The following is a 57671-nucleotide window of genomic DNA, read 5'->3' on the forward strand; positions in this document are numbered from 1 at the left end:
GGCGGCGCGCGACTCGCCCGCGCCACCGGGCAGCGGCTTCGTGTCGCCGAGCGCGTCGGACAGCCACTGCAGGGCGCGGCGGCGGGCCGGCTCGTCCAGGGGAGCGAGCGCCTGGTAGGCGGTTTCGAAGGCGGAAAGTTCGGTCAGGGCCATGGCAACAGTCCTCAAATTAATGAATCGTGATTCACGTTCACATTCATGCTAACCGTAATTGATCGTAAACTGTCAACCGCGACTCAACAATCTGCGATTCGAGAATATCTGTAGAGTGTGATTCTGGTCGATGCAATCGCCGCTGCCAAACCGGGGCAGAAAAATCGCTTGAGCGGCTGATTCGTGCCATCCCAGGGTGTGCCCGTGCTGTGTTGATGAGCCAACCGAAGCCGCGCCCGGCGCCCCTGCCGCCCCGCGCGATCCGCCCGCTTTGGCCGGATGTCTAGGTGCGGGCGGCCTCCACCTTCCAGGGAGCTCCGCGCTCCGCAAGTCCGCGGCGCGCGCATTATCCGCGATATTGCTGTCGCGTCGGCACGCGGCGGGTGTTCCAATGGCCCGGTGGATGCGGCGGAGATTGCCCGGCGGTTCGCGCTCGGCAAAGGCGCACGGCTGTCGGACGGTCCCGTCGCGCGGGGCAGGCAGGGCGAGGTGTGGCGGCTGGACACCGCGGACGGTTCGTTCGCGGTGAAGGTCCCGTTCCATCGGTCCACTGAGGACAATGTGGCCGCGTCGACCGCGTTCCACGAGGCGGCGTATGCGGCGGGAGTGCCAACGCCCCAGGTGCGGCGCGCGATTGACGGGCGCGTTTTCGCCCAAGGTGTGCGCGTGTACGAATGGGTCGACCTGCTGCCGCCGACCACCGAGCTGGATCCCGCGATGCTCGGGCAGATCGTGGCCACCATGCATCGGGTGCCGTTGGACGAGTCGGGCCCGGTGCACTCGTGGTACACCGAGCCGGTCGGCGCGGCGCGTTGGGACGAGCTGGTCGGGCTGCTGCGCGAGCACGGTGCGCCGTTCGCCGAGCGGCTGGCCGCGCTGCGTGACGAGCTCGTCGCGCTGGAGTCGTGGCTCGAACCGCCGCGAAACACACGCACGTGCCACCGCGACCTGTGGGCAGACAATGTGCTCCCGACCGCGGGCGGCGGCGTGTGCGTCATCGACTGGGAGAACAGCGGCCCGTGTGACCCGAGCCACGAGCTGGCATGCGTGCTGTTCGAGTTCGGGCGCACCGACCCGGGCCGGGCTAGCGCACTGGTCGACGCGTATCAACAGGCTGGTGGACCGGCCGCGGTGGACAGCCGCGCCCACTTCACGATGCTCATCGCCCAACTCGGACACATCACCGAGATGGCCGCGTCGGATTGGCTGGAGCCCAACGTGCGCTCGCCACACCGCGCCGACGCGGCGGCGTGGATCGGTGAGGTGCTCGCCGAGCCGCACACCCGCGAGGTGTTGGATGCGCTGCTCAAGGTAGTGCGAGGCCACGACTAGCCATAGTAGGCGATGCATGGTAAGAATTTTCCAGGTACCCCCCAAGACCTGAAAAATTCTCCCGCCCGGAGGTCTGGATGAGAACCCTCCTCGCACTGATGCTGGCCGCGACCGCCATCGCGCCCATCCCGTCGGCCACACAAGTCACCGCGGCACCCGCCATCCAGGCCGCGCTCCCGCCCCAGCCCGGCACGTTTGTCGGCAGGGGATTCGACACGTGCACGGCACCCTCGCAATCGGCGATGAACGCGTGGCGTAACAGCTCGCCCTATCGCGCGATCGGCATCTACATCAGCGGGGCCAGCCGGTCGTGCTCGCAGCCCAACCTGACCGCGACGTGGGTGGCCAATCAGGTCAACAACGGGTGGCGGCTCATCCCCATCGAGCTGGACAAACAAGCGCCGTGCGGCACACGCCAGCCGAAAATGTCCAGCAATCCGACCACGGCTCGGTCTGAGGGCGCGGCCAGAGCGACCAGCGCGGTCAACGCCGCCCGCGCGCTCGGCATCCCGGCGGGCAGCACCCTCTACAACGACATCGAGCACTATCCGTCCAACGCGTCGTGCAAGGCGGCGGTCATGTCCTATCTGTCGGGCTGGACGCTGCGGCTGCACGAGCTCGGCTATCTGTCCGGGATGTACTCCAGCGGATCGTCCGGCATCACGGACGTGTGCAGCGAATACCACAACCCGGCCTACACCCGGCTGGACCACCTGTGGATCGCGTGGTGGAACGGCGTGGCCGACACCGACGCCGGACAGTACTGCCCGGACGAGTACTACGCCAACCACCAACGGCTGCACCAGTACGCGGGCGAGGTCTACGAGACGTGGGGCGGCGTGAGACTCCACATCGACCGCAACTATCTCGATGTCGCGCCCGTGACATCGGAACCGCCCGGTGGCGGCTGGAGCGTCATCGTGGACAACACCGACAGCGGGCGGTTCACGGCCAGTGCCAGCTGGGGCTCGTCAACGTTTTCGAGCCAGCGCTACGGCACCGACTATCGCTTCGCCGATCCCGTCTCGGCGAGCGACGCCGCCTGGTACAAGGTGAACATCCCCGAGACGGCTTCCTATGAGATTTCCATTTGGTACCCGGCCAACTCCGGCTACAACGATTCGACCCCGTTTGTCATCGCGACCACGACCGGCACCCAGTCGGTCAGGGTCAACCAGCGCATCGGCGGCGGCGCGTGGATGTCGATCGGCGTGTTCACGCTCGCGGCGGGCGACGGCGACAAGGTGGGCGTGAGCCGATGGACCACGGGCACCGGCTACGTCATCGCCGATGCCATCCGCGTTACGCGAGTTTGACCGGGCAGAGCAGCAGGCAAAATCACGGCTTCCCCTGAACGGAGTTTTCACCGGGGCGCGTTGTCGAAGGGTTGACTCTGTTCGGGCGAGGCCGTGCGCTTGCGCGGGTGAGGCTGAAGGCTTCGCGAAGCGTTCAACCCTGACCCGCTGCGGGAATTGTCGAAGGGCTGACGCTGTGCGGGCGAAGCCGTGCGCTTGCGCGGGTGAGGTTGAAGCCTTCGCGAAGCGTTCAACCTCACCCGCTGCGGGAATTATTGAAGCTGCCCCTCGTATTCGCCCTTGCCGTCGATGAGGTGGATGCGCCCGTCGGGGTAGAGGGAAAACTCGAAATCGTCATAGCTGAGCTCGACGGCGAAACCGTCCAAAGTGGACCCGTCGAGCTTGGCCTGTGAGGCTTCGCCGGAGTGCGACACCACGCGCAGCCGACCCGTGCCGCCCTCGGGCAGCTTGAGCTGGCGGCCGGTGCGGATCAGGCGCAGCTCGCCGTCGCCCGTGGCCAGCTGGCGCATTTCGAGCAGCGGGGTGTATGCCTCGTAGACCGTGCGCTGCTGCCGGCCCTTGTCCCACTCCAGCACGATGTCGAAGGCCGGCCGGTATTTGTTGATGCGGGCGTAGCCGCTCGCCAGCGCAAGGCCGGTCGCGACCGCGAATTCCGGTGAGGCGTGGGCCAGTTCGATGCGCGTGCTCGGCGGGAACAGCTGGGCCAGGCGCTCGGTCACGTAAGGGATCTGGCTCATGCCACCGGACAGGACGACGACATCGACCTGTGCGGCGAGCTCGTCGATCGACACGCTCACGATGTCTTCGACCTCGGTGGCGTTGGGCAGTGCCGCGATGCGCAGGGCCGTCTCTACATACTGCTCGGCACGGTCCATCTGCGCCGCGAAAACCTCGTTGAGCTGCTCGCGGCTGTACGGGATCGACGCCACGCCGAACTCGCGTCGCGGCAGTTTCACGTCGACCTCGGCCACGCTGCTCAGGCTGATCTTCACGTCGGGTGCGGCGTGTTGCAGGCGCTGGCGCGCACGCTTGGGCCGCTCCAGCATGCGCACATCGATGCCGCTCGCGGCCAGCCGGTATTCCAAGTCCTCGGCGACCACCCGGTCGAGCGCGTTGCCCGCCTCGGCCACGCCCAGCGCGGCGAGCACGGAAACATCCTGCTTGCCTTGGCCTTGCACCTCCAGCACCGCGATGTCGAGCGTCCCGCCACCCATGTCGAACACCAGCACGCGCACGGGCGCCTTGGGGCCCTTTTGGTTTGACAGCCACGCGATGCCGGCCGCAACCGGTTCGTCGACCAGATTGGCGAGGGTCACGTCGAGGCCCGCGCGGCGGGCAAGCTCATGCAGCCGGCGCCGCTGCGGGCCGTCCCACATCGCCGGGCAGCCCAGCGTCGGGGGATTGGCCGTCATGTCGACGCCCTTGGCCGAGGCGCGCCGCACCGTCTCGCGCAGCATCTCGACCATGAGGTCGTCGGCGCGCACGTCCTTGGTACCGGTCGGCGTGTCCAGCTGCACGAAGGCGCGATTCTCCGTGATGCACCGCTTGATCGAGCGCACCAGCTGGGCATCGTCCACATAGAGCGCCTGCTCGCCGACCAGGATCGCGCCATCGTCGGCATAGCCGACCAGGGAGGGCATCCACGCAAAGGTCTCGCCAATGGGTACCACGCCGCGCTGCGAAGCGACGAAAATGGTCGAGGTACCGAAATCCAATCCGCTTCCGCTTCTCAAAGGTCACCTATTCCTCGACGACTGCCTTGCCCAGCAGCACATCCTCGCTGCCGCGCCTCCAGATATACCCGGGCCGCACAACAATTACCGATGCCCCGTCGCGAATCCGGCCCCCGATGGGCTGGTGTTTCCTTCGGTCGAACCTGGTCGCTTCACCCGCTCGGCCGATCGGATCCAGCCCGCTGCGCTTCACCCACGCCCGCACCTGGCGCATCATCACCGGCGGGTCGGTCTCGTTGGCCAGCAGCTCCTCGACCTCGCTCGCGAGCTCGGCCAGCAGCCGCACCCGGTCGATCTCCGCCTGCCGCTGCCTGGCCTCCTGCTCACTGTCGTTATTAGACGGTACCGCCAAAGCCTCCCGGATGACCTCGGCGAGCGCGGTGCGTCGCGGCCCGGCCAGCCCATCCTTGACCAGCAGCTCAAGGGCTTCGGCCGGGGACACGTCGGGCACCTGCGGCCCGGTCCAACGGTAGCGACTGCCCTCGATCGCGACGTGTTCGTGGGCTTTTACCAGCTTTTGCACGATGGGCCATGCTTTTTCGGCGCTGCCCTTGCTCATCCCGCCGGACCGCAGGCCCTCCCTGATCTCGGCCGGGGACAGCGCCTTGCCCGCATGCTGAAGCACCCGCAGCACGCGATCGAGCAGCGCGTCGGCAGACATGTCCGGGCCAGTCACGACCAGCACTGTAATGCTTGCGCCCCGAACCGCCGTAGCCAAGGTCCGGCATTGCCCACTCGACTGCCGCCGTATTCATGTGAGCCACTGGACGATGTGCGAACACTTACCGCAGCTATCACGTTGGCTCTGCTGGGCATCCCCGCTGCGACTCCCGCTCATGCCGCGCAGCAGCAGGTGACATGCATCATCAACAAGGTCATCAGATGGGACTCGCCGCTGAAAACGTCGAGCAGCAGGTCACCTTCCGCACCGCGGGCCAGCTCACCGGATGCATTGGCGGGCTGTCGGCCACGGCCACCTATGCGAAGACGGGCACCTACACGAGCGCCACGTGCACCACGGTCCTGCGGGGCGGCACCGGGATACGAGTGTGGGACTGGACCGCGCCGGGTGTGGAATCCAGCCATTTCGCCTACCTTGTCACGGGCGGCCGGGTCGACGGCAACATCGTGGCGGTGGCCACGGGTCCGATCATCGCCGGGGCCTACATCGACTCGGCGGTCCGGTCGGCAGCGTCCGCGCCGGAGCCCGATCCGCTCGCGTGCGCGGGCGACGGCGCGGAGCGCGTGATCGTGGCGGGCGCCCTCACCACCGGCGTCTAAACCTGGCGGGCCACACCCGGCGACTGTCCACAATAGATCTTTCCGGCGGAACGCACATCCAAAGAGAGTGTCAAACAACATTGTCGTGGATGGATATTGACAGTGGACGCTATCTCTCGATAGCGTTGAGCCCAACATCCAACGGGGAAACATGGGGGTTACATGTTCCAATCCAAGGTGCGCAGACTCAGCATGTCGCTCGTCTGCCTCGTCACATCCGTGTTCGCGTTCGCCGGAGTGGCCTCGGCCGCGCCGGACGACACCAAACCGGCTCGTCCGAAGGCGCGCGAAGGATCGATCGGCACGCTGTCCTTCGGACCCGTGGTGATCTGGAACGCCACCACTGGAAAATGTGTCGACATTCCGGGTTACGGCAACGGGACGGTGAACGGTCCGGTCAACCAGTACACGTGCGACAACAGCACCGCCGACAACCAGCGGTTCATCTTCGATGACCTGGGCATCGGTGATGGCTTCTACAACATCCGCAACGAAAAGGACGGCCTGTGCCTGGACGTGCCCAACTACGGTTCCGTGGGTTCCGGCACTCTCGTCAGCGAATACCACTGCGACTACAGCACCGCCGACAACCAATTGTACTATCTGGAGGTGCGGCCGAGCGGCTACTACTGGATCCGCAACGTTGCCAGCGACGGGGACCTCTGCCTTGATGTTGCAGGATTCGGGACCGGGGGCAACGACGCCCGGCTCACGCTCTACACCTGCAGCGACACCGACGACCATCTCTGGCTGCCCTACTAGCACTGGCATGGGGCGGTCGGCGTCCAACCGGGCGAACCCCCGGGGCGTCGGCCGCTCAAACCGGCCTGCGGCCCCACTGATCGTTGTGGCTTATCAGAGATTTCCATGGCCGGGCTACCGATGACTACGATCTGCCTGTAGCTTAGGCTCCGGCCGAACGGCGATGCGATTCTGCGGCACGTTCAGGAGTTGTAGCGGGGGTTGTCGCCGTACTTCAGGAAGCCGTATGAAGCTTCCTGCCCAGTGTCGGTGCCCGTTGTCGCCTCGGCGAGCGCGTCGTCGAGCCATCGCCGGTAGAGCGTCATGAAGTCGACTTCGAGGCAGTACAGCCCGGTGCTGTCGTCGCTGCTGTCGAGCCACACCGTGCCGCGCCGGGGGCCGCGCACGACGAGCGAGAACCAGGCCCCGCAACCATAGTCCACAATGGGCAGACGGCCGTGCAGCCATGGCACGTCGGAGTACTTTTGCGACAGCTCACCGAAGCGGGCCTCATATGAGGGGTCCGACTCGAGTCGTGCCAGGTGTTCATCCCAGTCATCCGGCTGGCCGATCAGCTCGCCGAAGTCCACATCGGACTCCAGCGGGCAGTCGTGGCCGAGCGAGTCCAGCGAGCCGAGCGCGGTTTCGAGCCGGGACAGCGCCGCGCCCAGCGGGAGCACCCCGTAGTACGGGCCCGCGCCGCCGTCGCCGACCTCCGTCACGAACCAGCGATACTCCTCGGGCAACCGCGCGCCGATGGCCTGCTCCGCCCGCGCGAGCGTCGCCGCGTCCACCGGGGGATTGAGCTCGTACCCGTGCCGGAACGCGGCGAACACCTCGCGCCCCGGATCCGCCGCAGCGATCCGTGCCAGCATCTCCCGCACCACACCCGCGATGCTACGTGTCCCAATCCTCCGAGCTGCCGAGGGCACGTTCGCACCGCGCGATCCCATCCAGCGCCGCCAACCGGTCGACCCGCGCGTCACCGAGAGCCGCGCGGTAGTCGGCCAGGGCGAGCTCGTACTCCTGCTCCCGCTCATAGTCCTGCCCTCGCCGGCACATGACCTCGGGATCCATCGCGCCTCCGTGGTGTGTGCGGCCCACGGGGAATGGCCGCACACATGACAAGTCTGAATGTCTGAAAGGACGGCACGCCAAGCCTTTCAGTCGTGGCTTAAACGGCACGCCCTTTGCGAAGCTGACGCCATGGCCTGGCGGATCCACTTCACTGCCGACGACCTGGCCCGCACCCGCGTCGCGCCCACGCTCGGCCCGCTGGCCGAGACACTGCTGGGCTTCTCGCTGCTGCGCGCCCGCGACAAGCCGCCCGTCGCCCTGGCCGGCTGGCAGGCTGACGCGCGACAGCGCCTGTCCCCGGCGATGCGCCCGCTCGCCGCGCTGATCCGCGGCCGCCGTTTCGGGGTGGATCTGTGGACCCTGACCGGTGCGGCGCCGACGATCGAGCAGGGGCTGCGCGCGCTGATCGCGATCCGGCCCGAGGATGCCCGCGCCGAGCTGGAGTTTTTCGCCGCCGAGAGTCCATTGCCGACCGACGCGTGGCGCATCGCCGACCGTGCCGACCTCGGGCGCCGTCTGCTCGCCAACTCCGCGCACGCGACCTACTCCGCGCTGCTCGAACCGTACTGGCCCCGCGTGCACGCCCACCTGCACGCCGAACGCCTGTCCCGCTCCCGCCTCCTGCTCGACGGCGGCGTGGAGCGCCTGTTCGCGTCGCTCGGCCCGTGGGTGCGCTGGCGTTCGCCCGTGCTGGAGATCCATGCGCGGCCGGACTTCGATCTGCGCCTGGAGGGCCGTGGCTTTGAGCTTGTCCCGTCCATGTTCGTCGGCGACCGCCCGCTGCTGCTGTTTGATCTGGCCAGTCCGGTGAGTCCGGCCCGGCTCGTGTTCTCGGCAGCGCGCGACCCGGCCCCGCTGACGAACGGATCAACCCGCAACGGAGGCGCGCTCGGCGCGCTCATCGGCCGGACCCGCGCGGCGGCCCTGGCCCGTACCGCATATGGTTGCAGCACAAGCGAATTGGCCAGCCATCTCGGTGTGTCCGTGGCCGCCGCGAGCCAGCATGCCACCGTCTTGCGTGATAATGGGCTCATCATGACCCGCCGCGAGGGCAGCTCGGTGCTGCATACCCTCACCCCACTCGGCGCCGAGATGCTCAAGGTTTCTTCAGGCGAAGCCGTGCTCTTGCGCGGCGGGGCTCGGCCGCGGAGCGATCCGAGCCCCGCCGCTGCGGAAAACGCAGTGAACGATTCGCGCGAACGTGATCTGGATTGGAACTTATTTTCATGACAGCATGCGTGGATGCGTAGACGCCTCTACATGAGATCCCTCGCGGCCGGCCTGCTGGCGGTGACCGCGTTTGCCGCGGGCGTGCCGACGACCGGCGCGGTCGCGTTGCCCGAAGACCCGGCCGTGGCCAACCTCGCCGCGGCGATCGACGCCATTCTGGCCGACGCCCGCCTCACCGGGGCGCAGGCCTCGGTCGTCGTGCGCGACGCGGCCACCGGCGAAACCCTCTACGACCGCAACGGTTCCCGTCGCTTGCTTCCGGCCTCCAACAACAAGTTGCTGACGTCGGCCGCTGCGCTTGAAATTCTTGGCGAGGGGTACCGCTTCAGCACCGAGGTGCGCGCGTTGGCAGCGCAGCGCGGCCCGGCCCTGCTCGGCGACCTCTACCTGCGCGGCACGGGCGACCCGACCCTGCTGCAGCGCGACTATGACGATCTCGCCGCGCAGGTCGCGGCCAAGGGCGTGCGTGTCGTCACCGGCGACCTGATCGCCGACGACACCTGGTTCGACTCGGTGCGCCTCGGCACCAGCTGGGGCTGGGACGACCAGCCGTACTACTACGCGCCGCAGGTCTCGGCGCTGACGGTCTCGCCCGACACCGACTATGACATGGGCAACGTGATCGTGAAGATCAGCCCGGCCCCGGCCGCCGGGCAGCGTCCACTCGTGACGGTCACACCGGACACCGGCTATGTCACGTTCGACAACCGCGCCGCGACGGTCGCGTCCGGCGGGGCCGACACGATCTCCTTCGAGCGCGAGCACGGTACCAACAAAATAATCATCACTGGAACGGTCCCGGTCGACGGCACGCCGACCGAAGACTGGTCCACGGTCTGGGAGCCCACGGGCTATGCGGCCGACGTGTTCCGGCGCGCGCTCAAGCGGCAGGGCATCACCGTGCTCGGCCGTGACCGGCTCGGCGTGGCCGTGCCCGAAGGGGCACGCAGCCTCGCAAGCCACCAGTCCATGACGCTGGCCGAGCTGCTGATCCCGTTCATGAAGCTGTCCAACAACGGTCACGCCGAGGTGCTCACCAAAGCCATAGGGCGCAAGGTTTCCGGGCAGGGCACGTGGCCCGCCGGCCTGGCCGCGATCCGCACGTCGATCGCGTCGATGGGCATGGACACCGCCATGCTGCGTGTGTCGGACGGCAGCGGGCTGACCCGGTTCAACCTGGTGCCGCCGGTGGAGATCTCCGATCTGCTGGTCGCCGCCCGTGGCAAGCCCTGGTTTTCCATCTGGTACCAATCCCTGCCCATCGCCGGGGAGGCCGAACGCTTCGTCGGGGGCACCCTGCGCAGCCGCATGCGCGGCACACCGGCCGCGGGCAACGTGCACGCCAAAACCGGTTCGCTGACCGGGGTTTCGGGCCTGTCCGGCTATGTGACCGATGCCGACGGACGCCCGCTGGTGTTCTCGATCCTGCTCAACAACTATCTCGTGTCGGGGACGAGCGTGAAGACGGGCATCGAGGACCGCATCGCGGTCACGCTGGCCACATTCACCCGTGCTCCGTCTGCTGCCCGCGTCGCGCCGCCCCGGGAATCGGTCGTGCCGTCGGATGTGCCTGACGGGCTCGAATGTTCGTGGGTGAAACCCGACCGCTGCTGAGGCTAGAGTCGATCCATGACCATCGAGCTCGCTGGGCTGTACAAGCACCTGCACGCCAACCCCGAACTGGCCTACGCGGAGCGCGAGACCGCCGCGCTGGCCGCCAAGCACGCCCGCGAACTGGGCTACGAGGTGACCGAGGGGGTGGGCGGGACGGGTGTGGTCGCGTTGCTGCGCAACGGGCCCGGCCCGGTGGTCCTGCTGCGGGCCGACATGGACGCACTGCCCGTGCACGAGGAGACCGGGCTCGGCTACGCCAGCACCCGGCCCGGTCTCATGCACGCGTGCGGCCACGACATGCACGTCACCTGGCTGCTCGGCGCGCTGGAGGAGCTCGCCGAGCATGCCCCCGGCTGGAACGGCACGGTCATGGCCGTGTTCCAGCCGGCGGAGGAGAACGGCGGCGGTGCGCAGGCGATGGTCGACGACGGCCTGTTCGAGCGCTTCCCCATGCCCAGTGTCGCGTTAGGACAGCACCTGGTAAACCTGCCCGCCGGCACGGTCGGCTATCGCGCGGGCAACTTCATGGCGGCGTCGGACGCGGTCCGGGTCAAGCTGTTCGGGCGGGGTGGGCACGGCTCACGCCCTGAGACCACCGTCGACCCGGTCGTGATGGCGGCCGCGACCGTGCTGCGCCTGCAGACGATCGTGGCGCGCGAGATCGGGCCGCTGGACACGGCCGTGGTCACGGTCGGCTCGATGCACGCGGGATCGGCCGCCAATATCATCGCGCCGGACGCCGAGCTGCTGCTCAGCGTGCGCAGCTTCAACCCGGCCGTGCGGGAGGCGGTGCTCGCGTCCATCGAGCGCATCGTCAAGGCCGAGGCGCTGGCTTCGGGCGCTCCGGTGGAGCCGCAGATCGTGCGGGAGGGCGGATATCCCGTGCTGCACAACGACTCCGCAGCCACCGCCAAGACCGTGGCCGCGCTGGGCCGGGCCCTCGGGACGCGCAACGTCATCGAGCGGCAGCCGGTCATGGGCAGTGAAGACTTCGGCAACTTCGGGCGGGCTGCCGGCGTACCGTCATGCTTCTGGTTTGTCGGCGGATGCGACCCGCAGGCGTTCGCGGCGGCTGCTGTGACGGGAAGGCTCGATATCGACATCCCGTCCAACCACTCGCCACACTTCGCCCCGGTGCTCGAACCGACGCTGCGGACGGGCGTGGACACCATGGTGGCCGCCGCGCGCGCCTGGCTCGCGGACGGCAACCCGGCGTCATGAGCCGGTCTTGGCGCGGCTGACCGGGGCGACCGTGGTGATCGGCTCGCGGGTGAGGAAGTCCAGCAGCAGCGTGTTGACCAGATGCGGCTTCTCCTGGGTGAGGAAGTGCGACGTGCCCTGGACGATCGCCAGCTCGGCGCCCGGGATGGCGCGGAACATCTCGATCGTGTGCTCCAGCGTCGACAGGTCGTCGTCGGAGGCCATGACCAGTGTGCGGGCGCGAATCTTCGCCACCTCGGCGATGTCGATGTGCGGCTCTTTGGCGGCCATCTCGCCGATCTTCGTGGCCACGACCCGGAAGTGCTCGGCCCCGTCGGGGGACACCTCCGCGTAGGCCGGGCCGAGGAACTGCTCGATGGCGTCCACGTCCCACTCGGCTTCGGGCGCCGCCTCGCCGCTCTTGTCGAACCCGCCGCTGATCAGGACCAGCCGCTTGACCAGATCGGGCCGCTGGATGCCGATCAGCATGGCGGCCACCGCGCCGTCGCTGTGCGCGACCAGATCGGCCGGCTCGCCCACGACCTGCTCCAGGAACGCGATCGTGTCCTCGGCCATGAGCTGGTAGGTGATCGGACCCTCGACATCGGGCGTGTGGCCGTGCCCGCGGCGCTCCGGCACATACACGTGGAAGTGCTCCGCCAGCGCCGGGGTGTTGGGCTCGAACCACCTGCTGTCGACGAGCCCGCCGTGCATCAGCACCAGTGGATCACCCTTGCCGTGTTCCTCATACCAGGTGCGGACAGCGCCTAGCTGCGCGTATGTGCCCATGGCCCTCCTGTCGTAGCCGCGTGGCTGTGGTGCACAACCGCGCCACAACGTCGCGACAAGCTTGTCGGCGTATTCACATCTTATGAGGTACCAAGCGGAGCTATTGACCTTTCCGGTGGTGTTGCGGCGAGATGGGGCGGTGCCCCTGCGCGAGCAGTTGGCCGGCCAGATCGCCGCGGCGATCGACTCGGGCGCGGTCGTCTGCGGCATGCGCATGCCGTCGATCCGCACGCTGGCCGACGAGCTGGGCATCTCGCGCGGGGTTGTGGTCGCCGCTTATGACATCCTGCACGGCCAGGGCCATCTGGAGATCCGGCGCGGGGCGGGCGCGTTTGTCCAAACCGGACGATCGGGAGCGGTCATCGGGTACGTCGATCTCATGCCGGGCCGGGCGGTCGCGTTCCCCGTGCGGGCGTGGCGGGCGGCGTGGCACCACGCCAGCCTCCAATCGGGATCGGCTGCCGCGCCGGGCCTGCTCCGTGCGTTGGCCGAACATCTGGGGTGGGTTCCGCAGACACACGACATCGTGGTGACGGCTGGGGCTGGGGCCGGACTGCGGGCCGCGCTATCGGCTCTTGGGTGCGGCGGGCCCACGGTGGCGCTGGAGGAGCCGGGTGCGCCGGAGATGTGGCGGGCGGTGCCGGGCGGGATACCGCTGCCACGGACCGGGCCGGTTGGGCTGGACGGTGGTGTGCGGACGATCGTGGTCAGCCCGAACGGGAGCTTCCCGACCGGCCGTGTGCTGTCCGAACGCGACCGGCTGGTGTTGGCCGACTGGTCGCGGGGCGGCGGTGGCTACCTCGTCGAGATGGCGGAAGACACCGTCCTCCGCCGGGACCTGGCCGGCCTGCCCAGGCTGATCGACACGGCGGCGCGGGACCGGGTCATCGTGGTCGGCGGATTTGAGCGGGTACTGTCGCCGGCGCTCAAGGTTGGGTACGTCATCGCTCCACGTGACATCGCGGATTTGATCGCGCAGCGCGTGGATCAGCCGGGACATCTGCTCCAGCTGGTCGCGGCGCACCTGATCGCCGACGGTGCGCTGGCGCGGCAGATGCAGCGGCTCACCCGCCTGCACACGCAGAAGCGGTCCATTGTGGACTCGACGCTCAGGGTGCGGGGCCGGTGCCCGTGCACGGCGCTTCTGCCCGTGCCCGCGGGCATGACGGCAGTGTCGGCCGCTTCGGCTGCGGCGGGGCGTGGCATCGGTGTGCAGACTCTGGACCGGTACTACTACTTCGGGCGCAGACCGGTCGCGCAGGCGCTCGTGCTCGGGTACAGCCATCTGCCCGACAACGTCCTGCGCTACGGGCTCCGGAGGTTGCAGCACGCGTTGCACGGCTAGAGTGTGCCGATGGTGCGGAGACAGCTGTCGTCACCATCGAGCCGTGTCCGGAGCTTGACACTAGAAGCCTTGGATGTGTGTGCCTTGCCGTCTGTGGCCGCGCGCCAGGATCAGGTCGAGCACGAGTGCGGTCCAGCCGGCCTGGTGCATGGCGCCTAGGCCCTCCCCGGTGTCGCCGTTGAAGTACTCCGGGAACACGATGAGGTCCCGCCAATCCCTTGGCATGCCCGACTCTCCCCACATTGGACGGTCGCCGTGTACGTCGGCGAGGAACAGCGAGATGAGACGGTCGGAGATGTCGTCGGCGATCTGGGGCAGGGTGAGCATGTGCCCGGATCCGGTCGGATATTCCAGCTGCACATCGTGGTAGAAGTCCGCGTAGTGGCGCAGGCTCTCGACGAGCAGGTAGTTTACGGGAAACCAGATCGGGCCGCGCCAGTTGGAGTTGCCGCCGAAGGCGTGGCCGCGCGACTCGGCGGGCTCGTAGCCGATCGTGTATTCGTGCTCGCCCAGCCGGATCGAGAAGGGGGTGCTCTCGTGCGCCTTCGACAGCGTCCTGATGCCGTGCGGCGACAGGAACTCCTTCTCATCAAACATTCTTGACAGTACCCTGCGGAGCTTGCGCGGCCCGACGGCCGAGATCAGCCGCTGTTGCTGCCCACCCCCGCCGATCCGCCGCTCGCCCAGCACATGGGCGAACTCCGGCCGCTCCGTGAGGAACCAGCGCAACCGTGCCGCGATCTCGGGCAGCCGGATCAGCGTGACCGAGTTGAGGATCGTGGTCGCGCGCAGCGGCAGCAGCCCCACCACCGTGCGCACCTTGAGCGGCAACGACTTTCCGTCGGCCTGCCGGATGTGGTCGTAGAAGAACCCGTCCTCCTCGTCCCACAGCGGATCGGCGCCCTCCGATGCCGCGTGCGCGATGTAGGCGAAGTGCTCCAGGAACTTCGTGGCGATGTCCGTCCACACCGGATCCTTCGTGGCCAGCACGAGCGAGATCTCCAGCAGGTTCAGCGCGTACATCGCCATCCACGCCGTGCCATCGGACTGCTCCAGATGCCCTTCCACCGGCAGCGCCGCCGAACGGTCGAACGGGCCGATGTTGTCCAGCCCCAGGAACCCGCCCTCGAACAGGTTGTTGCCGGTCGAGTCCTTCCTGTTGACCCACCACGTGAAGTTCAGCAGGAGCTTGTGCATGATGTGCCCGAGGAACTCGTAATCGCGCGAGCCGTCCAACTCGAACACCCGCAACGCGGCCCACGCGTGCACGGGTGGGTTCACGTCACCGAACTGCCACTCATAAGCGGGGATCTGCCCGTTGGGATGCAGGTACCAATCCTTGAGCAGCAACAGCATCTGCTCCTTTGCGAACTGCGGATCGACCCACGCGATCGCCACGCAGTGGAACGCCAGATCCCACGCCGCGTACCACGGATACTCCCACGGATCGGGCATCGAGATCACGTCGAAGCAGCTCATGTGCCGCCATTGCGCGTTGCGCCCGTTGCGCCGCGACTCCGGTGGCGGGGGCGACGCCGGATCGCCATCCAGCCACCGGTTGACGTCGAAGTGGTAGAACTGCTTGCCCCACATGAGCCCGGCCACGGCCGCACGCGTCACGGCAGCCTCGTCCTGCGTCGTGCCGGGCGGCATGAGCGCGGCGAAGTATTCGTCGGCCTCGGCCTTGCGCACCCGCATCACGTCGTCGAAGTCCCCGCCCGGCAGGCCCTGCGTGAGCCGCAGGCGGATGCGCCGGGTCTCGCCCGGCGCGACGTCGAGGGCATAGTGCAACGCGGCCTTGGTACCCACCAGATCGGGGTTGACGGTATCGGCACCGCGGATCACATGATCGTTGATCCCGTCCTTGGGATAGACGCTGCGCCCCGGCATGCCCCACAGCCGCAGCGCGTTGGTCTCGTTGTCGCACACCAGAGGAACACATGGGCCCTCACCGCGCAGGGTCAGCTCGCCGAAGTCCTTGTGCTGCGCGTAAAGCAGGCCGGCCGTGCCGTGGATGGACGGCTTGTCGTCGCGCGCGGGCAGCCCCCACGCCCACGTGTTGCGAAACCACAGCGTCGGCAGCACGTGCAGCGTCTCGAAGTCGGGCCCGTTGTTCGTGATCGCCACCTGCACGCACATGTCCGTGGGGCTCGCCTTCGCGTAGTCCACGACGATCGACCAGTATCGATCATCGTCGAACACGCCCGTGTCCAGCAGCTCATACTCGCGATCCCATTTGCCGCGCCCGCGATTGACCGCGACCAGTTCGTTGTAGGGGAATTCGCGCTGCGGATAGTGGTACCGCCAAGACATCCACGAATGAGTGGGCGTGGAGTCGGTGTACCACCAATACTCCTTGACGTCCTCGCCGTGGTTGCCCTCGTGCCCGTTGAGCCCGAAGAAGCGTTCCTTGAGGATCGGGTCGCGGCCGTTCCAGAACGCGAACGCGAAGCAGAACGTCTGCCGCTCGTCGCAGATCCCGCCGAGCCCGTCCTCGTTCCAGCGATAGGCGCGGGAGCGGGCATGGTCGTGCGGGAAGTAGTCCCACGCGTTGCCCCAGTCGCTGTAGTCCTCCCGGACCGTGCCCCACGCGCGTTCAGACAGGTATGGCCCCCAGCTCCGCCAGCGTTCCTCTCGAGCTGCGGCAGAGTTCAGGCGGAGCTGTTCGGCATTCATGCTCCCTTGTCTAGCGCATGATGATTGAATGCGCATCGAGTTCGGCAGTCAGTTGTGTGGCGACCTTGATCAAGGTTCCACCCGCGAGTGGCTCGTGCCCGACGGTCTGGGCGGATTTGCCATGGGTACCGTGTCCGGCCTGCGTACCCGCCGCTACCACGGTTTACTGGTCGTCGCCGACCCCTCCCTGAGCAGAAAAGTGGCCCTGGCCTCGCTCGATCCCGTGGTCGACGGGGTCCGGCTGGGCACGCACGAGTGGGCCGACGGGACCATCGCCCCGCGCGGCCACGCATATCTGGAGCGTTTCGAGCTCGTGAACGGCTTGCCCGCGTGGCAATGGCGCCTTGGCCCAACTGTTATCCGGCGCGAGCTGGCCACCAAGCACGGCTCGGCGTGCGTGGCGGTGGTCGACCGGCTGCTCGCGGGCGGCCCCGTTGACTACACCCTTGAGGCCTTGTGCGTGTGGCGCGACCAGCACGGCGAGCAGCCCCCGGCCTCCTATGACGACGTCATGCGAAATCTGCGCCTGCGCGGTCCAAACTGGACTCCCGACGGCACCTGGATGCGGGGCGTGCGCTACCGCGTCGAGGCTGCTCGGGGCTATACCGCGACCGAGGACGTGTTGCTGTCCGGTCGTTTTCATGCACGGCTTGAGCGCGCTGGAGACGCGCTTGAGGTGACTTGCTGGGCGGGCGATCTCTCGCTAGCGGAGCCACCGCCCGCTCCGGTGATCATCGAGCGGGCGCACCGGCGCAACGCGGGCTTCACCGCGTTGCAGCGGGCGGCCGACGCGTTCATCGTGAAGGGCCCGGAAGTCGTCGCGGGCTATCCGTGGTTCGGCGCGTGGTCGCGCGACACGATGACCTCATACGAGGGGCTGTTCCTGGCCACCGGGCGGCACGACGAGGGGCGCGAGCTACTGCTCAACTACGCCGCCACGCTCAGCGAGGGCATGCTCGTCAACACCGCGGGGGAGTTCAACACGGCCGATGCCACGCTCTGGTTCGTGAACGCGATCGACCGGCATGTCACGCTCACCGGCGACACCGACCTGCTGGCCACGTTGCGGCCCGCGCTAGACGGCATCCTCAAGGCCCACCTGCACGGCACCCGGTACGGCATACGCGTGGACCCCACGGATGGCCTTTTGATCCAGGGCGCCCCTGGCGAGGCGCTCACCTGGATGGACGCCCGCGTGGAGGGCGTGCCCGTGACACCCCGCGCCGGCAAGGCCGTGGAGATCAATGCCTTGTGGTGCAACGCGCTGGCCGTGCTCGGTGATCCGCTGCTCGACAAGGCCGCCGGCTCGTTCCAGCGCATGTTCTCCGACGGGCGCGACACCGCCGACGACATTTCCCTGCGCCCCAACCAACTGCTGGCCTATTCGCTGCCGCAGGTTTTCCTGACGGGTCCCCTGGACCGATTCGACCCGCTGCTCACCCCGCTTGGCCTACGCAGCCTCGCGCCAAGCGACCCCTTGTATAAAGGCCGGCACGACGGCACGATGCGCGAGCGCGACCTCGCCTACCACCAGGGCACCGTCTGGCCGTGGCTGATCGGGCCCTACGCGACCGCGCTCAAGAAGGCCGGCGGTTCGCTTGACGGGCTCTTCGACGGACTGATGGCCCACCTGGGGGAGTGGGGCCTCGGTTCGGTGAGCGAAACCTGCCACGGTGATGCCCCGCACGGGGCCACGGGGTGTCCGTTCCAAGCGTGGAGCGTCGCCGAATTGCTCCGCTGCCAAAGTTTGTAACGGCAAAGAAACTCAAGTTCCGGACGACGGTAACTCAAGTAACGCATTATAGATCTAACCCAGCGACGCTCGGCACCCCTGGACAGGTGCCTTTTTGGTGTGCGCGAACAGGCATGCGGGAAACGAGGAGGCTCGATGGCAAGTGTCCTGATGCTCTCGTGGGAGTACCCGCCGGTGGTAGTCGGCGGGCTCGGCCGGCACGTGCACGCGCTAGCCACCTCGCTTGCCGCGATCGGGCACAAGGTGACGGTCGTGACCAGACACGCGCCAGGCGCGCCGGTGGACGAGATGCGCGAGGGCGTGCGCATCGTCCGCGCACCGGAGGACCCGCCGCTGTTCCCGCTGTCCACCCCGACGCTGCTGTCGTGGACGATGGCCTTCAACCACACGCTCACCCGGGCGGCGCTGCGAGCGACCGACACCGGGTGTTTCGATGTCATCCACGCCCACGACTGGCTCGTCACGCACACCGCGGTCACCCTGGCCGAACATCTGGACCTGCCGCTGGTGGCCACGATCCACGCCACCGAGGCCGGGCGGCACCAGGGCTGGCTGCCCGAGGACCTCAACCGCAGCATCCACTCCGTCGAGTGGTGGCTCGGCCACCGCGCGACCCGGGTCCTGGTCTGCTCCGCCTACATGAAATGGGAGGTGACCCGGCTGCTGCAGCTCCCGCAGGACAAGGTCGAGGTGGTACCCAACGGCGTGGATAGCACGGTCTGGCGTGCGAGCGCGCCCGCGGTGAGGCGCGCACGCGAACGCTTCGCCGGGAAAGGGCCGCTCGTGGGATTCGCCGGGCGGCTCGTTTATGAAAAGGGTGTGCAGGATCTGGTCGAGGCCGTGCCCGCGATGAAGGCCGAGCATCCCGGGCTGCGGGTGGTCATCGCGGGCGACGGGCCATACAAGGAGCAGCTCGTCGACGCGTGCCACCGCCGCGGTGTCGCCGACACGGTGAGCTTCACCGGTTTCCTGTCCGAACGTGAACTGCCCGCGATGCTCGCCGCGACCAACGCGACCGTGGTCCCGTCGCTGTACGAGCCGTTCGGCATGGTCGCGCTGGAGGCGGCCTCGGCAGGGGCGCCGCTGGCGGTGTCGGCGACCGGTGGGCTCGCCGAGATCGTCCAGCCGGGCGTGACCGGCATGACGTTCCCGCACAGCGATCCGCCCGCACTGGCCGAGGCGGTGTGCACGCTGCTGGCCGAGCCGAGGCGGGCCAAGGCGATCGCCAAGCGGGCGCTGGCGATGGTCGGCGAACGCTATGGCTGGCAAGGCATCGCGGGCAAGGTGGCCACCGCCTACGACGCCGCGATCGAGGCCGAGCCGCTGCGCCGGGTGCTGGGACCGGAGCCCATCCAGATCGTCGTCCCGGAGGGGAATTTGTTGCGATGAAGCTATGGCACCGGCTGGGCGCGCATCCTGTGCCGGAGGGGTGGCGGTTTGCGGTGTGGGCGCCGCGCGCCCAGCAGGTGCAGGTCATCGGGGACTTCTCCGGCTGGTGGCCCGATGACGGGATCCCGCTGTCGCGCGGTGACGATGGGGTGTGGACGGGCTCGGTGAGCGGCGCGGTCGCGGGGCAGCGATACCGCTACCGCGTGCTCGGGTGCGACGGGCGCTGGGTGTACCGGTCCGATCCGCTGGCGTTCGCGGCCGAGTGCCCTCCGGCGAACGCGTCGGTGTTGTATGCCGGCGATTACGCGTGGGGCGACGAGGCGTGGATGGCGGCCCGGCCCACCGATCACCACCGCCGGCCGATGTCCATCTACGAGGTGCACCTGGGGTCTTGGCGGCAAGGGCTGTCCTACAAGGAGTTGGCCGACGAGCTCGTGGCCTACGTCGTGGAGCTCGGGTTCACCCACGTGGAATTCCTGCCGGTCATGGAGCATCCGTTCGGCGGATCCTGGGGGTATCAGGTAACGGGCTTCTACGCACCGACGGCTCGATTCGGTACCCCCGATGAATTAAGGCATTTGATAGATCGCTTGCATCAGGCGGGCATCGGGGTGCTGATGGACTGGGTGCCCGCGCATTTTCCGCGGGACGATTGGGCGCTGGCGCGTTTCGACGGCGCGTGTCTGTATGAGCATCCCGATCCGCGGCGCGGCGAGCACCCCGACTGGGGCAGCCTGGTGTTCGACTACGGCAACCCGATGGTCCGAGAGTTCCTCATCTCCAACGCGCTGTATTGGTGTGAAGAGTTCCATGTGGACGGTCTGCGGGTGGACGCCGTCGCTTCCATGTTGTACCTGGACTACTCGCGCGGTTATGGGCAGTGGGAGCCGAACTGCTTCGGCGGCAATACCAACCTGGAGGCCGTCGACTTCCTGAAGGAACTCAACTACCGGGTCTACACCGAGCACCCGGGCGTCGTGATGATCGCCGAGGAGTCGACCGCGTGGGGCGGGGTGACCAAGCCGGTCGACTGGGGCGGGCTCGGCTTCGGCCTCAAGTGGAACATGGGCTGGATGCACGACACACTGTCCTATTTGGAGCGCGAGCCGCTTTTCAGACGGTACCACCACCACACTCTCACCTGGCCGGCGTTCTACGCCTCACACGAGCACTTCGTGCTGGTGCTCAGCCACGACGAGGTGGTGCACGGCAAGCGGGCCCTGGTGGCCAAGCTGCCGGGCGACCGCTGGAATCGGCTGGCCGGGCTGCGCGGGACGCTGGCCTACATGTGGGCGTTCCCCGGCAAGAAGCTGCTTTTCATGGGGGCCGAGCTGGCACAGGAATGGGAGTGGAGCCCGGACGGCCACCTGGCGTGGGACTACGCCGACCCCTTTATCGGGGCCCTTGTCCGCGACTTGAACGGGCTGTACAAGAAACTGCCCGATCTCTGGCCGGACGACGGTTTCCGGTGGCTGCACGAGGACGCGTCGGGCAACACGGTCGCGTTCGCCCGCGGCGACGGCGTCGTGTGCGTGGCGAACTTCTCGGGAATCCATCAGAATGTCTACCTTCCGTCAGTGCGCGGGTGGCACGAGGCGCTCAACACGGACGCGGCCTGCTACGGGGGTTCGGGCGCGGGAAACCTTGGTGTGATCCGCGGCAACACCGTCCAGCTTGGACCGCACGCCGTGATATGGCTTGTGTGTGAAGGTTTTGCTTGATACCGACATTGGCAACGACATAGACGACGCGGTCTGCCTGTCCTACCTGGTCGCGCAGCCTTTGGCCGAACTGGTGGGCGTGACTACGGTCACCGCCGACCCTTTGGCGCGGGCCAAGCTCGCCAGCGCGCTGTGCCCGCCGGAGATCCCGATCGCGCCCGGCGCGGCCCGGCCGCTGCGGGGTGAGCCGCTGCAGGAGCCCCCACTCGACGCCGACGCGCTGCTGGCGCGCTGGCCGCATCGGGAGTCGTTCGACGAAGACGCGGTGTCGCTCATGCGGCGGGTGATCCGTGCGCACCCGGGCGAGGTGACGCTCATCGCGATCGGTGCGCTGACCAACGTGGCCCAGCTGTTCCGGGCCGACCCGGCCACGCCGGGGCTGCTGCGCTCGCTCGTGCTGATGGGCGGGCAATATCTCGCGAGGGGCGACAAGGCCGAGTGGAACGTGCGCAACGACCCGGCCGCGGCGTCCGTCGTCTTCGAGGCCGGGGCGTCACACCTGCGGGCGATCGGGCTGGACGTGACCCGGCAGGTGCACATGGACGCGGCTTCGTTTCGAGCGCGCTTCGACCCGAAGCTGGTCGACTTCGCCGGGCCGTGGCTGGCATTGCGCGATGGCGTGACGTTCCACGACCCGCTCGCGGCGGTCACCGTGTTCGAGCCGTCGGTGTGCGGTTACCAGCGCGGCACGGTCGCGCTCGACGGCCCATTTACCGTCTTCGACCCATCCCCGGACGGCCCGCACGAGGTCGCAACCTCGATCTCGCCATCCGCCTTCTTCGCTCACTTCCTCCCTCACCTTTCCGGTTGATCATGGATATTAAGCTCATGATCAACGGGAAAGATGGGCGGCGTAGACGGCCAGCTGGACGCGGTTGGCGCTGCCGGTTTTGGCCATGAGGCTGGCGACGTGGGTCTTGACGGTCGTGACGCCGAGGTGCAGGCGTTCGGCAATCTCCGGATTGGACAGTCCCTGCCCCACGAGCTCCAGCACCTCGGCCTCGCGCTCGGTCACACCCTTGGGCAGCTCGCGCCGCGGTGCGGCGGCGGCCTGGCTGCGCACAGCGTGCGCCACGAGCCTTCTCAGCACGGCCGGGCTGAACGGGCTGTCCCCGGCCGCCGCGCGGCGGATCCCGTCGAGCAGCTCGCCCGGCGTGGCGTCCTTGACCAGAAAGCCGCACGCGCCCGCGGCCAGGGCCGGATAAAGGTGATCGTCGTCGTCGAACGTGGTCAGCACGAGCACTCGCGTCGACGGACGCTGCTGCAGGATCCGCCCGGTCGCGACGATCCCGTTGACGCCGGGCATCCGCAGGTCCATGAGGATCACATCGGGCCGCAGCTCCTCGGCCATCCGGACGGCCGCCGCCCCGTCGGAGGCCTCGCCGACCACCTCCATGTCGGGCGCCGACTCGCACAGCATGCGCAGCCCGGCCCGGACCAGCTGCTGATCGTCGACGAGCATGACTCGGATCATGCCGGTATCCTCGCCGCCAGCTGCCAGCCGGAGTCCAGCGGGCCTGCCTGCAGCGTGCCGCCCAGCACCTCCACCCGCTCGCGCAGCCCGATCAGCCCGTGACCGCCGCCCTGTGCCGCCGCCGGTGGGAAGCCACCGAGGTCGTGCAGCTTGAACTCGACGCCGTCGCCGTCTACCCGGATCGACAGCCGCGTCTGTGCGTCCGTGCCCGCGTGCTTGGCCACGTTGGCCAGGCCCTCCTGGGTCAGCCGGAGCACGGCCAGCGCCGTGCGCGAGTCGAGCCGGATCACGCCCGGGTCGATGTCAGCGTCCACTTTGAGGCCTATCTGGCGGCTGCGCTCGACGGCCGCGACCAGCGCGACGGACAGGCCCTCGGGGTCCACAAAGGACGTTTGCTGGGCGGTGCCCGGGTCGCGCAGCACCGCCACCAGGCGACGCAGGTCGGCCAGCGCGCCGGACGCGGTCGAGTGCACGTCGTCGAGCACCTCGCGCACGCGCGGGTCGTCCAGCGGCAGCACGTTGCGGGCCACGCCCACCCGCAGCACGATCGACGCCACGTGGTGGGCGACCAGGTCGTGCAGTTCGCGGGCGATGTTGGTGCGCTCCTCGGCGCGCACCCGGGTCGACTCCTGCGCGGCGCGCTCGGCCGCCTGACGGTTGAGCAGTTGCAACGATCGCACCTGGAGTCCGACGAGCAGGGGCGCGGAAAACGGCGCGACACTGAACACGGCCGTGACGGGATGCGCCAGCAGCTCGGAGTAGTCCGACATCAGGCAGCCCGCGAGCGCACATAGCGCGCCGGCCCAGACCTGCCAACCGGATCGGCGCATGCCCAGTTCGAGCAGCCCCCAGGCGAGCGCGACCGTCGGGATGACATCGTTGTCCGCGCCGAAGAAGTCGCCGACTCCGATCGCCGCCGAAACTCCAATCACGACTGTGACCGGGGACCAGATGGTGACGTAACCGAACAGGAACGCGCCGATCGCGATGACCCAGTCGACCGCGTTTATCGGGTCGCCGTCCGGGCGGATCACCACATAGCCCACCCCGCTCAGGTTGAGCAGGGTGATCCGCACGAAGGTGTACCGCTCCTCGAACAGCCGGCTCACCCATCCCATGACCGTGAATCCTACTCAGGCGGCGGTGACGAGCTGCCGCTTCGCCGGGGCGCCCCAGGCGATCAGCCCACCGGCCGCGGTCGCCCCGACGAGCCCGGCCAATGCGGCGAGGGTGAGCCCGTCCGGCGCGACCAGCGGCTGGCCGCGCAGCGCCTGCCAGGTCACGAGCACCAGCAGGCCCGCATAGGCGAACGCGAACACCGACACCAGCCGGGTGCGGCGCACCGTGTCGCGCACCAGCCACGACAGCAGCATGGCGAACAGGATCGTGGCCTGCAGCGCGTGGATCCCGACGAAGTGCCCGACCCGCAGGTCACCGCCTGTCGTGCTCCAGCCGGTGATGGGCATGCCGGGCCCGCCATCGGGCACGCCCACCGCGTGCGCACCCATCATGGGCGAACCCTCGCGCTCGTCCAGCTCCAGCTGGGCCTCGGTCGGTACCACCATGAAAGAGCCTTGAGCGAGCCCGGCCAACAGCAGCACCATGCCGAGCCGGACAGCCCATGTCATCGCGCGATCCGGCATGCCATCGCGCCACAGCATCCCGGCGATGATGGCCGTTCCCAACCACAAAACGATGATGATGTACCCCATGAGGCTGAACAGGGTCTCGTCGAGCGGCGTTGCCTCGTTGAAGTGGCTCGCGCGCCCGCGAGCCGCCTGCCCCGTGATGATGGCGACCTCCAGCGCCGCCGCCACCGCGATGATGCCGCCGGTCCACCGGGCGAAGCGGCGCCCGCGCCGCAGATGGGCCATGAGCCAAGCCAACGTCAGGCCGTAGACCACGAACGAGACCGCGAACTTGAACGGCTTCAACCAGACCGGCTGCCCGCCGAGCGTACGATCGTCGAGCATCAGTCCGGCCAACGTGACGACGGTCAGCGCGGCCATCAGCCCGGCGAGCATCGTGAGTGGACGGTTGCCCGCCCAGGCCGTGCGCAGTGGAGTAATCATGCCCTTCACCATCGCCGCCCGCGTGCGCCGCCAGATCCTGCCGCAAGCCCGCGTTCCCTCCTCCGCTGGGCCGCCGCCTCCTCCGATGGCAGGAGGCCGACGGTAGGACGTTCCCATTGATCGAGGTCCATCGGTGATTCATCTTTCGATTTGCATGCGTTCGGGCTCTTGTCGCAGCGGCGCGTGTTACGCATACTGCGGTGGTCTGATCGCCACGGTCGTTGGACGGCTTGAGAAACGGGGTTACGGGGATGTCTGGCTGGTATCGGCGTTTTTGTGTGCTCTTCGTGTCGGCTTTCGTTGCGACGGTGGCCCTGCCCTTGGGTCTGACGAAGCCGGCTTCCAGCTCCTTTCCGCTCATGCCCGCGCTGTTGAGCGTGCGGGCGGCGTGGGCGAGCATCGTGGAGCCGCGGCCGGCCACGCCGGTGCAGGGACGCGGTGGTGGTCATGGCGATGGCGCGGCGTCCACTGCGGACACCAGCGCGAAGGGCGGCAATGGTCGCGCGCCTGTCAAGACTTCGGGGGCGCTCGACGCGGCGCAGCCGCTGTCGCAGCAGAGCCGTCCGGATTGGACGGCCCCGGTGCGCAAGGGCTTTGACGCGGCGACGTCGCGGCGAATCGCTGCCGACTCGGATGCGATGTCGGACATGTACGCCAATGTCGATGGTTCGCACACGCGTGTGGTGTCGGCGGCGCCGGTGAATTTCCGTGCCGCCGATGGGTCGTGGCAGCCGATTGACTCGCGGTTGGTACGCGATGCGTCGGGCGGGTGGCGGGTGGCCGCCAACTCGTTGCAGATGTCGGTGGCGGGCATTTCGGCGGCGCAGCGGCGTGTGGGTGTGGAGCGGGGTCAGGCGGAGCTGGGCCGGATGGTGTTCGCTGGGGGCCGGTCGATCGGCTGGACGCTCGCGGGGGCGTCGTTGCCGGATCCGGTGGTGTCCGGGACGACGGCGACGTACGCGGACGTGTTGCCGGACACGGATGTGGTGCTGGATGCGTTTCACTCGGGTTTGAAGGAGACGCTGGTTCTGCACACGGCGCAAGCGCCGTCGTCGTGGGTGTTCGAGCTTGACTTGCGCGGGTTGACGCCGGCCCTTGACGAGAACGGTGGAGTGTCGCTTCAGGACGGTGCGGGAGCGACCGTGGCGCGAATCCCCGCGGGGTTCATGGAGGATTCCAACGTGCACCCGGTCTCGGGTGACGCCAAGACATCGCGGGCCGTGTCCTATGAGCTGATCTCGGTGAAGGGCAAGGCGGCGTTGAAAGTCACGGCCGACAAGGCGTGGCTGGCCGATCCGGCCCGCAAGTGGCCGGTGAAGGTCGACCCGACCACGGTGATGGTCAGCGCGACGACGTATGTCCAGCAGGGGACCGTCAACACCGACGTGTCGGGTGAGACCCAGCTCAAGTCCGGGCAGTCACCGGAGGATTCGAGCATCATCGCGTGGAGCCTGTTCAAGTTCCCCGCTTTCTCGTCGACCTACCTGGGTCAGAAGATCACGTCGGCGAACATCCAGATCCGGGTGTACTGGTCGGGCAACTGCGGGCAGTGGGCCAACGTCGGTATCTGGGAGATCACGTCGGCGTGGTCGCCCAACACGGTGCGCTACCACAATCAGCCTTCGCTGAACCGGGAGATGGCGCGGGGGAGTTTCGACCCGGCGGCCTCGGTGTGCACGACCAACAACGATCCGAACAACGCCTCGCAGAACGAGTGGTGGACGCTGCCGTTCCACGGCACCGGATTGCAGGTGCTCAACGAGTGGACCGGCGGCGTGTCGACCAATCACGGGCTGGAGTTGCGGACCGACCTCAACCATCACGGTGACTGGATCAAGTTTTCGTCGGTGAACACCAGCTACGCGCCGCGGATGAACATCGATTATGCGCCGAACGCGGCTCCGCTGGTGTCGGGGCAGTATCCGACGCATGGCTATGCGTCGCCGACGTTGACGCCGGAGTTGATGGCGGTCGCCAGTGACTCGGATGGGTACCCGAAGCCGCTGACGTATCAGTTCCTGGTGTTCGATCCGTCGAGTGCCACGCCGACCACGCCGATTGTCGACACGGGCATGACGTCGTCGCGTAGCTACACGGTGCCGGCCGGTGTGCTGTCGTGGTCCAAGACGTACAGCTGGACGGTGCTGGTCTCCGACGGCAACGCGGTGTCCTCGACGCAGACGATGAATGTGCTGACGACCACGGTGCCGCAGGCTCCGATCACGTCGGGTCTGTCGCAGAACCCGGACAAGGGTTTCTCGCCGCAGGTGGGCAACTACACCACGGCGGCGGTGGATGCGCAGGTGCCGGGGGTGGGTCCGGCTTTGGCGATTTCCCGGGCGTACAACTCGCGTGATGCCCGCACCGGGCAGGCGTTCGGGCTCGGCTGGTCGTCCATTTTGGACGCCAAGGCCAGCGAGGTAACCGATGCCGGGGCGAGCGTGCCGCGGGCGGTCACCATCACCTACCCGACTGGGCAGGATGTGACGTTCGGGCGTAACAACGATGGCACCTTCGCGTCTCCTTCGGGACGGTTTTCGACGCTGCGGCTGGTGACGGGCGGCTATGAGCTGGTGGACAAGGAGGGCACCAAGTACACGTTCACCGTGGCCAAGACCGCTGGGGTGTACGGGTTGACCGGCGTCGCCGACGCGGCCGGTCGCACGCTGACGCTGACTTACACGTCGGGCAAGGTCACGCAGATGACGGGCGCGTCAGGTCGTAAGCTGAACCTGACCTGGTCGGGATCCAACGTGGCGACGGTGGCCAACGAGGCCGGTGACACGTGGAGTTACACCCACACTTCCGGGCTGTTGTCGAAGGTGTGCCCGCCGACCTCGGCGACGGCTTGCCACGTGTACGAATACGGGAACAACTCGCTGTATCCGACGGCGGTGCTGGATGCGCAGCCGCACACGTACTGGCGGCTGAACGAGCCGGCCGGATCGGCGGCGGCGGTGAGCTCGGTGACTGACAACACCGACACGGCCACCGGCACCTATGCGAATGTGGGCCTGGGAGCGGTGGCCGGGCCGCTGCCCGGCGCGACGGGCTGGACCCCGCCCACCGCAGCCTCGTTCAACGGCACGAGTTCCTATGTGGACTTCTCGCAGCCGAAGGTGGCGATGAAGCGCTCGGTGCAGTCGGTGTCGATGTGGTTCAAGACGTCGGCGCCTGGTGTGTTGTTGTCCTATCAGGACAAGCCGGTGACCGATACCAGTGCGGCGCTGTGGTGCCCGGCGCTGTATATCGGCACGGATGGCAGGCTGCGTGGGGAGTTCTGGCCGGGTGGGGCCGGGTCACCGATCACGTCGAGCGGCACCGTGACCAACAATGCGTGGCATCATGTGGTGCTGGCGTCCTCGGGAGCCCAGCAGCAGATGTGGCTCGACGGAGTACTGGTCGGGACGGTGACCGGCGCGACGGCGGACCTCGCGTGGGCGAACAACATGCACCTGGGCGCGGGCAAGTGGGACCTGTGGCCGTCGACCTCGGGCACGGTGGGCTGGTTCAACGGTTCGATCGCCGAGTTCGCGTTCTGGGACCGGCCGGTGACCGGCGCTCAGGCGGCGGCGATGTGGAACGCGGGCACCGCGGTGGCCAAACCGATGACGAAGGTGAAACGGCCCTCGGGCGGCGTCACCGCGACGGTCGAATACGACGCGGTCTCCGGGATCGTCAAGAAGCTGACCGACGGCAACAACGGTGTCTGGACCATCAGCCCGCCGGCGATCAGCGGCACGAGCGCGGTGCACACCTCGGCCGTGCTTGCTGCCGCGCCCGCCGACTACTTCCGGCTGGTGGAGCCCAAGAACGAGGTGAACGGGGTCACCGGCACCTTCTCCGGGGTCACCTTCAGCGACTCCAACACCGGCCCACTCGGTGAACGGGCCGCCGCGTTCACTGGCGGCTACATGACCGGCTCCGGCGCATCCATCGATACATCCAAGTCATACTCGCTGTCGGCGTGGGTATATCTATCCGAGAAGGCCGGCAACCGGCAGGTTGTAGCGGTAGACGCGGTCCGCGGCTCGCCGTTCCGGTTCGGATATGACAACGCCGCGGACCGGTGGCGGATGACGGTTTGCGATGGTGACGTGGACAATCCGCCGTGCCCCGGTGTGCTCTCCACATCCACTGCTGCGCTGAACACCTGGACACATCTGGCCGCGACGGTGGACGCCGCCACCAAGGCGGTGAAGCTCTACGTCAATGGTCAACTCGAGTCCACGGGCACCGCTTCGGTGCTGTGGAAGGCTGCCGGACCGCTTCTGATAAGCAGGTTGAAGTGGAACGGCGGCTACACCGATGGATGGCGCGGCAGGCTGGCCGAGGTCGCGACGTATCAGCGGGTGCTGTCGCCCGAGCAGATCAAGGCCCAGTTCGAGGCCCGCGACAAGGCAGCCAACGGCGGCGCCGGCGCGGGCGTGCCAGTCAAGTCGATTCGTGTCGCCGACCCGCTGGCACCCGCGACCGCCATCGGAGGCTTCGACAGCACGAGCTACAACGCCTCGCAAAGCAAGACCTGGACCGCCAACGGGATGAGGCTCATCTTCCAGGGCGACGGCAACCTCGTGCTCTACCGTCAGGACACCGGCGCGCCCACCTGGGACACCGGAACCTTCGGCAAACCCAACGCGGTGCTCGTGTTCCAGGCGGATGGCAACATGGTCATCTACCAGGACAGCACACGCAGCGTCGCCCTGTGGTCCTCGGGCACCTCGGGGCAGTCGGGCAACGTGGCGTCACTACAGCCCTACGGTGTGGTCACTATCAACAACGGCACCGGTGCTCAGGTCTGGTCCGTTGGGCGTCAACAGGATCTGCCACACGTCACCACTTACATTTACGATCTGACCAACGGTGGGCGTCAGGTGCGGCAGGCCGACGCGCGCGGCGGCATCACCAGTTACGGCTATGACGCGGGCGGGTTCCTGCACACAACCACCGACCCCAACGGCAACATGACCGTCGAGGAGCACGACGTCCGCGGGAATGTGATTGCCAAGACCACCTGCCAGGACCGTTCGGAGAACAAGTGTTCCACCGTCTACATGACGTACTATCCGGACGCCACGACGAAGAACCTGACCCCCGATCCGCGTAACGACGTGCCGTTGACTGTCCGGGATGGACGGTCCGCGTCGGCCACCGACAACACCTACCTGACAACGAGCGCGTATGACGCGCAGGGAAACCTGACCTCGGTGACCGATCCGCTGGGCCGGGTCACCCGCACCGACTACACCACGGCCGGCGACTACATCCCGCACGACCACACCGGGCTTTCGGGCTCGGGCCGCTATGTGCGCGTCCTGGGCACCCTGCGCGGCACCATCGTGAACTACTCGCTGCGCGAGTTCCAGGTCTTCGGTCCGAGCGGGGGAAACCTCGCCCTCGACCGCCCGGCGTCCGCTTCGACGAGCACGCTTTCGGTCACCGGCGCGACCGATGGCAATCCGTTGACCCGCTGGGCGAGCGCGTCGACGGACGCCGAATGGATCTACGTGGACCTGGCCGCCGTCAAGACGATCAGCCGGGTACGGCTGCTGTGGAACAGCTCCTACGGCAAGGACTACCAGATCCAGGCGTCCAACGATGCCACCACGTGGACAACGATCAAGACGGTGACCGGGGCCGGTGCCACCGCAGTGCCGGCCGGACTGCCGGTTCAGGTCCTTTCGCCGGGCGGCGCCGCGCAGCGCACGGACTACTCGGCGACCGGCGACGTGGTGATGACCGCCGATCCGGCCAGGCTGGAGACGCTGTACGAGTACGACACGCTGGGCCGCCTGACGAAGAAGACGGTGAAGGCTCCCGGCGGCGATCAGGCCATGACGTTTACCTACGACAAGCTGAACCGGGTGCTGACCCAAACCGAGCCGGCCGTGGTCAACCGGGTCAGCGGGGCGACACACACCGCCGTCACCACGATGGGCTATGACGACGACGGCAACACCGTGTCGCAAATGGTCGCGGACACCACTGGTGGGGATGCCACCCGCACCGCGAGCAACACCTACAACGCACTCGGCCAGCTGGAAACGACGACGGACGCGCTGAACAAGACCCGGTCGTTCACCTACGACCTCTACGGCAACAAGGTGACCGAGACCGACCCAACGGGCACCACGCTCGCCTACGAATACGACGCGCCGGGCCAGCTCGTGAAGACCACGCTGACAGGCTGGACGGGTGACCCCAATGACCCCTCGGCGCCAACCGACCTGGTCCTCGAGTCGCGCGCATACGATCCCGCCGGGCGGCTGGGCTCGGTGACCGACGCCATGGGCTGGCAAACGCTGTACACCTACACCGACAACGGACTTGTCGCTTCGGTCACCCGCAAAAACCCGACGACGTCGGCGACCTTCGTCGCGGAGTCCAATGTGTACGACGCTGCTGGCAATGTGATCGAGAAAGTGACCAACAACGGCACCACCCGGGAAACGTTCGCCGTCGACGCGGCTTCCCGGGTAAGCACGCAGATCCTGGATCCTGCGGGCCTGGCCCGCACGACCGAGTTCACCTACGGCGATGACGACACCGTCCTGACGGCCAAGACCTTCGGGGCCGGCGTGGCGCAATACGTCGATACCGCATATGACCTGACCGGGCAGCGAACAGCACAGGCGGTGTCGGCCACCGGCTCGGGTGGCCTGGCGGCTCGGTGGAAGCTGGACGGCAACCCGTCCGACTCCTTCGGCAACAGCTCGGGCACCGTTACCGGCGGTGTCACATGGTCGGCGGAGCGTGGCGGGAGCGCGGTGTTCGATGGGACGGCGCAGCAGATAACGACCGCTGGACCGGTCATCGACACCTCGCAGAGCTACACCATCTCGGCGTGGGCGAAGCTTGACGACACGGCCGGGACGCGGATCATCGCCGCGCAGTGGGGAGCCAACCGGCCGGCCATCAACCTGGAGTACTCGTCGTTCTTCGGCAGGTGGGCTGCGGTCACGGCCAAGACCGATCCGGGGACGAGCTTGGTCGCCGCCTCCGACGCGCCTCCGGCGGTCAACACGTGGACCCACCTGGCCGCGGTCTATGACGTCGAGGCGCAGAAGATCACCCTGTACGTGAACGGTGTGGCCCAGGCATCCACCATCAACAACTTCAGCGGTTGGCGCGGTACCGGGTCGTTTACCATCGGCGAGATCGGCGGTCAGCGCTTCAAGGGTGCGATCGACGACGTCCAGGCATACCAGCGGGCGCTGTCGGCGTCGGAGGTCGCCGCCGTCTTCAACGGGACCGCACCCACGGCGGGGCCTGCGGTGCGTACCTCATGGCAGCTGGATCGGCTGGGTCTGACCACGGCGCAGACCGATCCCAACGGCAGCATCACCAGGTTCGAGTATGACGCTGCCGGGCACGCCACGGTGACCACCTCGCCTTCGGTATCCACCGAGGAGAACGGCGGAGCACCGGTGGTCGCGGTGCCCATGCAGACCGTCGGGTACAACACCTTTGGCGAGGTGACCGAGGCGCGCGACGCCAAGGGCCGGGTGACCACGACCGTCCGCGACGCGGTGGGGCAGGCGACCGAGGTGCGCCTGCCGTCGTATACGCCGCCCGGCTCGTCCACACCCATCAACCCAGTGTCCAAAACGGAGTATGACGGCGTCGGGCACGTGACGAAGACGATCGATCCGCTACTGCACGAGACGACGTATGTGTACGACCAGCTGGGCCGCCTGGCCAAGACGACGGCGCCGAATGGCGGGGAGACGAAGTACACCTACACGTTGAACGGTGAAGTGCTGTCGGCGACCGACCCGAACGGCGCCCGGTCCGAGGTGACCTACGACTTCATGGGCCGCAAGCTGACCACGACACAGGTGGAGCGTTCGCCCGCGGCGGCCTACACGACCACGTATGGCTACCACACCGCGGGCTGGGTGCAGTCGGTGACACCGCCCGGCCGCAACCCCACCGCGTACGAATACAACGCGGCCGGCGAAGTCACCAAGGTGACCGACGGAGCGGGCAACCCGGTGCGGTTCACCTATGACGCGCTGGGCCGCAAGACCGAGACGATCGACCCCGACAACGCCAAGCAGGCCATCACCTTTGACCTGGCGAGCCGACCGATCGCCCAGCGGCGGCTGAGCCCGGCCGGTACCGAGCTGGCGGCCACGTCGGTGACCTACGATGGCAACGGCAACGCGCTGTCCACAACGGACGCCCGGGGCAACACGACAACGTTCACCTACGACGCCACCGGACTTGTCACCGGGATGGTGGAGCCGGTGTCGGCGAACGAGTCCATCACGACCTCGTTCGGCTACGACATCGCCGGGCGGCCGACCCGGTTCACCGACGGCCGCAACAACAAGTTCGTCACAACCTACAATGCGTGGGGTCTGCCCGAGTCGGAAATCGAGCCCGACGGCGCGACCTTCACCACGATCTACGACGCCGCCGGCCAGGCCGTCACCCGCAACGAGCCCGGCGGGGTCACGGTCACCAACGCCTACAACAACATCGGCCGACTTACCGGGCAGACAGGCGCGGGCGCGGACGCGCCGACCGCGGCGCGCAGCTTCGGCTACGACACGGGCGGCCGCCTCACCTCGGTGACCGAGGGCAGCAACACCACCACACTGTCCTACAACGACCGTGGATTGCTCACCTCCACGTCCGGTGCGGCGGGGGCGTCGTCGTTTGGCTGGACCGGTGATGGGCGCATGGCCACACGCACCGACGCGGCCGGCACGGCCACCTACAGCCACGACAACGCCGGGCGACTGTCCACAGTGGCCGATCCGCTCACTGCGGAGACTGCCACGTACGCCTACAACAACCTGAACCAGGTCACGTCGATCACGTACGGCGCATCCGGCAACAAGCGCGCCTTCACCTACGACGGCCTGCGCCGCCTGGACACCGACACCCTCGCTCGGCCCGACACCACGCCGATCGCCTCCATCGACTACGGTTACGACCTCAACGGCAACCTGACATCGAAGACCACGACCGGGTTCGCCGGGGCCGCCGCCAACACCTACGACTACGACAGGGCCAACCGCCTCATCTCGTGGAACGGCACCACCTACGAATACGACGCCTCGGGCAACCGCACCAAGATGGGCAGCCGGACCTTCACCTACGACTCCCGCAACCGGCTCATCTGGGATGGCAACACCACCTACACCTATTCCGCCCGCGGAACTCTGACCGGTACCACGGAAGGAACGGTGACCACACCGTCCACATTCGACGCCTACGGTCAGCAGATCACCCAGGGCACGCAAAGCTACACCTATGACGGCGCCGGCCGCGTTCTGACGGCGTCCTCGGGGGCGGTCTTCTCCTATTCCGGTACCGGAAACACCCCGGCCTCCGATGGGACGGCGCTCTACAGCCGGGATGCCGATGGCGACCTCAGCGGCGTCAAGCAGGGCACCGGCGCCGGGCAGTGGGCGTGGACCGACCTGCACGACGACGTGGCCGGGCAGTTCACCTCCACCGCGACGGCCCTGACCGGATCGCGCGCCTACGACCCGTTCGGCAACGTGCTGACGGCGTCAGGCATGCTGGGCAACCTCGGGTACCAGTCCGGCTGGACCGACCCCACGACGTCCCGGGTGAACATGCACGCCCGTTGGTACAACCCGGCCACGGCGCAGTTCTCCTCACGCGACACCATGAGCGTCTCGCCACGGCCGCAGTCGATCCGGGCCAACCGCTACGCCTACGGCGACGGCAACCCGCTCACCGTCACCGACCCCACCGGGCACTGGGGCTGGAACCCGATCAAAGCCGTGTCCAACGCGGTCAGCAAGGTCACCAACGCCGTCTCCAACACCTGGAACAAGGTCACCTCCACGGTGTCCAGCTGGGCATCGAGCGCCTGGAACTACGCCTCGTCGGCCTACAACTGGGTCAAGGACAAGGTCCAGCAGGCCGCCAACTGGGTCGGCGAGAAGGTCTCCAGCACGGTCAACCGGGCCAAGAACTTTGTGGTCCACAAGTTCAACCAGCACAAGGAGTCGGTCAAGCAGGCGTATCACCGGGCCAAGCAAGCCGTCATCGAGGGCGCCAAACGCGCGGCCGAGGTCACCAAGGCGGCCGCGAAAGCGGTGGCGGAGGCGGGCAAGAAGTACGTCGAGGCGCACGTCAACGCGATCAAGGACGCCTACGAAAAGACCAAGAACTGGATCGAGGAACATAAGGCCGAGATCGCCGGTTTCGTGGTCGGCGCGGTCGTCGGCATCGGCTGCGGCGCACTGATCGGCTGGACCGGCGTCGGCGCTGTCGCCTGCGGCGCCCTCGCCGGAGCCGCCGGCTCGTTCGTCACCGGCTACATGCAAGGCAAACGCGGCTGGGACCTGGTGGGCAACGTCGCCGTCGGAGCCCTGTTCGGCGGCATCACCGGCGGTCTGGGCTCGATGGCCGGCGCGGCGCTGAGCAAGGGCGTCGGCGCGCTCTGGAACGGTATGGGCGGCAAGGCCGCCGTCAGCGGCGCCTGGAACGCGTTCAAGGGCGAGGGCGCAAACATCGCCGGCGGGTTCCGCAACCTCGGCGGCAACCTGGCCGGCAAGGTGCGCAACGCCTTCAGCAGGGAAAGCTGCCACAGCTTCGATCCCAAGACGCCGGTCCTGATGGGCAACGGCACGACCAAGCCGATCGGGGAGGTTGCCCTGGGGGACAAGGTGCTGGCGGCCGATCCTACGACCGGGCGCACCCAGGTCAAGCCCGTCACCGCCCTGCACAAGAACAACGACATCGACCTGACCAACCTGACCGTTCGAGACCTGGCCACGCGGGCCACCTTCACCCTGAAGACCACGCAGCACCATCCGTTCTGGGACGCCTCAGCCAAGAAGTGGGTCAACGCGGCCGATCTCAAGTCCGGGGTCAAGCTCTCCGCGCCGACCGGCGAGAAGCTCGAGGTCGTCTCGGTCGTCAGCTTCTCCGGGCAGAGCGTGATGCGCGATCTGACCGTCGCCGACCTGCACACGTATTATGTGGTGGCCGGGACCACGCCCGTTCTCGTGCACAACTGTGGCGGAGCGTGGGACTGGAAGATCGGCCGGCATCCGGACATGGACACCACGTCTCAGCCGAGGATGCCCAACGGCTCTTGGATCAAGCGTGGGGAACCGCTGAGGGAGGGCGACTACACCTTCGTGGTGATGAAGAACGGCAAGCTCCGTGCGCAGCACGACGACATCATGGATACGTACGGTAGGTTCGGCGCCGGACACACGAGTCTGTCGCGCGAAAGGCCCGTTCACATGGCCGGAACGTTCCATGTGAACGCCAATGGTCTGATTGACAAGTTCACCAACCTGTCCGGTCACTACCTGCCGCACAATGTGCCCGGGTTCAAGCCGCTGGAGCAAATCGCGCGAGATGCCTTTAGGCGGCATGGGCTGCCCGCGCCCCTCGAGCGTGCTTGGCACTACCGCGAAAAGCCAGACTGGCTACCACTGTAGAAAGGTTCTCATGCGGATGGATGGCGCCTCGGGGTCCGTGTCCGGCCGGCTGGGGTTGAGTGACGCCGATCGGCGGCAGTTGCTCTACCTCGACGCCGTGCGGGCTGGCTTGGATCCCGGGGTGCCACCGCCGTGGCGGGTGGACTGGGCGACCGGGACCGACCTGGATCCCAGGCTGGAGCTGAAGCTGCACGTGGGACCGGTGACCGCGGTTGCCTTCGGGGTCGTGGAACAGAGGCCGTGGGTGGCGGTCGGTGTTGAGGAGCGCGGTTCCCCTGCTCGGCTGCTTGTCGGCGATCTGCTCTCGGGCCAGTTGCGCGAGTTGCCGTGCGACGAGCCCGTCCGGAGCCTGTCGTTTGCGACGATGTCCGCGGATCATGCTCTGGTCTCAGGGCACGAAGGCGGGCGGCTGCGGCTTTGGGGAGCGGCAGATGGCACGCTACGCAAGACATGGGAAGCGGGCGACCATGACGTGGAGAAGCTCGACGTTGTGGAGTCCGGTCGCGAAGCGTGGGCGGTGACCCGGGACGCCAACTGCCGGGTCCGATGTTTCTCGCTCCCGTCCGGTGAGCCGGTGGAGGTTCCGGGCACGGGCCACGCGTGCGCGATGTGTGCCGGCCGGCTCTCCGATGGGCGAGCCGTGGTCCTGCTGGGCGACGACGGCCTGTCGCTGTGGGAGATCGCCAGCGGTCGGTCTTCTTCTTTGCCAGTACCGAGTGAATGTCTGCGCTTGCGAAGCGTCGCGCTGTCGAGAGTGGACGGTCGGGACTGCGCGACGATGATGGACGAGGCTCATCGGATCGCTACCATAGATCTGTCCGCTGGTGCGCAGATCGCCCCTGCCATCACCGCCCACATGGCTGCGCACCCGGATGCGGTGATGGAGATAGCCTCGCTTCGTGGGCCTCACCCGCCGCTGGCGGTGATGGCTGGGAGGCTCGCCGTGCCGACACGGTGGCGTGTGCACCTATGGAACCTGGGCACGTCGCAGCAGGACGTCTCACCGATTGCCGGCACGGTCGCGGGCTGCCTGGTACAGGCCGTCAGGTGGCAGGATCGCGACCACCTGGTGACCGCGTCGCCACGAGATGGCGTGGTGGCACTGTGGGATCTCGACCAGCCGCTGGTCCGTGCGCTCGGGCACGAGCAGCGCGTCAGCCGGGTCGTGGTGGCCAAGCCCGATGGCATCGTGGTCAGCGCCGACGAGGGCGGCACCATCGTGGCGCGGCACGCCGGCGATGGGCATGTGCTTGCCCAACCGCTGGCCACAGGCGTCGAAAGCACGCGGGCGCTGGCAGCGTGGCGCGAAGGTGACGACATCATCGCGGCACAGGGCGCGGGTGCGCGACACGCTAGCGACAGCAATTTGCGGCGATGGAACCTGACCACGGGTGAGCCATACGGCCCGCCCATCGACGCGCACCCCAACGTTGTGCACTGGCTCTCCCGGATCGCGCTGCCGGGCGGCGATGCCTTGGTGAGCTACGGTCCCGACGGAATGCTCAAGATCTGGCGGCCCCACGACGGTGTCCTGCTCGCCGAGACCCTCACGAACGTTGAATCCAAGCTCACCGGGTTCGCGACCGGGATCGTCGAGGGGCGACCGCTTGCGGTGCTGACCTCCTACAGCCAACCCATGGCAGTGTACACATTGGACGATCTGGCGGCGCCACCGACCGTCATCTCTACGGCCGGCGACGATGTCGCCCTGGCCATCGCCGGCCCGCACATCGTCGCCGCCCATTCCCGAACCGCACCCCGCACCGTGCGCGTCTGGCACCTTTCCGGCCAGCGGATCGGGCCCGGTATCCCCGGTGACGCCGAGATCACCACGCTCGCGCCGCGAACATGGCCGGCCGCGTTCATAGGCCGCGCCGACGCAACGGTCTCCCTGACCGACCTCCACACAGGTCACGACCTTTGCCCGCGCATGCTCCTGCCCACCGTGCCGAGCACCATGACCGTGACCGCCGACGGCGATCTTATCGTCGGCTTCGGCAGCGACCTGGCCCGCGTCCGCCCGCCCGGCTGAGGCGCGGGAACCCGATCAGCAGACGAACGATGCCCCTCGCCGAAGGTGTGAGCCCGCGTGGACGTCTGCTTCGTGGCTGGCGCCTTCTGACAGAAGACCAGGGCCATTACCGTGGACGAATTCCACGATGCGCTGGCCGGGCTCGTGCTCGCCGAGATCGAGCTGGGGGAGGGCGAGCAGCCGCCCGCACCCGGCCCCGAGGTGACCCGCGACCCGCGCTTTACCGGTGGCTACCTGGCCCACGCGACACTGGCCCAGATCGACGAGCTGTTGCGCGTTGCGCGGGCTGTCCGGATTGGACAGCCCGCGCAACGTCGCTTGCCTGGTTAGCCGGAGGTACCGAAGGGCCTCGCCGGACGGACAGCGGTGTCCAATAGACGGAGCGGGGTGGTGGCCCCGGTCTGCGCGGGCGCGGTAACGCCGAGGGCGGCAAGGACGAACTCCACGCGAGCGATGTCGATCGGGTGAGGCTCGCCCGGTACCGAATAGAATGCCATGTTTTCGGCCATCGTCGGATTGCGGGAGCTATACGCCGTCCCGCGCAGGTCGACGAGGTGATGCGGTTCGCGCGGGAACTCACGAGAATGATCTGAGCTGCCACACCTGGTTGAAGTTGGAGGTGTCCAGGTTCCAGCTTTGGAGCCAGGTCCCGTTCTGGTTCTGGCGGCCGGGATCGGGCTGGATCACCTTGGAGAATCCGACGTTCTGCAGCCGTCCGCCGGCCATCAGGCGCCACATTTGGTTGGTCTGGTTCGGCGGATAGCAGTCCCACACCTGGATTTTCGTGCCGTCGCCGCCCGCGAACTCGGCCGGAGCGTCGAGGCAGCGACCGCTGGCCACGTTGATGAGCTCGAAGGAGGTGAGACTGCGCCAGCGCCGCCGCCACATCTGGTTGTACTGGGTGGGCGGATAGCAGTCCCAAAGCTGCATGGGCGTGCCGTTGACGCCGCCCCACTCGGCAGGGGAGTCGAGGCAGCGGCCGCTGGCGCTGTGCACGATGTACCAGGGGCCGTCGACTTCGCCGTCGGCTGATGCGCTCGTGGCGGGTGAGAGCACGGCGACGAAGACGGCGAGAGCCGTTGCGGTGCGCGCGAGTTTGAGGTTCATGATGCCGAGACTGCGCCGCCGTGTCACATTTCGACAGGCACGCGTATCACTGAGTGACCCACGTCGTTGATCCGACACAGCGCCACCGCCCGGCCCGGCACGACAATGGGCGGCGTGGACGACCACACCGTTGTGGGCCGGATGCTCGCCGTGCTCGACGCCGTCGCCGACCTCGCCGATGCCGCGACGCTCGCGGCGCTGACCCGGTGCACCGGCATTCCTAAACCGACCGTGCGGCGTATCGCGGCTGACCTGTGCGCACGAGGAGTGCTGCTGCGCGCGGGCGGCAGCTACCGGCTTGGGCCACGTCTGCTGGAACTCGGCCTGCGCACTGCGGCGAAAGACAGCCTGCGCCTGGCCGCCGCGCCGCACATCTGGGATCTGTTCGCCCGGACCGGCGAGATCGTGTGGATCTCGACGATCACCGAAACCTCCCACTTCTTGCTCGACAGCGCGTTCGGGGCCAACCGGGCGTCGGACATGCGCAGACCGTGGCCGACCACGATCCGCAGCATGGGTTTCCTCACGACGGCCGCCGGCCGGATTTTGCTTGCCGACCGCCCCGAACTCGCTGAGGAGCTTGGCTCGCAACCGATACCGCGGTTGACCCCGTACAGTCTGACCACCTGGCCCAGGCTGATCGCCGCGGCACGAGCGGCCGCCGAAGACGGGATAGCCACCGAACGCGAGCAGTCCCTGCTCGGCTACAGCTGCATGGCGGCTGGGATCCGCGGACCGGACCATACCGTCGTCGGTGTGCTCGGCGTCCTCGGACGGGCACACGCCATGGCCCTGCACCGCTTCACCCGCCCGCTGCTCGCCGCCGCCGACGACATCGAGCAGGCCCTGCACCGCGCGGCGGGCCGTCCGGTTGGACGGCCCGCGTCAAGGGCAGTGGGTCGGTTAACTGAGGGTGCCGAAGGGACGGGCGGCCTTGACATCCGGTGTCCAATGTAGACGGACTGGGGTGGTGGCCGTGGTGGCGGCGGGTGCGTTGACGCCAAGGGCGGCCAGGACGAACTCCACGCGGGCGATGTCGATCGGGTGAGGCTCGCCCGGTACCGAATAAAATGCCATGTTTTCGGCCATCGTCAGGCTGCGGGAGCCATGCACGGACAGCGTGACGTGGCCGACTGTGCCGCCGTCGTGACCCCATGCCCGTTCACCGCCGGGCAGGCCCAGCCAGTACAGCCCGAGGCCGTAGCCGCCCGCGTCGGGGACGGTTGGGTCGAACGGGTTGGTGGTCTGCATCTCGCGCAGCAGGCGGGCGTTGAGCAGGCGCCCGCCGAGCAGGGCGCGGTAGAACCGGTTGAGGTCCTGCGGTGTCGAGATGAGCTCGCCGGCCGCCCAGGCCCAGGTCATGTTGTACACGCTGAAGTCGCGCAGGTTGCCGTCGATCCACGGGACGTAGGCCTCCGAGTGCGGACCGTGGATGCGCGGAAATCCGCCCGGGAAGTAGCTGGAGTGCAGGCCCAGCGGCCGCAGGATGCGCCGCTGCACCTCGTCGGCGTAGCGCCGCCCGGTCAGCCGCTCGATGAGCAGACCGAGGAAAATGTAGCCGGTGTTGCTGTAGGAGAACGGGCTGCCGGGTGGGCCCGTGGGCGGCTGGCTCAGCGCGATGGCGATCAGCTCCTGCGGCCGGTAGACGCGCTTGCCCACGTTGATGACGTCGTCGGGTGTCTGCAGGAGCGCGTTGGTGTAGTTGAACACGCCGCTGGTGTGGTTGAGCAGCATGCGGATGGTGATCGCTCCGGTGGCGTATTCGGGCAGATAGCGTGTGATCGGGTCGTCGAGGCCGAGCCGGCCCTCGCCCGCGAGCTGAAGCACGACCGTGGCCACGAAGGTCTTGGTGATGCTGCCAACCCGGTGCCGGAACCACGGCTGGACCGGCCGTCCACTGTCGACATCGGCCAGGCCCGCCGCCAGCCCCCACCGGCGGTAATCGGCCCTGACCTCGGCGAAAAGACCGGGCATGCCTGCCTGGTGCACGGCTTCGAGCAGCTCCTGCAGGCGGTCCCGTTCGCCGCCGTCGGGGTTGCCCTGCGCGAAGGCCGTGCCGGGCAACGCGAGAGCCGCTGGCGCGGCCACGGTCAGCCCAGCAAGCAGTGTCCTGCGATGCATGAGAAAACCTCCCCCAAGGTTGATGTGTCTCTACGCCAGGCTAGCCCTTGCGGTAAAGCCGAAGATGTCCGGGACCGCGTCCGGCGAACCGGCCTCGACAACGCGGGTGAGGGTCAGACCCGAGTCCAATGCGGTGTGCAGGAGATCGGGCAGCGGCGTGTGCCACGCGCCCACCTTGTCGCGCACGCCTTGATCGGTGAACGAGTCGAACCGCCGGTCGCGCCGATGGTAGCTGCCGTCAACAATGACCCGGGCCGGGTCGGAACGATCGGCGAACGCGCCGGTGAAGGACGGATGGACTCCAATGTGGACGAGCGTGCCGCCGGGCCGCAGGATGCGGGCGGCCTCCGCCACCACGGCCGCGTAGTCGGGCACGTCGGTGTGGGCGAGAATGCAGGTCGCGGCCGCCACGCTGCCCGACGCGATCGGCAGGGCAGCGGCGTCGGCGCACGCGACCGGCAGCTTCGCGGCGGCGTGGCGCAGCTGGCCGGACGACAGGTCCACGCCGATCGGTGACCAGCCCAGCTCGGTGAGCACACGGGCGTGGGCGCCGGTGCCGCAGCAGATGTCCACACAGGTTTGCGCGTTGCCGTGCGGCAACAGCTCGCGCAGCATGCGATGCACGCGCTCGGTGAACACCGACGCCGACCCGTCGATATATTCGGCATACCAGTCGGCGATGGCGTCGTAGGCCGCGATATTCCCCATCCCGCGAATGTTACTTCGGTTAAGGTCGGCGGATGTCCTATGCGAGGCGCTCGGCGCGGGTCATCCTGGTGGACGGGCAGGATCGCGTGCTGCTGTTCCGCTTTCCGTGGAACCATAGGCGGCTGGAGGAAGGCTATCTGTGGGTGACGCCGGGCGGTGGGGTCGACGACGGCGAGACGTTGCACGGCGCCGCCGTGCGTGAGTTGCGCGAGGAGACGGGTCTCGTGCTGGCCGAGGACGTCCGGTTGCCGCACGTCGGCTATGCGGAGGGTTACGCGAGATTCGACTGGGCGAAGGGAGTCTTCCGCGACGACTACTTCTACCATCGCGTCGATGCGCATGATGTGGACGAGTCGGGCCAGGAGGAGTGGGAGAGCAAGGTGATGCTCGGCTTCCGCTGGTGGAGTGTGGACGAGCTGCGCTCGCCCACCGAACGCGTGGTGCCGCCCGGCCTGGACGCCCTCGTCGTGGACCTGCTGCGCGGCCGCTTGCCCGAATCACCGCTACAGCTGGCCTGGCATCACTAGCGACTTTCGAGCCGCAGAGCCATTTGGCGGTACCGGCTTACGGGCACCAGGTGCACGCCGTCGAACGCGCCGCTGTCGCGCAGCTGGTCGATCATCTCGCAGGCCGCCTCGACACCCGCGTCCCGGTCCTGCGCGACCCGTTCCACGAGCGAGCCCGGGATGTCAATGTCCGGAATGGACGCCGCGAGCTCGTGTGCCATGCGCGGGCTGGCGAGCACCATCACGCCTGCGTAGACCGGCATGTCCAGCGTGACGGACTCTCGCCAGCGCAGCAGCGCGTCAACCGAGAAGCTCACCTGCGCGAACATGAAGTCCGCGGCCCGCTTCCACGAAGGCACCTTGCGCAACCCGGATGTCACGCCCACCCGAAACGGCGTCATGGCCTCAAACCCACGGGCCTCGTCGATCATCGCGCGCACCGTCAGCTCGCTGGTCCGGTCGCCCACCGTGGGCTTGTCTCCGTACACAAACAAGAACTGGTCCACCCCATAGGCCGCAGCCGTCAGCAGATCTCGCCGGAAGCCCAGCAGATTCCGGTCGCGGGAGTTCAGGCAGGCGATGCTGCGTCCACCCATCGCGGCCACCTCGTGCGCCACGGCGATGCTCGAAACCGTCGCCCGCCCGATGTGGTTGTCGGGTATCAGGAACGACCCCGCGACCGGGCTGAGCACCCCGATCTGATGCCGCACCCGGGTCAGGTCGGGCCGCGTCGGCGGCTCGATCTCGCATACCAGCTCGAAGCTCATGACGAGTAGTATGCGGCATGCGGATAGCGACCATCCCCGCCCCGACGTCGCCACGCCAACCCCGCGAGCAGATGATCGAGGCAGCGCGCGGGTTCGCCGAGAACATGTCCACGAGACGGTCGGTGCGCGACTTCTCGCCCGAACCGTTTCCGCTCGAAGTCATCGAGGAGGCGGTCCGGGCCGCAGCGACGGCTCCCAGCGGGGCCAACATCCAACCCTGGCGGTTCGTCGTCCTCACCGACCCGCACCGCAAGCGCCCGCGCGAGGAACGGGGCTTCGTCGTGATCCCGGTAGGATTCCCGGCCGATGGCGCACGCGTGCCCGACATCGCTCGCAAACCCCTGGAGGAGGTGTTGGTCCGCGCATGAACCGCAAAGGCTGGATCATCGTCGGGGCGGTGGCCTCGTTCCTGCTCGTGCTGTGCTGTGCGTGCGCGGTGGCCGGATGGGCGTGGTGGAGCGGCACCCGCGACGCCCCGGCCGCGACCGTCGAGCAGTACCTGACCGCGATCCGCGACGACGACACGGCCCGGGTGCGGGAGCTGACGTGCCACCGGGCGGGCGTGGCCACCCGGCTCATGGCCGACTGGACCGACGTCGTGGACTGGGAGATCATCGGGGACGAGAGCTATGAGCGTTCGGCGGAGGTGACGGCCCGTGTCACGTACACCATCATGGGCATCACCGACAGCCAGCGCATGGTCTTCACGTTGCTCAAAGAGGACGACCAGTGGGTGGTGTGCGGGCTGACCGCCGCGCGATAGGCACTACTCGTGCTTGCGCATCACCGTGTGGGTGCCGGTCATCGTCACCACGGGTTGACCGTCCACATCGGATGCCCACTCGCCGCACGCGCCCCCGCCCTCGGCCACGTCCAGCTCCAGCGGCGTGCCGTCCATCCGCAGCGCGGGATGGTAGTAGGCCCCGACCTGCTTGGCCTCCGCCTGGATGTAGTGCCCGATGAGCGCCCGCCGGAAGCGGTCGGCCGTCTGGTTGGGCAGGCTGCCGTGCACCAGAGACCCATTGAAGAACAACACGTCACCCGGCTCCATCACCACGGGCACCACCTCGTAGGCGGTCGGGACGGGCACGGTCACGTCGGTGAAGCTGACCGTCGTGTCGGCCTTCACCGTGCACAGGATGGGCCAGGTGTGGCTGCCCGGCACGACCAGCATGCACCCGTTGTCCTCGTCGGCCCGGTCGAGCGCCATCCACGCCGCGACGCAGTTGCCGGGCTGGGCCTTGAGGTAGAAGTTGTCCTGATGCAGCGCCTGCCCTCGGGCCCCGGCCGGTTTGAAATAAAGCATTGTCTGTACCGCATACGGGTCGCCACCGAGCAGGTCGTTGAGCAGTGCGCGGATGCGCGCGTCGATCAGCCAGCGCAGTGAGGTGTCGTCCCACCGGTGCATCTGCGCCATGCGCGGGTAGCGCTTGAGCGGGTCGCGGCTCGATGCGTCGACACCCACCAGATCCTTCTCGTATGACCCGCGCCGGCGCAGCGTCATGTAGTGCTCCCGCAGCCGCGCGACCTCATCCTCCGGGAACACCCGACGCGCCACGGCATATCCGAGTTCATTGTACGAATGACTCATCATGGTTTCATATTGCGTCGTAGTACCGTAGGAGAACAGGCACTTTTGGCGCAAGGAGTTGACGATTTGGCGCATGTCCAGCTCGTGACCCCGCCCACCTACTGGCGCTGCGAGCCGGGCTGGTCGTGGACGTCCAAACCGCTGGGCGACCATCTGCTGTGGTGCGTGCTCGGGGGCGTGGGGCGGATGGTGCACGGCTCGCTGGATGTGCCGCTCGAACCGGGCGTGTGCTTCGTCTTCCGCCCCGGCGACGCTCCGATCGCCACGCACGACCCGCGCCGGCGCCTGCTCGTGTTCGGCATGCACTTTGTCTCGGATAACACCGACGGCGTCTGGTGCAAGGTAACCGATCAGTCCCTCCTGCACGGCCTGGCCCGGCGTGCCGACCGGCTGTACCGGCGCGGCGACGTGCCGGCCGCCGCCGCGTGTCTGGAGTTCATCCTCGCGCTGATCCACGACGATGCGACGCACCCGCCACCGTCCGGTGTGGACGGTGTGCTCGCCGAGCTGGCCGAGGCCATCCGGCAGGACCCGCGCCGCCGCTGGAGCGTTGCGGAGCTCGCTGAGCGGGCCGCACTCTCGCGTGCCCAGTTCACCCGCCGCTTCACCGCGCTGACCGGTGCGCCACCGGCCAAATTTCTCATCCAGGCCCGCATAAGCCGCGCTCGCCAACTGCTCGCCGAAACCGGCATGTCCGTAACGCAGGTGTCGGCCGCCCTCGGCTACACCGACGTGGCCCACTTCAGCCGCCAATACAAGCAATACACCGGCTCGCCCCCCACTCTGGGTTGATCATTAACTCACGTCCATGTTCGACGGTGTGTCGCGGCATTAACTTCATGGTCAATCTGCGGGGGGCCCGGCGGCGAATGAGCGCGGCGTGTCATGGATGGTCGATATCAGCCAGTGACAGGCCCGAAGTGCCAGCGGGTTTCTGAGCGCATGAGCTCGCCCGGACGCAGGATCGGCGAGGGGAAGTGCGCCTGGTTCGGTGCGTCGGGATAGTGCTGTGTTTCCAGGCAGATGCCCGCGCCCTGCCGGTAGAGCGCGCCACTCGTGCCGACGATGGTCCCGTCGAGGAAATTGCCGGTGTAGACCTGGACGCCCGGCCGGTCCGTGACGACGGTCAAAGTCAGCCCAGACTGTCGTGAGTGGAGGGTGGCGGCAGCACGCATGCCATCCCCGGGCGGCACCACAAAGTTGTGGTCGAACCCGTTGGCCGCCACGATGTGTGGGTGCGGTCGGCGGATCACACCGCCGAGCACGTGCCCCTGCCGCAGATCAAACGGCGTGCGCGCGACCTCGGCGACCTTGCCCGTGGGGATCAGGTTCGGGCCGGTCGGGATGTAGTGCTCCGACGGCACGGTCAGCGTGTGGCCGTCGATCGTGCGGGCGTCCTCGCCGTCGAGGTTGAAGTAGGCGTGATTGGTCAGGCTCACGATGGTCGGCGCATCGGTGCGCGCCGTGTATTCGAGCCCAACGGTGTCGCCCGTCACCGTGTAAGCCGCGGTCACCTCGACCCGCCCCGGGAACCCCTGATCACCGTCCGGGCTTTCCAACCCGAACACGATGCGCGACGGCGTGTGCTCCAGCACCTCCCACACCCGCCGGTCGAACCCGTCGGGGCCGCCGTGCAGCGTGTTGCTTCCCTCATTCGGCGCGAGGCGATACTCGACGCCGTCGAGTGTGAAGGTGCCGCCGGCGATGCGGTTGGCGAACCGGCCGATGGTCGCGCCGATGTAGGCCTTGGACGCCAGCCGCCCCTCGACATCGGGGTGCCCGAGCACGACGTTGCGCCGGACCCCGTCGGGGCAGGTGACGTGCAGCGTGTGCACCGCCGCCCCGAGGTCGAGGAGTTCGAGCTCGATGGTGCCCGAGCCGATGGTGTGCCGATGCACCGGTGCGCCGGCCGACGTCTTGCCGAACAGGGTTCTCATGCCGGCAAAGCTATCAAGCCGCCTGGTAGGCCCGTGCCACCAGCTGGAGCCAGTCGTACACCGCGGTCTCGTTAGGCGCCAACGGCCCCGGGATGAAGTGTGGCGACGACACCCCGCGCTGCACCGATTCGCATGCCGCCCAGTCCTGCCTGTTCACCAGGTCCCAGAATTCCAGGGCATACGACGGGTCGGTGACCGCCGGGTCGAACAGCCACTCGCACTCGACCAGTGTGCGGTCGGCGGCGACGGGCCGGAGAAGGTGGGTCAGCACATAGTCGGGGTGCAGCGAGATCAGCAGGTTCGGAAACAGGCCCAGATATCGGACCGTGCGTGGATCGACGCCCGGGAGGAAAGCGCCCCGCGAGCGCCCGTCCAGCGACATGGTCTCGGCGTGCTCGCGCAGGTCCATCGCCCCGCCGACCCAGTTGCCTGGCTCGTCGCGCCAGTTGTTGCCGCTCGTGGGTGGCGATACCGCGCACAGCTCCGGGTGGATCAGCGGGCAGTGGTAGCACTCGTGATAGTTCTCGGTGATCACCTTCCAATTGGCCCGAACCTCATACTCGTGCCGCGCTTTCACCTCCAGCCGCGCCGGCCGATACGGCGCGACGAGCGCGTCCAGCGAGCCGACGTGCTCTTCGAACGACCCGGCCGTGGCGGACGACCCCGCCGTGGCGGTCGCGTTGACGAACACCCAGCCGTGCCAGTCAACACACGGCAGTTCCGTCAACATGTTGTTTGTCTTGTCAACATTGATTCGCGGTGCAGACTTGAGCGTGCCGTCAATGTTGTAGGCCCAGCCGTGATAGGGGCACAGCAGCGACGTGCCGGTCGGCGTCAACTCGTGCCCACGGTGCCGGCACACGTTGGCGAACGCCCGCCGCTGCGGCGTGACGATCACCCCGACGTCGCCGACTCGCATCGTTGTCACCGCGGGGACCGCCCGGCCCACGCACGTCCACGATCCGGCGAACACGTGCCGCTGTTCCCATTCGAACACGCGCGCCGAAGCGTACGCATCACCGGGCAACATGGTTGACTCGCCGAACGGCCGAACAGCGGACGAGAGGTCGATCCGGGGGCTCACCAGGTCAGTATTCCTGACTCACGACTCAGTGTGAAGGCCTGTCCTTGACATCGATATATAGGAGTACTTGCTATTGACAACGTTGTCTCAAGGCGAGCGATCAATGTTCCGTCGACCCGTCCCCATCGTCGTCCTATGTGGACACCTGGCGGCGATGACCGCAGCGATGACCCCCGCGCTGCCCGCCCAAGCCGCACTCCTGCCGCTCACCCAGCACGTCAACCCGTTCATCGGCACCGACGACAGCAACGCGCCCAACCCGGTGCCCGGCGGCGCGGGCGGCAGCACCGTGCCCGGCCCGGTGGCCCCGTTCGGCATGATTCAGTGGAGCCCGGACACGCCCACCGCGTCCCCGTCTGGGTACCGCTTCTCCGACACGCAGATCCAAGAGTTCAGCCTCACCCACTTCAACGGCGCGGGCTGCGCCAACAACGAGGACATCGGCATCCTGCCGATCATCGGCAACATCGGCGCGTCGCCCGGCCCGAACTGGACGTCCTGCCAGGCGACCCACACCAAGTCGGCCGAGGTCGCGCAGGCCGGCTACTACAAGGCCGTGCTGTCCACCTACGGCAACACCCAGGTCGAGCTGACCACGACCAAGCGCACCGGCATCATGCGGCTGACCTACCCCAATACCACCACCGCGAAGGTGCTCGTCAACACGTCCCGCTCCGCCACGGGCAACCGCAGCGGCTCGATCACCGTCAACGGCGCCACAATCTCCGGCTCGTTCACCGGCGGCGGCTTCTGCGGCTCCTCCAAGACCTATCAGGTGCATTACCACGCCCAATTTGACGGACCCCCAACCTCTTTTGGTACCTGGCTCGGCTCCACGGTCAACGCCGGGTCGGCCAACACCAGCGGTGTGAACTCCGGCGGCTACCTCAACTTCGACACCTCCACCAACCGCGTGGTCCACATGAAGGTCGGCATCTCGTTCGTGAGCGTGGCCAACGCCCAGGCCAACCTCAACGCCGAACAGCAGGCTTGGATGCCGCCGGGGCACGCGCCCGCGCTGGGCACGAATCTGGCTCTGAACAAGCCCGCCACCGGTTCGGCCTCGTGCAACGCCACGGAACCCCCGGCCAAGGCGTTCGACGGTGTGCTGTCTGTGGCCAGCAAGTGGTGCTCGAACGCGGCCGGGACCAAGACACTGCAGGTGGATTTGGGCTCCCTGCAAAACGTTTCGTCGTTCGTGGTCAAGCACGCCGGGCTGGGCGGGGAGACCACCGGCTGGAACACGGGCGCGTTCAACATTCTCTCCAGCGCCGACGGCGCCACGTGGACGACCCGGGTCACCGTGTCGGGCAACCGGTCGTCTCGCACATATCACCCCATCGCCGCGGTGAGCGCTCGCTATGTGCGCCTTGACGTCACGACTCCCGCCAACAACGGAAACGGGGCCGCTCGTATCGACGAATTTGAGGTTTATGGGGGTACCGGAGGGCCGGTCAACGTGGCCCTGAACAAGCCCGCGACCGCCGACTCATCGTGCAACCCCGACGAGGGCCCGGCCAAGGCGGTCAACGGGAGCGTGACCGCAGGCACCACCGACAAGTGGTGTTCGCTGGGCGCGACCAAGTTCTGGCAGGCCGACCTCGGCGGCACAGTCAACGTCAAGTCCTTCACGGTGCGGCACGCGGGCGCGGGAGGCGAGATGACGACGTGGAACACGCGCGACTTCACGCTTCAGGTGTCCGGGGACGGCACCAACTGGACAACGGTCGTCACGGTCGCCGGCAACACGGCCAACGTCACGGAGCACGCCATCACGCCCGTCAACGCCCGCTATGTGCGGCTGAACATCACCGCACCGACATCCACCACGAACAACGCGGCGCGTATCTACGAGGTGGAGGTGTACGCCTGACAGCTCGCCAGGACGACGTCGAACAGGCTGCGCCCGGGCTGGAAATCGAACTCGTCCGAGGCTCACAGCACCACGGGTCCGGTGAAGAGCGCGACCGCGCGGCGCTCGCGCTCTTCACCGCGGACTGTCCAATATCTCCACTAAGGAGATCGGCATCAACCCTCTGGCTGAAGTGTCAGGGCTTCGGGTTGCGCACCCGGCCGATCCCACTGATCAGCAGCGCCAGGCCGCCGGCGAGCACCACCATGCCGATCACCGCCCACTTCGGATCGCCGGTCATGAAGCTGCCCGGAAGCACGTTGATCCCCTGCAACAGCCAGACCAACCCGAGAATGCTCGCGATCGCCCCGACGACGACACGCACCAATCCACTCAATGGCGTCCCTCCATTTCGTTCCGCGGCGCATGCCTGTTGATTCGCCCCGGCAAGCCGTCGCTCATGCCTTCTTCTATCGGCTTGCCCCGCCAGAGTCAACCGTTGGGCGGGCTCCCATCGCGCCCGCCCGGGATAGTCAGTCATATTCGTCAAAGAGGCTGCCGCTTGAACTTGAACCGCCGCTCCCACCGAAGGGGTCGGCGTGACCGCCGCTGCCGCCACCGCCACTCCCACCGCCGAGGAGCAGCCCGATGACTATCAGCACGCCGATCAAGCAACCGGGCCAGCTGAACAGAAACTCGACAAGGTCCATCGGTCCCCCCAGGGATCAGTAGGTGAGCACCTGGCTGAACGTGAAATCGCCGTGGATGTTCGGGGATCCGGTGACCACCGCCGCCAGCGGGATGCCCAACGGTCCCTGCACCAGGCTGCGCATGTTGGTCGGCCTAAAGTGGACGAGGTCTTGGTTGCCCAGATACCAGCCACTGGTCGAGATCGAGCCGACCCGGCACCACTCGAATTTGGCCGTGCCAAACCAGGGCAGCGTGTTGGCGGCGCTGGACGCGAACCGTTCGAGGACGAACGTGCCGAACCGCGGGAACTCCGGGCCGCTGATGCCGGTGAACCGGTTCGAGTAGGAGGTTGATTCCCACGTGTTGCCCGCGTTCCAGGCGCGGATGTGTACCCGCCCGTCCGCGTTCACCTCGGCGTTGACGATGGGAGCAGTGACGCCGAACCCGCATCGGGCGATGCTGAAGACCCGCTGCGGTGTGCGCACCGCGGCATCGCGGGTGTCCACCACCCAGGCGAAGTAGCCGGTGAACACGCCCCATCCCGATTGGACGTGGTAGGAGCGCACGCCGACCTGGATCTGCGTGCCGTGGGAACCCTCAATGCCGATCCACTGGTCGTACGCGCCATATCTGGTGTCTGTCGTGGACAGGCAGGGGACCTGCCATTGCGCCGTGACCCGGCTGGGAAGCCGCCACGCGCCGCCGTCGTTCCACTCCCACGCCCGAACACCCGCCCAGTTGCTCGGATCGTACGGTGTCCCACCGGCGGCCGCCGGCGACGCGACGCCCAGGATGACGAGCACCACGGCGGCCATCGGCACGGCCCGCCGGAGCATCCATTGCCTCATTCTTCCTCCTCCTTCGGTCGGGCGGGAAGCCCCGTTCATCGATAGGTGATCGGCGAACCGTGTTTCTCCCCGTGCGGGTTCAAGATTTTTTGCCACGGCTCGGGGAGGTTTCCGGCGCGGTGACCGACACAGTCATGACGGCATGATTCGTTGTGGTGTTTCGGTCGGGAGGAACGATGGACAACATGCACCGGGAGTCGCACAGTGAACACAAGAGTCGCGCGACCGGTTTCGGAGTGACGATGGACCCGGCGGAGCTAGTCGAAGGTGTCAGGCGGCAGGATCCGGTGGCGCTGCGCCAATTGGACGACGGTCACCGGCGGCGGCTGACCGCGTTCTGCCGCGGCCGGCTCCACAACCCGGATGAAGCCGAGGACTGCGTGCAGGAAACCTTCATGACCGCCCTGGCTCGCATCGACACCCTGGAGTCTCCCGAGAATCTTCGCAACTGGCTGACCGGCATTGCGAAGCGCAAGGTGATGGAACGCAACAGGCGGCACCTGATTCTGGTCAACCGGCTCGCGGACGCCGCCATGCTCGAGATCGACCTTTCTGCTTTGGCGGATCGCACGCAGGATACTGCGCGTATCGCTGGCAAGCGCGAGATGCTGTCTGTCGTCGGCATGGCCCTGCACAGCCTGACCCCTCAGCTGCGGGCCGTCATGATGGAGGTGATCCGGGAGCCCGGCATCAGCGGCACGGCACTCGCGGCACGGCTCAACTGGACCGTGCAGAAGGCCGAACACGAACTGAGCCGGGGCCGCGCCGAGCTTGCCAAGGCGATCGGGATCGCGTTCGTTGTCGGTGGCCGCCGCGACGACGACTGCCCAGAACTGGCGGCGCTGTGCCTGAGATTGGGTGTTCCCGGCGGCCGAAGGGTGCCACTTACCCCGCGGCAGCGCCGGGCCGTGCAAGGGCATCTCAATAAGTGCTCCTCGACCTGCCGCCCGCGGGCGGTCGCGGGACGAGACAGCGGGGCCTGGGCGATCGGAACCGGTCTGCTCATGCTCACCCAGCGGCAGCGGGAACCCGACCCGGCGGCTCCGGCTGTCGTAGCCGCACAGTCCACAGCGGACAGTGGGCGCGCGGGACTCGAAGCCGGATTCTGGCAGCGCGGATCCGACGCGTTCGCCCAGCTCGGCGCAAAAGTCGCGCAGCTGCCCGGGTTCAGCACCGCCCTTCGGGTGATGCAGAGCAACCCGGGCGCGATCCGGGCCGCGAGCGCGACCGTAGTGCTGGCCGCCGCGGCGACCGCCGCCCTTGCCTTCATACCGGGTCCTTCCGAGGACGATCCGACGCTCGTTGCGCCAAGCCGCTCGGCCGTCGCGCCTATTCCCGAGTCCAGCGCGATACCGCAGCCGGCCGTCTTCAGCCCGGCGGATCAGCCGGGCGCGGTGGACCCGGCGCTGGGTCCGGTGCGGACCGGCGACACGCTGACACCGCCGGCCACGGGCACGGGCGAGCCGCCCCAGACATCGTCACCGGGTGACGGCCGCTTCGCGGTGACCATCGACGCCGCGAAGCTGTCGGCGCCGCGGCTCGCGATCGCCGGCGTGGCAGGCAATCTCGACAAGAGCAAGCCGCAGACGGTGTGGCTGAAACCGGGCACCTATCAACTCGGCAGCGGGAATGTCTGGACGGCGGCGTGGTTCACCGTGACACCGACTGGCGCGATCGATTACCCGCAGGACGTGACGTATCTGTCGGGGCGGGGCACGGGCATCCTCACGCTCAAGGGATTCGCCGTCAACGTGGACGCCACCCGGCTGACTTCACCGCTGTTCGCCGTCGGATGGGTCGCCGCGAACGTGGATGCCCGCCGGGTCCAGACCTTCAACGTGCTGCCCGCCACCTACCGGCTCGCGAGCGGAAACATCTGGACGGCGGCGTGGTTCACCGTGACACCGACTGGCGCGATCGATTACCCGCAGGACGTGACGTACCTGTCGGGGCGGGGCACGGACACCCTGACGCTCAAGGGATTCACCATCTACGTGGACGCCACCCGGCTCACCGCATCGACCTTCGCCATCGAGTGGGTGGGCGCGACCTTCGATGCCCGTCGGGTCCAGACCGTCCAGGTGCTACCGGCGACCTACCGGCTCGCCGAGGGCAGCACATGGTCGGCGGCGCGAGTCAGCGTGACCGTCACCGGCGCCATGGACTACGCGCAGACCATCAGCTACCTGTCCGGCAGAGGAACCGAGACGCTCACGATCCTCACCAGCAGGCTGCCGCCCGCCTAATGGGGCGAGGTCCACCGGCAGGTGACGTCGGTGGACCTCGCGCGTTGATGCCCGGGGAATCTGCAGAGTGTGGCTGGTGCGCAACGATCGCCGCTACGCCGCTAGGTGGTGACCCACTCGGTGCACGCGGCTATCGTGCTGGTCACCCAGGTGCACATCCTGAACCGGTGGATGGTGCCGACGCTGGCTCCGCCGCAGCCCGAGGCCGAACCGTTGGGGTCGCCCACTCGGCCGCTCGCCCCGGTCCTGGCCCACTCTATGAAGTAGCCCTGGCCGTCCGCCTCGACGTCACACGCGTACGCGTAGGTGTGGCCGTCGCCGACTCCGCCGTAGCCGCAGTATGAAACACCTGACCAGCCACACGACCACGGCCCACCCTTGCTGACATCGTGAGCTTGTGCCGCGGTGGGAGTCCCTATCAGGATGGTCGCCGCGACCATCGTCGCGATGGATGCCAAACGAAATCTCTTCGTCCATGCATGTTTCATGGCAGTCCCGTCTGTCGTGGAAACGTTCAGACCCCTCCGTGAGATCCGTGGCTCCAGCACAACAGCGACTGGCGTTGTCCAGTAGCGGGTTTGGGCGCTAAACAACCCGTTTCGAAAGTGGGGCTTGGCGGCGAGGTAGGCGTCCATGCGTTCTTCGCGCAGTGCGGCGACGGGGTCGTGGGCCTCGGCGGACAGCTTTTCGCCGCGATAGTCGCCCTGCTCGCCGATCGACGAAACCCGTTGCTCGCGACGCTGCTGCAGGCTCAACCTAGATCCCGTGTCCAACAAACGCCATGCACGCTAGCGGACGGTGGGAAGGATCAAGCATTCGGGATTGGACGGTGCAGGGCGACGGCCCGCCGCGAAATCATTCGACCACCATCACGGGGAGTGTATGTTGCAGTGATGGCGGCAGAGACTAGGCACGCGCTGGCCATCCCGGGCAGGATCGGGGGCACGTTCACCGCGACGGTCGCGTTCACGTGGGTCGCGGCGATGCGCCGTGGCGCGGATGTGCATCACCTGCACTGGCCGCCCGACCCGCCGACCGAAAACATGGGCCCCTGGGTGTGCGAGCAGGTCGAGAAGGCGTTGGAGGGGCTGGACGAACCGCTGCTGATCGCCAAGTCGCTCGGCACGCACGCCTCGCCACTGGCCGCCGATCGCGGGCTGCCCGCGATCTGGCTGACGCCCATTCTCACCTCCGACTGGGTGGTCGACGGCATGCGCCGGGCCACGGCTCCGTTCCTGCTCGTGGGCGGCACGGCCGACCCCACGTGGCGCGGTGACCTGGCCCGCGAGCTGACCCCGTACGTGTGCGAGGTGGACGGCGCCGACCACGGGTTCATCCGCGAGGGGCCGCTGGCCGACTCCGCCGCCGCCCATGGCGAGCTCGCTACGGCCGCGGAGCGCTTTCTCGACAAGGTCCTCTGGCTCTGATTCTGGCGCGTGCGAAGCAACGCGCGGGCGGGATCGCCCTTATGCGCCGGCTTCCTCACGATCTTGAAGCAAAGAGCGCGCTTTCAAGATCGCTCAGTCCAGACGCCGCGGCGATCCCGCAAGGCGATGAGCATGGCCAGCGGGATGATCACGCCGAGCGCGAGGGTCACGAGGCTCGCACCCAGATCCGGGCCGGACATGAGCCCGCGTTCGCGTGCGTGATAGACCAGGTGCAGCGTGGAAAACACGAGCAGCCCGGTCAGAGCGACCATGGTCACCCTGCGTTCGGCCATCCACGCGGCCATCAGCAGGAGCACGCCCAGCGTCAGGAACGCCGCGCCCACATCGGACATGAGGTGCTCGTTGTACGGCGGATACGCGGCCGTCCACCGGCGCCCGGCCCCCGGAAAGTTCTCGTAGAACCAGCGGGGCGCGACCACGGCCGGTACCCCCCAGGAAACATGCAGAGCACCCAGGATGATCAGCAGCCATCTCATCACACGGGTTAGCCTACGGGTGTGACTTCACCGCGCCCGACCATGGTCGATGTGGCCAGGCGTGCCGGGGTGAGCCTCAAGACCGTCTCGCGCGTGGTCAACAACGAGCCCAACGTGCAGCAGCAGCTGGTCGACCGGGTGCGCGCGGCGGTGGAGGAGCTCGGGTTCCGGCGTAACCAGCCCGGTGCCGGGCTCGACGCCGACACGGTGCTGCTGGACAACCGGGGTGGCGCACGTGCCGGCATGCGCTCACTGAAACGCAAGGGGCACAAGCGAATCGGCATCCTGCTCGACTCCCTCGACGTGTTCACGATGCGTGAGCGGCTCGAAGGCGCGCGCACCGACGGGGCCATCGTCCGCGACGGCGTGCACGACCCGGTCACGGCGGCGCGGGCCGTGTCCGACATGCTCGACAGCGCCGACCCGCCGACCGCGTTCTTCGGCCTCAACAATCGCATGACCGTCGGTATCGTGCAGGAGCTGTGGCGGCGCGGCAGCGACGCGGCCGTGGTCGGGTTCGACGACTTCGAGCTGTCCCACCTGATGCCGCGCCGCTGACGGTCATCGCCTACGACACCCGCGAGCTTGCCCGGCAGGCGGCGGAGCTGCTGTTCGCCCGCATCGCCAAGGAGTCCTTCCCGCCCCGCACGGTCGTGCTGCCCACCCGCCTGGTCCAGACCGGACTACGCACCCATAGCGTATAGTCGATGTACTAGGGAGCCGGGCGGCACCATGTGATGCTGCGAGTCTTCGCAGCGCCCCCAAAGGTGGTTAGCCCGAAGGAGAAACCGTGACTCTCCCAATCAGACAGACCGGCCGCAGGCTGCTCGCCTGTGCCGGGATCAGCGCGCTGGTGTCCACGGCCGTGGTCGTGGCGCCCGCGCAGCCGGCACACGCCGCGGTGGTGTGCGCCGTGACCTACCAAAAAAGCTGGGACAACGGCAGCGGGTTCGGCGCCGGCGTCACCATCCGCAACCTGGGCGACCCCATCGCGAGCTGGACGCTGACCTTCACCTTTCCCGGCAACCAGCGCATCGTCGACTCGGGCTGGTCGGCCAACTGGCGCCAGGACGGCCCGAACGTGACCGCGACCAGCATGCCGTGGAATGGCAACCTGGGCGCCAACGCATCGACCGCGATTGGATTTAACGGTACCTACTCCGGTGCCAACACCGATCCGGTGGACTTCGCGATCAACGGGGTCCCGTGCAGCGGCACGCCCCGGCCGCCGACCCCGGTCGTCACACCCACGTCGGTGTTCGTGCCCGAGGGCGGCAACGCCCCGGTCAACGTGCGGCTGTCCGGGCAGCCGGCGTCCAACATGACCGTGCTCACCACGGCCGGGTCCGGCGACACCGACCTGACCGTGTGCAGCGGCGGCACGCTGTTGTTCACCGCCGCCAACTGGAGCGTGCCCCAGCAGGTGCGCGTCTGCGCCGCCGAGGACGCTGACTCGGTCAACGGCACGCGCACATTCTCCGTGGGCGGCGTGCCGGTGGTCGCGACCGAGAGCGACAACGATCCGCCCGCGGCCAAAGTGGACAATCCCTTCGCCGGTGCGGCGGGATACGTCAACCCCGACTGGCGGGGCCAGGTCGAGGCGCAGGCCGCGACCGTGCCCGAACCGCTGGCCGGGCAGATGCGCGCGGTCGGGCAGCAGTCGACCGCGATCTGGCTGGACCGCATCGGCGCGATAACGGCGGGGCGTGGGCTGGCCGGGCACCTGGATGCGGCGGTGGCGCAGGACGCGGCCAACGGCACGGCCCCGGTGGTGGTCTCGCTCGTGCTGTATAACCTGCCCAACCGCAACTGCCAGGCCTTCGAGGGCAGCAGTGAACTCACCCTTCAGGGTGGGCTTGCCCGGTACCGCAGCGAATATATCGACGCGATAGCGGCGATCCTCGCGCGTCCGGAGTATGCG

45 protein-coding genes and 1 pseudogene (1 of these 46 running past the window's edge) are annotated in these 57671 nt (G+C 67.7%); 25 read left to right on the forward strand and 21 right to left on the reverse strand.

Features of this window, described 5'->3' with window-relative positions:
• Positions 1–552 precede the first annotated feature (552 nt).
• Both DM816_RS03075 and DM816_RS03080 read left to right on the forward strand, forming a co-directional pair.
• A complete protein-coding gene (locus DM816_RS03075) occupies positions 553–1485 on the forward strand; it encodes a phosphotransferase enzyme family protein (protein ID WP_162907041.1) in 933 nt (310 codons plus the stop codon).
• 77 nt (positions 1486–1562) lie between these two features.
• A complete protein-coding gene (locus DM816_RS03080) occupies positions 1563–2801 on the forward strand; it encodes a glycoside hydrolase domain-containing protein (protein ID WP_117208514.1) in 1239 nt (412 codons plus the stop codon).
• 251 nt (positions 2802–3052) lie between these two features.
• Here DM816_RS03080 and DM816_RS03085 read toward each other — a convergent pair whose 3' ends face one another.
• Both DM816_RS03085 and DM816_RS03090 read right to left on the reverse strand, forming a co-directional pair.
• On the reverse strand, positions 3053–4471 hold the full coding sequence (locus tag DM816_RS03085) for an Hsp70 family protein (RefSeq protein ID WP_342768662.1): 1419 nt from the start codon (positions 4469–4471) through the stop codon (positions 3053–3055).
• 70 nt (positions 4472–4541) lie between these two features.
• Positions 4542–5210 carry a hypothetical protein gene (locus DM816_RS03090; RefSeq protein ID WP_162907043.1) on the reverse strand — a complete coding sequence of 223 codons (669 nt, stop codon included), beginning with the start codon at positions 5208–5210 and terminating at the stop codon, positions 4542–4544.
• Between the two features lie 206 nt (positions 5211–5416).
• On the opposite strand from DM816_RS03090, the gene DM816_RS03095 reads away from it, so the two are divergent.
• On the forward strand, positions 5417–5815 hold the full coding sequence (locus DM816_RS03095; protein ID WP_117208517.1) for a hypothetical protein: 399 nt from the start codon (positions 5417–5419) through the stop codon (positions 5813–5815).
• A 162-nt stretch (positions 5816–5977) separates the two neighbouring features.
• Positions 5978–6577: an RICIN domain-containing protein gene (locus DM816_RS03100; protein ID WP_117208518.1), complete on the forward strand. Its 600-nt coding sequence runs from the start codon at positions 5978–5980 to the stop codon at positions 6575–6577.
• A 182-nt stretch (positions 6578–6759) separates the two neighbouring features.
• Here the strand turns inward: DM816_RS03100 and DM816_RS03105 are convergent, their stop codons facing one another.
• Together DM816_RS03105 and DM816_RS42100 are read right to left on the reverse strand one after the other, a co-directional pair.
• On the reverse strand, positions 6760–7443 hold the full coding sequence (locus tag DM816_RS03105) for an SMI1/KNR4 family protein (RefSeq protein ID WP_162907044.1): 684 nt from the start codon (positions 7441–7443) through the stop codon (positions 6760–6762).
• A 10-nt stretch (positions 7444–7453) separates the two neighbouring features.
• Positions 7454–7633 carry a hypothetical protein gene (locus DM816_RS42100; protein ID WP_162907045.1) on the reverse strand — a complete coding sequence of 60 codons (180 nt, stop codon included), beginning with the start codon at positions 7631–7633 and terminating at the stop codon, positions 7454–7456.
• Between the two features lie 129 nt (positions 7634–7762).
• Here DM816_RS42100 and DM816_RS03110 point away from each other — a divergent pair, with 129 nt between their 5' ends.
• From DM816_RS03110 to DM816_RS03120, 3 genes are read left to right on the forward strand one after another with little or no spacing between them, the layout of a single operon-like run.
• Positions 7763–8863 carry an ArsR/SmtB family transcription factor gene (locus DM816_RS03110; RefSeq protein WP_117208520.1) on the forward strand — a complete coding sequence of 367 codons (1101 nt, stop codon included), beginning with the start codon at positions 7763–7765 and terminating at the stop codon, positions 8861–8863.
• Positions 8864–8875: 12 nt separating this feature from the next.
• Complete coding sequence (gene dacB / locus DM816_RS03115; RefSeq protein WP_117208521.1) at positions 8876–10477, forward strand: D-alanyl-D-alanine carboxypeptidase/D-alanyl-D-alanine endopeptidase; 1602 nt, start codon at positions 8876–8878, stop codon at positions 10475–10477.
• Between the two features lie 15 nt (positions 10478–10492).
• Positions 10493–11698, forward strand: a complete 1206-nt coding sequence (locus DM816_RS03120) for an amidohydrolase (protein WP_117208522.1) — start codon at positions 10493–10495, stop codon at positions 11696–11698.
• On the opposite strand, the gene DM816_RS03125 is transcribed toward DM816_RS03120, so the two are convergent.
• Positions 11693–12466 carry an alpha/beta fold hydrolase gene (locus tag DM816_RS03125; RefSeq protein WP_117208523.1) on the reverse strand — a complete coding sequence of 258 codons (774 nt, stop codon included), beginning with the start codon at positions 12464–12466 and terminating at the stop codon, positions 11693–11695. The genes DM816_RS03120 and DM816_RS03125 overlap by 6 nt on opposite strands.
• An 82-nt stretch (positions 12467–12548) precedes the next feature.
• On the opposite strand from DM816_RS03125, the gene DM816_RS03130 reads away from it, so the two are divergent.
• Entirely contained in the window at positions 12549–13811 is a 1263-nt protein-coding gene (locus DM816_RS03130) for a GntR family transcriptional regulator (RefSeq protein ID WP_117208524.1), read from the forward strand.
• Between the two features lie 60 nt (positions 13812–13871).
• On the opposite strand, the gene DM816_RS03135 is transcribed toward DM816_RS03130, so the two are convergent.
• Entirely contained in the window at positions 13872–16487 is a 2616-nt protein-coding gene (locus tag DM816_RS03135; protein ID WP_117208525.1) for an MGH1-like glycoside hydrolase domain-containing protein, read from the reverse strand.
• Between the two features lie 28 nt (positions 16488–16515).
• Between DM816_RS03135 and DM816_RS03140 the strand changes: the two genes are divergently transcribed.
• From DM816_RS03140 to DM816_RS03155, 4 genes are all read left to right on the forward strand, one after another.
• On the forward strand, positions 16516–18240 hold the full coding sequence (locus DM816_RS03140; protein WP_117208526.1) for an amylo-alpha-1,6-glucosidase: 1725 nt from the start codon (positions 16516–16518) through the stop codon (positions 18238–18240).
• 135 nt (positions 18241–18375) lie between these two features.
• A complete protein-coding gene (locus tag DM816_RS03145; protein ID WP_117208527.1) occupies positions 18376–19629 on the forward strand; it encodes a glycosyltransferase family 4 protein in 1254 nt (417 codons plus the stop codon).
• Positions 19626–21350, forward strand: coding sequence for a 1,4-alpha-glucan branching protein GlgB (glgB, locus tag DM816_RS03150; RefSeq protein WP_117208528.1), 1725 nt, complete (start codon positions 19626–19628; stop codon positions 21348–21350). The genes DM816_RS03145 and glgB overlap by 4 nt, the downstream gene beginning before the upstream one ends.
• Positions 21334–22161 carry a nucleoside hydrolase gene (locus DM816_RS03155; protein ID WP_117208529.1) on the forward strand — a complete coding sequence of 276 codons (828 nt, stop codon included), beginning with the start codon at positions 21334–21336 and terminating at the stop codon, positions 22159–22161. Before glgB ends, DM816_RS03155 begins: the two co-directional genes overlap by 17 nt.
• 21 nt (positions 22162–22182) lie before the next feature.
• Here the strand turns inward: DM816_RS03155 and DM816_RS03160 are convergent, their stop codons facing one another.
• Genes DM816_RS03160 through DM816_RS03170 form a run of 3 tightly spaced genes read right to left on the reverse strand, consistent with a single transcriptional unit; the run spans position 22183 to position 24896 of the window.
• The gene (locus tag DM816_RS03160; RefSeq protein WP_117208530.1) at positions 22183–22824 is read right to left on the reverse strand and encodes a response regulator; all 642 of its coding nucleotides are present in this window, start codon (positions 22822–22824) and stop codon (positions 22183–22185) included.
• On the reverse strand, positions 22821–23942 hold the full coding sequence (locus tag DM816_RS03165) for a sensor histidine kinase (RefSeq protein WP_117208531.1): 1122 nt from the start codon (positions 23940–23942) through the stop codon (positions 22821–22823). Before DM816_RS03165 ends, DM816_RS03160 begins: the two co-directional genes overlap by 4 nt.
• 15 nt (positions 23943–23957) lie before the next feature.
• Positions 23958–24896, reverse strand: coding sequence for a hypothetical protein (locus DM816_RS03170; protein ID WP_211588524.1), 939 nt, complete (start codon positions 24894–24896; stop codon positions 23958–23960).
• 287 nt (positions 24897–25183) lie between these two features.
• Between DM816_RS03170 and DM816_RS03175 the strand changes: the two genes are divergently transcribed.
• From DM816_RS03175 to DM816_RS03185, 3 genes are all read left to right on the forward strand, one after another.
• On the forward strand, positions 25184–36337 hold the full coding sequence (locus DM816_RS03175; RefSeq protein WP_162907046.1) for a LamG-like jellyroll fold domain-containing protein: 11154 nt from the start codon (positions 25184–25186) through the stop codon (positions 36335–36337).
• A gap of 16 nt (positions 36338–36353) precedes the next feature.
• Complete coding sequence (locus DM816_RS03180) at positions 36354–38369, forward strand: WD40 repeat domain-containing protein (RefSeq protein WP_211588525.1); 2016 nt, start codon at positions 36354–36356, stop codon at positions 38367–38369.
• A gap of 111 nt (positions 38370–38480) precedes the next feature.
• Positions 38481–38699 carry a CYTH domain-containing protein gene (locus tag DM816_RS03185; RefSeq protein WP_117208535.1) on the forward strand — a complete coding sequence of 73 codons (219 nt, stop codon included), beginning with the start codon at positions 38481–38483 and terminating at the stop codon, positions 38697–38699.
• A 246-nt stretch (positions 38700–38945) separates the two neighbouring features.
• Here DM816_RS03185 and DM816_RS03190 read toward each other — a convergent pair whose 3' ends face one another.
• Positions 38946–39476 (reverse strand): RICIN domain-containing protein, encoded by a 531-nt coding sequence (locus DM816_RS03190; RefSeq protein WP_117208536.1) that lies wholly within the window; start codon positions 39474–39476, stop codon positions 38946–38948.
• Positions 39477–39590: 114 nt separating this feature from the next.
• On the opposite strand from DM816_RS03190, the gene DM816_RS03195 reads away from it, so the two are divergent.
• Positions 39591–40433: an IclR family transcriptional regulator gene (locus tag DM816_RS03195; RefSeq protein WP_162907047.1), complete on the forward strand. Its 843-nt coding sequence runs from the start codon at positions 39591–39593 to the stop codon at positions 40431–40433.
• On the opposite strand, the gene DM816_RS03200 is transcribed toward DM816_RS03195, so the two are convergent.
• Both DM816_RS03200 and DM816_RS03205 read right to left on the reverse strand, forming a co-directional pair.
• A complete protein-coding gene (locus DM816_RS03200) occupies positions 40380–41597 on the reverse strand; it encodes a serine hydrolase domain-containing protein (protein ID WP_117208538.1) in 1218 nt (405 codons plus the stop codon). The genes DM816_RS03195 and DM816_RS03200 overlap by 54 nt on opposite strands.
• A gap of 30 nt (positions 41598–41627) precedes the next feature.
• Complete coding sequence (locus DM816_RS03205; RefSeq protein ID WP_117208539.1) at positions 41628–42305, reverse strand: class I SAM-dependent methyltransferase; 678 nt, start codon at positions 42303–42305, stop codon at positions 41628–41630.
• Positions 42306–42337: 32 nt separating this feature from the next.
• On the opposite strand from DM816_RS03205, the gene DM816_RS03210 reads away from it, so the two are divergent.
• Positions 42338–42832, forward strand: a complete 495-nt coding sequence (locus DM816_RS03210; RefSeq protein ID WP_117208540.1) for an NUDIX hydrolase — start codon at positions 42338–42340, stop codon at positions 42830–42832.
• Here DM816_RS03210 and DM816_RS03215 read toward each other — a convergent pair.
• Complete coding sequence (locus DM816_RS03215; protein WP_117208541.1) at positions 42829–43578, reverse strand: methylenetetrahydrofolate reductase; 750 nt, start codon at positions 43576–43578, stop codon at positions 42829–42831. The two genes, DM816_RS03210 and DM816_RS03215, sit on opposite strands and share 4 nt — an antisense overlap.
• A gap of 17 nt (positions 43579–43595) precedes the next feature.
• Here DM816_RS03215 and DM816_RS03220 point away from each other — a divergent pair, with 17 nt between their 5' ends.
• A complete protein-coding gene (locus tag DM816_RS03220; protein WP_117208542.1) occupies positions 43596–43946 on the forward strand; it encodes a nitroreductase family protein in 351 nt (116 codons plus the stop codon).
• Complete coding sequence (locus DM816_RS03225; protein ID WP_117208543.1) at positions 43943–44341, forward strand: Rv0361 family membrane protein; 399 nt, start codon at positions 43943–43945, stop codon at positions 44339–44341. Before DM816_RS03220 ends, DM816_RS03225 begins: the two co-directional genes overlap by 4 nt.
• A 3-nt stretch (positions 44342–44344) precedes the next feature.
• Here DM816_RS03225 and DM816_RS03230 read toward each other — a convergent pair whose 3' ends face one another.
• Complete coding sequence (locus DM816_RS03230; protein WP_211588526.1) at positions 44345–45172, reverse strand: phytanoyl-CoA dioxygenase family protein; 828 nt, start codon at positions 45170–45172, stop codon at positions 44345–44347.
• Positions 45173–45235: 63 nt separating this feature from the next.
• On the opposite strand from DM816_RS03230, the gene DM816_RS03235 reads away from it, so the two are divergent.
• The gene (locus tag DM816_RS03235; RefSeq protein WP_211588527.1) at positions 45236–45961 is read left to right on the forward strand and encodes a helix-turn-helix domain-containing protein; all 726 of its coding nucleotides are present in this window, start codon (positions 45236–45238) and stop codon (positions 45959–45961) included.
• Positions 45962–46068: 107 nt separating this feature from the next.
• Here DM816_RS03235 and DM816_RS03240 read toward each other — a convergent pair whose 3' ends face one another.
• Positions 46069–47106: an aldose epimerase family protein gene (locus DM816_RS03240; RefSeq protein ID WP_117208546.1), complete on the reverse strand. Its 1038-nt coding sequence runs from the start codon at positions 47104–47106 to the stop codon at positions 46069–46071.
• Positions 47107–47119: 13 nt separating this feature from the next.
• Positions 47120–48190, reverse strand: a complete 1071-nt coding sequence (locus tag DM816_RS03245; RefSeq protein ID WP_246001479.1) for an aromatic ring-hydroxylating oxygenase subunit alpha — start codon at positions 48188–48190, stop codon at positions 47120–47122.
• A gap of 103 nt (positions 48191–48293) precedes the next feature.
• Here DM816_RS03245 and DM816_RS03250 point away from each other — a divergent pair, with 103 nt between their 5' ends.
• Entirely contained in the window at positions 48294–50063 is a 1770-nt protein-coding gene (locus DM816_RS03250; protein ID WP_117208547.1) for a discoidin domain-containing protein, read from the forward strand.
• Positions 50064–50238: 175 nt separating this feature from the next.
• On the opposite strand, the gene DM816_RS03255 is transcribed toward DM816_RS03250, so the two are convergent.
• The 3 genes from DM816_RS03255 to DM816_RS03260 all read right to left on the reverse strand — a co-directional run bounded on the left by DM816_RS03255 (position 50239) and on the right by DM816_RS03260 (position 51580).
• Complete coding sequence (locus tag DM816_RS03255; protein ID WP_117208548.1) at positions 50239–50439, reverse strand: hypothetical protein; 201 nt, start codon at positions 50437–50439, stop codon at positions 50239–50241.
• Positions 50440–50575: 136 nt separating this feature from the next.
• Entirely contained in the window at positions 50576–50752 is a 177-nt protein-coding gene (locus DM816_RS42105; RefSeq protein WP_162907048.1) for a hypothetical protein, read from the reverse strand.
• Positions 50753–50767: 15 nt separating this feature from the next.
• On the reverse strand, positions 50768–51580 hold the full coding sequence (locus DM816_RS03260; RefSeq protein WP_162907049.1) for a hypothetical protein: 813 nt from the start codon (positions 51578–51580) through the stop codon (positions 50768–50770).
• Positions 51581–51822: 242 nt separating this feature from the next.
• On the opposite strand from DM816_RS03260, the gene DM816_RS03265 reads away from it, so the two are divergent.
• A complete protein-coding gene (locus DM816_RS03265; protein WP_162907050.1) occupies positions 51823–53826 on the forward strand; it encodes an RNA polymerase sigma factor in 2004 nt (667 codons plus the stop codon).
• Between the two features lie 101 nt (positions 53827–53927).
• Here DM816_RS03265 and DM816_RS42110 read toward each other — a convergent pair whose 3' ends face one another.
• Entirely contained in the window at positions 53928–54284 is a 357-nt protein-coding gene (locus tag DM816_RS42110) for a hypothetical protein (protein WP_162907051.1), read from the reverse strand.
• 435 nt (positions 54285–54719) lie between these two features.
• On the opposite strand from DM816_RS42110, the gene DM816_RS03275 reads away from it, so the two are divergent.
• Positions 54720–55253, forward strand: coding sequence for an alpha/beta hydrolase (locus tag DM816_RS03275; protein WP_246001481.1), 534 nt, complete (start codon positions 54720–54722; stop codon positions 55251–55253).
• An 83-nt stretch (positions 55254–55336) separates the two neighbouring features.
• Here the strand turns inward: DM816_RS03275 and DM816_RS03280 are convergent, their stop codons facing one another.
• Positions 55337–55753, reverse strand: coding sequence for a hypothetical protein (locus DM816_RS03280; protein WP_211588528.1), 417 nt, complete (start codon positions 55751–55753; stop codon positions 55337–55339).
• Between the two features lie 39 nt (positions 55754–55792).
• Here DM816_RS03280 and DM816_RS03285 point away from each other — a divergent pair.
• Both DM816_RS03285 and DM816_RS03290 read left to right on the forward strand, forming a co-directional pair.
• Positions 55793–56454, forward strand: a pseudogene (locus tag DM816_RS03285) (LacI family DNA-binding transcriptional regulator).
• An 86-nt stretch (positions 56455–56540) separates the two neighbouring features.
• Positions 56541–57671: the 5' portion of a glycoside hydrolase family 6 protein gene (locus DM816_RS03290; protein WP_117208553.1), read on the forward strand. 900 nt of this gene lie beyond the right edge of the window; the window shows 1131 of its 2031 coding nt (coding positions 1–1131); it begins with the start codon at positions 56541–56543; its stop codon lies off the right edge, out of view.

Origin of the sequence: Allorhizocola rhizosphaerae (genome assembly GCF_003426775.1) — a bacterium.
Classification (GTDB): domain Bacteria; phylum Actinomycetota; class Actinomycetes; order Mycobacteriales; family Micromonosporaceae; genus Allorhizocola; species Allorhizocola rhizosphaerae.

Excerpts from the sequence above, each read along its gene's own strand:
- dacB (WP_117208521.1), top strand. The coding sequence starts at position 8,876 with ATGCGTAGACGCCTCTACATGAGATCCCTCGCGGCCGGCCTGCTGGCG.
- DM816_RS42100 (WP_162907045.1), bottom strand. The coding sequence starts at position 7,633 with ATGGATCCCGAGGTCATGTGCCGGCGAGGGCAGGACTATGAGCGGGAG.
- DM816_RS03190 (WP_117208536.1), bottom strand. The coding sequence starts at position 39,476 with ATGAACCTCAAACTCGCGCGCACCGCAACGGCTCTCGCCGTCTTCGTC.
- DM816_RS03210 (WP_117208540.1), top strand. The coding sequence starts at position 42,338 with ATGTCCTATGCGAGGCGCTCGGCGCGGGTCATCCTGGTGGACGGGCAG.
- DM816_RS03100 (WP_117208518.1), top strand. The coding sequence starts at position 5,978 with ATGTTCCAATCCAAGGTGCGCAGACTCAGCATGTCGCTCGTCTGCCTC.
- DM816_RS03165 (WP_117208531.1), bottom strand. The coding sequence starts at position 23,942 with ATGGGATGGGTGAGCCGGCTGTTCGAGGAGCGGTACACCTTCGTGCGG.
- DM816_RS03180 (WP_211588525.1), top strand. The coding sequence starts at position 36,354 with ATGGATGGCGCCTCGGGGTCCGTGTCCGGCCGGCTGGGGTTGAGTGAC.
- DM816_RS03200 (WP_117208538.1), bottom strand. The coding sequence starts at position 41,597 with ATGCATCGCAGGACACTGCTTGCTGGGCTGACCGTGGCCGCGCCAGCG.
- DM816_RS03170 (WP_211588524.1), bottom strand. The coding sequence starts at position 24,896 with ATGATTACTCCACTGCGCACGGCCTGGGCGGGCAACCGTCCACTCACG.
- DM816_RS03250 (WP_117208547.1), top strand. The coding sequence starts at position 48,294 with ATGTTCCGTCGACCCGTCCCCATCGTCGTCCTATGTGGACACCTGGCG.
- DM816_RS03130 (WP_117208524.1), top strand. The coding sequence starts at position 12,549 with ATGAGGTACCAAGCGGAGCTATTGACCTTTCCGGTGGTGTTGCGGCGA.
- DM816_RS03120 (WP_117208522.1), top strand. The coding sequence starts at position 10,493 with ATGACCATCGAGCTCGCTGGGCTGTACAAGCACCTGCACGCCAACCCC.
- DM816_RS03220 (WP_117208542.1), top strand. The coding sequence starts at position 43,596 with ATGCGGATAGCGACCATCCCCGCCCCGACGTCGCCACGCCAACCCCGC.
- DM816_RS03265 (WP_162907050.1), top strand. The coding sequence starts at position 51,823 with ATGGACCCGGCGGAGCTAGTCGAAGGTGTCAGGCGGCAGGATCCGGTG.
- DM816_RS42105 (WP_162907048.1), bottom strand. The coding sequence starts at position 50,752 with ATGGACCTTGTCGAGTTTCTGTTCAGCTGGCCCGGTTGCTTGATCGGC.
- DM816_RS03205 (WP_117208539.1), bottom strand. The coding sequence starts at position 42,305 with ATGGGGAATATCGCGGCCTACGACGCCATCGCCGACTGGTATGCCGAA.
- DM816_RS03160 (WP_117208530.1), bottom strand. The coding sequence starts at position 22,824 with ATGATCCGAGTCATGCTCGTCGACGATCAGCAGCTGGTCCGGGCCGGG.
- DM816_RS03135 (WP_117208525.1), bottom strand. The coding sequence starts at position 16,487 with ATGAATGCCGAACAGCTCCGCCTGAACTCTGCCGCAGCTCGAGAGGAA.
- DM816_RS03215 (WP_117208541.1), bottom strand. The coding sequence starts at position 43,578 with ATGAGCTTCGAGCTGGTATGCGAGATCGAGCCGCCGACGCGGCCCGAC.
- DM816_RS03240 (WP_117208546.1), bottom strand. The coding sequence starts at position 47,106 with ATGAGAACCCTGTTCGGCAAGACGTCGGCCGGCGCACCGGTGCATCGG.
- DM816_RS03080 (WP_117208514.1), top strand. The coding sequence starts at position 1,563 with ATGAGAACCCTCCTCGCACTGATGCTGGCCGCGACCGCCATCGCGCCC.
- DM816_RS03125 (WP_117208523.1), bottom strand. The coding sequence starts at position 12,466 with ATGGGCACATACGCGCAGCTAGGCGCTGTCCGCACCTGGTATGAGGAA.
- DM816_RS03140 (WP_117208526.1), top strand. The coding sequence starts at position 16,516 with ATGCGCATCGAGTTCGGCAGTCAGTTGTGTGGCGACCTTGATCAAGGT.
- DM816_RS03230 (WP_211588526.1), bottom strand. The coding sequence starts at position 45,172 with ATGATGAGTCATTCGTACAATGAACTCGGATATGCCGTGGCGCGTCGG.
- DM816_RS03110 (WP_117208520.1), top strand. The coding sequence starts at position 7,763 with ATGGCCTGGCGGATCCACTTCACTGCCGACGACCTGGCCCGCACCCGC.
- DM816_RS03145 (WP_117208527.1), top strand. The coding sequence starts at position 18,376 with ATGGCAAGTGTCCTGATGCTCTCGTGGGAGTACCCGCCGGTGGTAGTC.
- DM816_RS03260 (WP_162907049.1), bottom strand. The coding sequence starts at position 51,580 with ATGAGGCAATGGATGCTCCGGCGGGCCGTGCCGATGGCCGCCGTGGTG.
- DM816_RS03095 (WP_117208517.1), top strand. The coding sequence starts at position 5,417 with ATGGGACTCGCCGCTGAAAACGTCGAGCAGCAGGTCACCTTCCGCACC.
- glgB (WP_117208528.1), top strand. The coding sequence starts at position 19,626 with ATGAAGCTATGGCACCGGCTGGGCGCGCATCCTGTGCCGGAGGGGTGG.
- DM816_RS03275 (WP_246001481.1), top strand. The coding sequence starts at position 54,720 with ATGGCGGCAGAGACTAGGCACGCGCTGGCCATCCCGGGCAGGATCGGG.
- DM816_RS03225 (WP_117208543.1), top strand. The coding sequence starts at position 43,943 with ATGAACCGCAAAGGCTGGATCATCGTCGGGGCGGTGGCCTCGTTCCTG.